Annotated in this window: 57 protein-coding genes (1 of these 57 cut by a window edge); 26 read left to right on the top strand and 31 right to left on the bottom strand. The window is 61.8% G+C overall.

The window, feature by feature from the left end; translation table 11 throughout:
- Positions 1–1,597, bottom strand: a 1,597-nt coding sequence (locus tag MJ639_RS04525) for a hypothetical protein (protein WP_243369035.1), incomplete at its 3' end; no start/stop codon positions are given.
- Positions 1,598–1,853: 256 nt separating this feature from the next.
- On the opposite strand from MJ639_RS04525, the gene MJ639_RS04530 reads away from it, so the two are divergent.
- Positions 1,854–3,923 (top strand): methyl-accepting chemotaxis protein, encoded by a 2,070-nt coding sequence (locus MJ639_RS04530; protein WP_243369036.1) that lies wholly within the window; start codon positions 1,854–1,856, stop codon positions 3,921–3,923.
- A 63-nt stretch (positions 3,924–3,986) separates the two neighbouring features.
- Here the strand turns inward: MJ639_RS04530 and MJ639_RS04535 are convergent, their stop codons facing one another.
- From MJ639_RS04535 to MJ639_RS04545, 3 genes are all read right to left on the bottom strand, one after another.
- A complete protein-coding gene (locus tag MJ639_RS04535) occupies positions 3,987–5,681 on the bottom strand; it encodes a calcium-binding protein (RefSeq protein ID WP_243369037.1) in 1,695 nt (564 codons plus the stop codon).
- Between the two features lie 109 nt (positions 5,682–5,790).
- Positions 5,791–6,285: a cyclic nucleotide-binding domain-containing protein gene (locus MJ639_RS04540; RefSeq protein ID WP_243369038.1), complete on the bottom strand. Its 495-nt coding sequence runs from the start codon at positions 6,283–6,285 to the stop codon at positions 5,791–5,793.
- A 4-nt stretch (positions 6,286–6,289) separates the two neighbouring features.
- On the bottom strand, positions 6,290–6,976 hold the full coding sequence (locus tag MJ639_RS04545; protein WP_243369039.1) for a response regulator transcription factor: 687 nt from the start codon (positions 6,974–6,976) through the stop codon (positions 6,290–6,292).
- A gap of 207 nt (positions 6,977–7,183) precedes the next feature.
- Here MJ639_RS04545 and MJ639_RS04550 point away from each other — a divergent pair, with 207 nt between their 5' ends.
- Both MJ639_RS04550 and MJ639_RS04555 read left to right on the top strand, forming a co-directional pair.
- Positions 7,184–7,717: a L,D-transpeptidase family protein gene (locus MJ639_RS04550; protein ID WP_243369040.1), complete on the top strand. Its 534-nt coding sequence runs from the start codon at positions 7,184–7,186 to the stop codon at positions 7,715–7,717.
- 3 nt (positions 7,718–7,720) lie between these two features.
- Complete coding sequence (locus MJ639_RS04555; RefSeq protein ID WP_243369041.1) at positions 7,721–8,569, top strand: ATP-grasp domain-containing protein; 849 nt, start codon at positions 7,721–7,723, stop codon at positions 8,567–8,569.
- 39 nt (positions 8,570–8,608) lie between these two features.
- On the opposite strand, the gene MJ639_RS04560 is transcribed toward MJ639_RS04555, so the two are convergent.
- From MJ639_RS04560 to MJ639_RS04570, 3 genes are all read right to left on the bottom strand, one after another.
- Entirely contained in the window at positions 8,609–10,123 is a 1,515-nt protein-coding gene (locus MJ639_RS04560) for an ABC-F family ATP-binding cassette domain-containing protein (RefSeq protein WP_243369042.1), read from the bottom strand.
- Between the two features lie 331 nt (positions 10,124–10,454).
- Positions 10,455–11,396 (bottom strand): DNA-methyltransferase, encoded by a 942-nt coding sequence (locus MJ639_RS04565; RefSeq protein ID WP_243369043.1) that lies wholly within the window; start codon positions 11,394–11,396, stop codon positions 10,455–10,457.
- A 432-nt stretch (positions 11,397–11,828) separates the two neighbouring features.
- On the bottom strand, positions 11,829–12,512 hold the full coding sequence (locus MJ639_RS04570) for a YggS family pyridoxal phosphate-dependent enzyme (RefSeq protein WP_243369044.1): 684 nt from the start codon (positions 12,510–12,512) through the stop codon (positions 11,829–11,831).
- Between the two features lie 125 nt (positions 12,513–12,637).
- Here MJ639_RS04570 and leuS point away from each other — a divergent pair, with 125 nt between their 5' ends.
- From leuS to holA, 3 genes are all read left to right on the top strand, one after another.
- Positions 12,638–15,259, top strand: a complete 2,622-nt coding sequence (leuS, locus tag MJ639_RS04575; protein WP_243369045.1) for a leucine--tRNA ligase — start codon at positions 12,638–12,640, stop codon at positions 15,257–15,259.
- Positions 15,246–15,776, top strand: a complete 531-nt coding sequence (lptE, locus tag MJ639_RS04580; RefSeq protein WP_243369046.1) for an LPS assembly lipoprotein LptE — start codon at positions 15,246–15,248, stop codon at positions 15,774–15,776. The genes leuS and lptE overlap by 14 nt, the downstream gene beginning before the upstream one ends.
- 95 nt (positions 15,777–15,871) lie before the next feature.
- Positions 15,872–16,891 carry a DNA polymerase III subunit delta gene (holA, locus tag MJ639_RS04585; protein ID WP_243369047.1) on the top strand — a complete coding sequence of 340 codons (1,020 nt, stop codon included), beginning with the start codon at positions 15,872–15,874 and terminating at the stop codon, positions 16,889–16,891.
- 25 nt (positions 16,892–16,916) lie between these two features.
- Here the strand turns inward: holA and MJ639_RS04590 are convergent, their stop codons facing one another.
- The 6 genes from MJ639_RS04590 to mnmE form a co-directional block, all read right to left on the bottom strand.
- Entirely contained in the window at positions 16,917–17,480 is a 564-nt protein-coding gene (locus tag MJ639_RS04590) for an SMI1/KNR4 family protein (protein WP_243369048.1), read from the bottom strand.
- A gap of 35 nt (positions 17,481–17,515) precedes the next feature.
- Positions 17,516–18,400 (bottom strand): ParB/RepB/Spo0J family partition protein, encoded by an 885-nt coding sequence (locus MJ639_RS04595; RefSeq protein WP_243369049.1) that lies wholly within the window; start codon positions 18,398–18,400, stop codon positions 17,516–17,518.
- A 19-nt stretch (positions 18,401–18,419) separates the two neighbouring features.
- Positions 18,420–19,259, bottom strand: a complete 840-nt coding sequence (locus MJ639_RS04600; RefSeq protein WP_423790754.1) for a ParA family protein — start codon at positions 19,257–19,259, stop codon at positions 18,420–18,422.
- A complete protein-coding gene (gene rsmG / locus MJ639_RS04605) occupies positions 19,256–19,876 on the bottom strand; it encodes a 16S rRNA (guanine(527)-N(7))-methyltransferase RsmG (RefSeq protein WP_243369050.1) in 621 nt (206 codons plus the stop codon). The genes MJ639_RS04600 and rsmG overlap by 4 nt, the downstream gene beginning before the upstream one ends.
- Complete coding sequence (gene mnmG, locus MJ639_RS04610; RefSeq protein WP_243369051.1) at positions 19,873–21,774, bottom strand: tRNA uridine-5-carboxymethylaminomethyl(34) synthesis enzyme MnmG; 1,902 nt, start codon at positions 21,772–21,774, stop codon at positions 19,873–19,875. The genes rsmG and mnmG overlap by 4 nt, the downstream gene beginning before the upstream one ends.
- A 203-nt stretch (positions 21,775–21,977) precedes the next feature.
- Entirely contained in the window at positions 21,978–23,288 is a 1,311-nt protein-coding gene (mnmE, locus tag MJ639_RS04615; RefSeq protein ID WP_243369052.1) for a tRNA uridine-5-carboxymethylaminomethyl(34) synthesis GTPase MnmE, read from the bottom strand.
- Between the two features lie 138 nt (positions 23,289–23,426).
- Between mnmE and MJ639_RS04620 the strand changes: the two genes are divergently transcribed.
- On the top strand, positions 23,427–25,433 hold the full coding sequence (locus MJ639_RS04620; RefSeq protein WP_243369053.1) for a thioredoxin domain-containing protein: 2,007 nt from the start codon (positions 23,427–23,429) through the stop codon (positions 25,431–25,433).
- A gap of 217 nt (positions 25,434–25,650) precedes the next feature.
- Here the strand turns inward: MJ639_RS04620 and rho are convergent, their stop codons facing one another.
- The 4 genes from rho to hemE form a co-directional block, all read right to left on the bottom strand.
- Complete coding sequence (rho, locus tag MJ639_RS04625) at positions 25,651–26,916, bottom strand: transcription termination factor Rho (protein ID WP_243369054.1); 1,266 nt, start codon at positions 26,914–26,916, stop codon at positions 25,651–25,653.
- Positions 26,917–27,117: 201 nt separating this feature from the next.
- Positions 27,118–27,843, bottom strand: a complete 726-nt coding sequence (locus tag MJ639_RS04630) for a hypothetical protein (protein WP_243369055.1) — start codon at positions 27,841–27,843, stop codon at positions 27,118–27,120.
- Positions 27,844–28,266 carry a protoporphyrinogen oxidase HemJ gene (gene hemJ / locus MJ639_RS04635; RefSeq protein WP_243369717.1) on the bottom strand — a complete coding sequence of 141 codons (423 nt, stop codon included), beginning with the start codon at positions 28,264–28,266 and terminating at the stop codon, positions 27,844–27,846. It abuts the gene before it with no gap.
- Positions 28,267–28,273: 7 nt separating this feature from the next.
- A complete protein-coding gene (gene hemE / locus MJ639_RS04640) occupies positions 28,274–29,311 on the bottom strand; it encodes a uroporphyrinogen decarboxylase (RefSeq protein WP_243369056.1) in 1,038 nt (345 codons plus the stop codon).
- Between the two features lie 444 nt (positions 29,312–29,755).
- Here hemE and MJ639_RS04645 point away from each other — a divergent pair, with 444 nt between their 5' ends.
- Genes MJ639_RS04645 through dnaQ form a run of 5 tightly spaced genes read left to right on the top strand, consistent with a single transcriptional unit; the run spans position 29,756 to position 33,414 of the window.
- Positions 29,756–30,589, top strand: coding sequence for a pyruvate, water dikinase regulatory protein (locus MJ639_RS04645; RefSeq protein WP_243369057.1), 834 nt, complete (start codon positions 29,756–29,758; stop codon positions 30,587–30,589).
- A 4-nt stretch (positions 30,590–30,593) separates the two neighbouring features.
- The gene (locus MJ639_RS04650) at positions 30,594–31,211 is read left to right on the top strand and encodes a Maf family protein (protein WP_243369058.1); all 618 of its coding nucleotides are present in this window, start codon (positions 30,594–30,596) and stop codon (positions 31,209–31,211) included.
- A 12-nt stretch (positions 31,212–31,223) separates the two neighbouring features.
- A complete protein-coding gene (locus MJ639_RS04655) occupies positions 31,224–32,072 on the top strand; it encodes a shikimate dehydrogenase (RefSeq protein ID WP_243369060.1) in 849 nt (282 codons plus the stop codon).
- Positions 32,069–32,683 carry a dephospho-CoA kinase gene (gene coaE / locus MJ639_RS04660; RefSeq protein WP_243369062.1) on the top strand — a complete coding sequence of 205 codons (615 nt, stop codon included), beginning with the start codon at positions 32,069–32,071 and terminating at the stop codon, positions 32,681–32,683. Before MJ639_RS04655 ends, coaE begins: the two co-directional genes overlap by 4 nt.
- 2 nt (positions 32,684–32,685) lie before the next feature.
- Positions 32,686–33,414: a DNA polymerase III subunit epsilon gene (gene dnaQ, locus MJ639_RS04665; RefSeq protein WP_243369064.1), complete on the top strand. Its 729-nt coding sequence runs from the start codon at positions 32,686–32,688 to the stop codon at positions 33,412–33,414.
- Positions 33,415–33,612: 198 nt separating this feature from the next.
- On the opposite strand, the gene secB is transcribed toward dnaQ, so the two are convergent.
- Positions 33,613–34,098: a protein-export chaperone SecB gene (secB, locus tag MJ639_RS04670; RefSeq protein ID WP_243369066.1), complete on the bottom strand. Its 486-nt coding sequence runs from the start codon at positions 34,096–34,098 to the stop codon at positions 33,613–33,615.
- 265 nt (positions 34,099–34,363) lie between these two features.
- Here secB and MJ639_RS04675 point away from each other — a divergent pair, with 265 nt between their 5' ends.
- The 5 genes from MJ639_RS04675 (at position 34,364) to MJ639_RS04695 (ending at position 38,304) form a co-directional block, all read left to right on the top strand.
- On the top strand, positions 34,364–35,089 hold the full coding sequence (locus MJ639_RS04675) for a Tim44/TimA family putative adaptor protein (protein ID WP_243369068.1): 726 nt from the start codon (positions 34,364–34,366) through the stop codon (positions 35,087–35,089).
- A 50-nt stretch (positions 35,090–35,139) separates the two neighbouring features.
- The gene (mltA, locus tag MJ639_RS04680) at positions 35,140–36,258 is read left to right on the top strand and encodes a murein transglycosylase A (protein ID WP_243369070.1); all 1,119 of its coding nucleotides are present in this window, start codon (positions 35,140–35,142) and stop codon (positions 36,256–36,258) included.
- On the top strand, positions 36,255–36,818 hold the full coding sequence (locus MJ639_RS04685) for a Smr/MutS family protein (RefSeq protein WP_243369072.1): 564 nt from the start codon (positions 36,255–36,257) through the stop codon (positions 36,816–36,818). The genes mltA and MJ639_RS04685 overlap by 4 nt, the downstream gene beginning before the upstream one ends.
- Positions 36,819–36,822: 4 nt before the next feature.
- Positions 36,823–37,230: a helix-turn-helix domain-containing protein gene (locus MJ639_RS04690; protein WP_243369074.1), complete on the top strand. Its 408-nt coding sequence runs from the start codon at positions 36,823–36,825 to the stop codon at positions 37,228–37,230.
- 72 nt (positions 37,231–37,302) lie between these two features.
- A complete protein-coding gene (locus MJ639_RS04695; protein ID WP_243369076.1) occupies positions 37,303–38,304 on the top strand; it encodes an adenosine kinase in 1,002 nt (333 codons plus the stop codon).
- A gap of 49 nt (positions 38,305–38,353) precedes the next feature.
- Here MJ639_RS04695 and MJ639_RS04700 read toward each other — a convergent pair whose 3' ends face one another.
- A complete protein-coding gene (locus MJ639_RS04700; RefSeq protein ID WP_243369077.1) occupies positions 38,354–38,872 on the bottom strand; it encodes a YidH family protein in 519 nt (172 codons plus the stop codon).
- 128 nt (positions 38,873–39,000) lie between these two features.
- Between MJ639_RS04700 and MJ639_RS04705 the strand changes: the two genes are divergently transcribed.
- A complete protein-coding gene (locus MJ639_RS04705; RefSeq protein WP_243369078.1) occupies positions 39,001–39,501 on the top strand; it encodes a hypothetical protein in 501 nt (166 codons plus the stop codon).
- A gap of 7 nt (positions 39,502–39,508) precedes the next feature.
- Here the strand turns inward: MJ639_RS04705 and coaA are convergent, their stop codons facing one another.
- From coaA to hisB, 8 genes are all read right to left on the bottom strand, one after another.
- A complete protein-coding gene (gene coaA / locus MJ639_RS04710; protein ID WP_243369079.1) occupies positions 39,509–40,483 on the bottom strand; it encodes a type I pantothenate kinase in 975 nt (324 codons plus the stop codon).
- 48 nt (positions 40,484–40,531) lie between these two features.
- Complete coding sequence (locus tag MJ639_RS04715) at positions 40,532–40,852, bottom strand: phosphoribosyl-ATP diphosphatase (RefSeq protein WP_243369080.1); 321 nt, start codon at positions 40,850–40,852, stop codon at positions 40,532–40,534.
- A gap of 7 nt (positions 40,853–40,859) precedes the next feature.
- Positions 40,860–41,609: a type I methionyl aminopeptidase gene (gene map, locus MJ639_RS04720; protein WP_243369082.1), complete on the bottom strand. Its 750-nt coding sequence runs from the start codon at positions 41,607–41,609 to the stop codon at positions 40,860–40,862.
- Positions 41,610–41,668: 59 nt separating this feature from the next.
- Entirely contained in the window at positions 41,669–42,472 is an 804-nt protein-coding gene (gene hisF / locus MJ639_RS04725; protein WP_243369084.1) for an imidazole glycerol phosphate synthase subunit HisF, read from the bottom strand.
- Positions 42,473–42,609: 137 nt separating this feature from the next.
- Positions 42,610–43,365, bottom strand: coding sequence for a 1-(5-phosphoribosyl)-5-[(5-phosphoribosylamino)methylideneamino]imidazole-4-carboxamide isomerase (gene hisA / locus MJ639_RS04730; RefSeq protein WP_243369086.1), 756 nt, complete (start codon positions 43,363–43,365; stop codon positions 42,610–42,612).
- Positions 43,353–44,003 (bottom strand): imidazole glycerol phosphate synthase subunit HisH, encoded by a 651-nt coding sequence (gene hisH / locus MJ639_RS04735; RefSeq protein ID WP_243369088.1) that lies wholly within the window; start codon positions 44,001–44,003, stop codon positions 43,353–43,355. Before hisH ends, hisA begins: the two co-directional genes overlap by 13 nt.
- The gene (locus MJ639_RS04740; protein WP_243369090.1) at positions 44,000–44,488 is read right to left on the bottom strand and encodes a DUF2628 domain-containing protein; all 489 of its coding nucleotides are present in this window, start codon (positions 44,486–44,488) and stop codon (positions 44,000–44,002) included. The genes hisH and MJ639_RS04740 overlap by 4 nt, the downstream gene beginning before the upstream one ends.
- A 66-nt stretch (positions 44,489–44,554) precedes the next feature.
- Positions 44,555–45,142, bottom strand: a complete 588-nt coding sequence (gene hisB, locus MJ639_RS04745; RefSeq protein WP_239351480.1) for an imidazoleglycerol-phosphate dehydratase HisB — start codon at positions 45,140–45,142, stop codon at positions 44,555–44,557.
- Between the two features lie 163 nt (positions 45,143–45,305).
- On the opposite strand from hisB, the gene hslV reads away from it, so the two are divergent.
- The 3 genes from hslV to hslU are packed head-to-tail and all read left to right on the top strand — an operon-like array spanning position 45,306 to position 48,225.
- Positions 45,306–45,833, top strand: coding sequence for an ATP-dependent protease subunit HslV (gene hslV / locus MJ639_RS04750; protein ID WP_243369719.1), 528 nt, complete (start codon positions 45,306–45,308; stop codon positions 45,831–45,833).
- On the top strand, positions 45,830–46,918 hold the full coding sequence (locus MJ639_RS04755) for a hypothetical protein (protein ID WP_243369092.1): 1,089 nt from the start codon (positions 45,830–45,832) through the stop codon (positions 46,916–46,918). The genes hslV and MJ639_RS04755 overlap by 4 nt, the downstream gene beginning before the upstream one ends.
- Positions 46,915–48,225: an ATP-dependent protease ATPase subunit HslU gene (hslU, locus tag MJ639_RS04760; RefSeq protein WP_243369094.1), complete on the top strand. Its 1,311-nt coding sequence runs from the start codon at positions 46,915–46,917 to the stop codon at positions 48,223–48,225. The genes MJ639_RS04755 and hslU overlap by 4 nt, the downstream gene beginning before the upstream one ends.
- 36 nt (positions 48,226–48,261) lie before the next feature.
- On the opposite strand, the gene MJ639_RS04765 is transcribed toward hslU, so the two are convergent.
- The gene (locus tag MJ639_RS04765; protein ID WP_243369096.1) at positions 48,262–48,696 is read right to left on the bottom strand and encodes a PACE efflux transporter; all 435 of its coding nucleotides are present in this window, start codon (positions 48,694–48,696) and stop codon (positions 48,262–48,264) included.
- Between the two features lie 164 nt (positions 48,697–48,860).
- On the opposite strand from MJ639_RS04765, the gene MJ639_RS04770 reads away from it, so the two are divergent.
- From MJ639_RS04770 to MJ639_RS04780, 3 genes are all read left to right on the top strand, one after another.
- Complete coding sequence (locus MJ639_RS04770; protein ID WP_243369098.1) at positions 48,861–49,634, top strand: endonuclease III domain-containing protein; 774 nt, start codon at positions 48,861–48,863, stop codon at positions 49,632–49,634.
- Between the two features lie 81 nt (positions 49,635–49,715).
- Complete coding sequence (locus MJ639_RS04775; RefSeq protein WP_243369101.1) at positions 49,716–50,156, top strand: BA14K family protein; 441 nt, start codon at positions 49,716–49,718, stop codon at positions 50,154–50,156.
- A 156-nt stretch (positions 50,157–50,312) separates the two neighbouring features.
- A complete protein-coding gene (locus MJ639_RS04780) occupies positions 50,313–51,185 on the top strand; it encodes a hypothetical protein (protein WP_243369104.1) in 873 nt (290 codons plus the stop codon).
- A 12-nt stretch (positions 51,186–51,197) separates the two neighbouring features.
- Here MJ639_RS04780 and MJ639_RS04785 read toward each other — a convergent pair whose 3' ends face one another.
- Together MJ639_RS04785 and MJ639_RS04790 are read right to left on the bottom strand one after the other, a co-directional pair.
- Entirely contained in the window at positions 51,198–51,548 is a 351-nt protein-coding gene (locus MJ639_RS04785) for a RidA family protein (protein WP_243369105.1), read from the bottom strand.
- A gap of 69 nt (positions 51,549–51,617) precedes the next feature.
- Positions 51,618–52,232 carry a pyridoxamine 5'-phosphate oxidase family protein gene (locus tag MJ639_RS04790; protein WP_243369106.1) on the bottom strand — a complete coding sequence of 205 codons (615 nt, stop codon included), beginning with the start codon at positions 52,230–52,232 and terminating at the stop codon, positions 51,618–51,620.
- A gap of 129 nt (positions 52,233–52,361) precedes the next feature.
- Between MJ639_RS04790 and MJ639_RS04795 the strand changes: the two genes are divergently transcribed.
- Positions 52,362–53,300, top strand: coding sequence for a DMT family transporter (locus MJ639_RS04795; RefSeq protein ID WP_243369109.1), 939 nt, complete (start codon positions 52,362–52,364; stop codon positions 53,298–53,300).
- Between the two features lie 26 nt (positions 53,301–53,326).
- Here MJ639_RS04795 and mbfA read toward each other — a convergent pair whose 3' ends face one another.
- Positions 53,327–54,310, bottom strand: coding sequence for an iron exporter MbfA (mbfA, locus tag MJ639_RS04800; RefSeq protein WP_243369112.1), 984 nt, complete (start codon positions 54,308–54,310; stop codon positions 53,327–53,329).
- 243 nt (positions 54,311–54,553) lie between these two features.
- Between mbfA and MJ639_RS04805 the strand changes: the two genes are divergently transcribed.
- On the top strand, positions 54,554–55,777 hold the 5' portion of the coding sequence (locus MJ639_RS04805; protein WP_243369115.1) for an adenylate/guanylate cyclase domain-containing protein. Its footprint extends 465 nt past the window's final position; 1,224 of the gene's 1,689 nt are visible here — the first part of the coding sequence; the start codon lies at positions 54,554–54,556; its stop codon lies off the right edge, out of view.

Below are 55,777 nucleotides of genomic sequence, written 5' to 3' on the forward strand. Positions count from 1 at the left end.
GCGCGAAGCGCCCGCCGGCGGAATTGATGAGCTCGTAGGAGAAGGTGGCATTGTCCTGGTCGGTGGCCGACAGGATGCCCACCTCACCGCCGACGATCTCCGAGACCGTATCCTTGCTGAGCGTAATGTTGCTCGGCGCGCGGTTCGCTACCACGGTATCAACCCGGACCACGACCGTGTCGGGCGTGGCATGGTCTTCGTCAGTCACGCCAATCGTGAACTCGGTCACATGATGGCTGCCCGCTTCCGCGAGAGGCCGCTCCGCCGCATCGAATTGCAGCACGTCCATGATGATGGCAAGAGAATCGGGACGGCCGGTGAAGGTGTAGATCTTCTTGCCGTCCTTTTCCTCGAAGCCCGGCGTGGCGAGCCCCAGAGGAATGACGAGATCGCCATGGCTGGCGTCGAACGAAATCGTGACAGTGAGCACGTCCTTCTCGTCATCGGCGAAGACAAGGCCGCCGAAGGGGTTTTTCAGGGGGCCATTATCAACGGCATCCGTGCTCTCCCGGCCAGGCTCGACAGATACGTCGGGTGCTGAGTTGGTAGTTTCTGGGCCGACGTCGAAGGTGACGGTCGCTGTGGCAAACCGATGCCCGGTATCATGTGTGGTCACTTTAATAGCCCCTGATGAAGTATGATTTTCGTCTGTGGCCGTGCTCGTCAGCGTGATGGCACGGATGATTTGTGAAACGAATTCCGGCTCCGCCGCCGGTTCGAAGGCGAAGCCCATATCGGCCCCGCTCAGCCAAGCCAGCTCGCCGATCCTCGTGCCGTCGACATGAACCGGCTTGCCGCCGCCAATCCCTTCCGGGAAGGTCACTCTTGTGCCGGCGACATCGATGCCGAGCACATGGGTCAGATCGCCTGCGGTGAGTTCGACGATCAGGATCTCGAGGCCGTCGTCATCGGTGAGCAGGCTGTTCATTCCCACGTCGATACGGCTCTTGCCGCTGGGAGACAGGGTGACGTGATCACCGTCCAGATTGGCGAGGGTCGGAGCTGTATTCTCATACATCTCTCCGCTGGCGTCGGTGATCCGGTCGATCCCCTGATCGAACAACGTCTGGAGCTGAGCCTCGGACAGCACGATCCCTTCGACGAACAGATGATCGGTGAGATGCTCGCTACCGACTATGAGGCTTGCGGTTGCGAGATTGTCGACTTTAATCGTCTGGTTCTCGCTTCCAAAGAAAATATCAAAGCCTTCAATAACCTTGCCGGTCAGATCGCACTCGTCTCCGTGCAGGGTCAGGGTATTGTAGCCCCCTCCCCCGCCATCGATCGTCATGATCCCGGCAAGCTGGGAGCCGTTCAGCTTGATCGTATCCCAAGCATCTGACCCTCGGATGACTTCGATGCTGTCCATGCTGATCCGGTGCAGATCGAAGTCTCCAACACCGTTCAGCTGGAGCGTGTCGGTGCCGCCCCCGCCTCTGATCTCGTCGCCTGTATTGAGATCGGTGCGCTGCGTGACGAAGGTATCGGCGGCTTCCGTCCCGCTGAGGTTGTCGACACCTGCGGTCAGGTTTTGCGTCAAGCCTTCGGTGCTATCGTCGATCAGCTTTGGGAGGCCTGATAATGCTGCCTCAGACATCCTTGGTCCTTAAATCAATTCGTGTTTTTAAACTTTATAACGTTATTATTGCGGCGCAATTAAATTCCGCCTTGCTTTGAAACCACCTTGCGATTTTGCACACACCGAGAGCTTTGTTTCTTATTATCTCTCAATCATGGGATGTATTCCGCGAAGCTCACACAACTCGCTACAAAGATACGTACCACAAGCCCGACGCAAGCTAGGCCCTGTAGAAAGCGAATAAATTCAAAAGCCATGTCTCGGGGGCAAGCGGATGGTTCTCAAACTACGTTCGATCAAGACTCGTGTTCTGCTGCTGGCGGGAGCGGGCTTCGTCACGGCCTGCACGGTTCTGACCTTTGCTGGTTCGCAGATCATGATGAGCAAGGGCCGGAGCGAGGCGATCGTGACGGCGAACACAATGCTCAATCAGTACAAGGATTACGTACAAGGCGAGATCGACAGGGCCGTGGCCGCTGCAGTGGTCACGAAATCGACCGCCGAAGCCATCGCCTACGACTACAAGGTGGAGCGCGGAGAGCTTGCCGAGATTCTCGCGCTCACCGTCGAGAGCCAGCCCGATCTGATCGGCATGGCGCTTGCCTTCGAGCCGGATGCCCTGGACAGGAAAGACAAGGAATTCCTGGCCGATACCTATTCGGACCCGACAGGCCGCTTCGCGCCGTATTTCTTCTGGACGAAGGAGAGAAAGGTTTCCGTCGAGCCTCTCAACATGAAGGGCGCCGAGAGCTGGTACGACAAGCCCCTGCGCGAGAACCGCAACCAGATCACGCCGGCCTATCTCTATCCGGTCAATGGTGAGGAAGTGCTGATGTCGACCGTCAGCGTCGTCATCCGCCGCGACAAGACGCCGATCGGCATCATCACGGCCGATATCGGTCTGAAGAAGATCTCGGAGGAGATCGGCGGTTTGAAGCCTTTCGACGAAGGCTCCGTGAGCCTTGTCGGCTCGGGCGGCTTGTGGGTTGCCAACAAGGATGCAGGGCTTCTTGGAAAACCATCCGAAGACAAGGTCATCGCCGAACTGAGCGAGAAGGCCAAGGCCTCGCCGACCGGCTATGCGGATGCCACGATCACGGATGCCTCGGGCAATGAGATCTACCGCGCCGTGGTCCCGGTGAGCTTTCCCGGAATCGAGGAGCCCTGGCTTCTCTCCATCGCCGTGCCTTCCGATGCCATGGTCGATGGCGCCATCGACGCGCGCAACCTGATGCTGCTGACCGCCGGCGGCCTGCTCGTGCTGGCCCTCTTGGGCGCTTGGTTCGCGGCCCGCTCCCTCGCCAATCCGATCATCCGCATGACGGAAACCATGAAGACCCTCGCCCAGGGAGACACCACCGTGACGGTCACCGATCTCAAGCGCGTCGACGAAATCGGCGCCATGGCCGGTGCGGTGCAGGTGTTCAAGGATGCGCTGATCGCCAAACGGGAAGCCGATGAAGCGGCAGCCATCGAGGCGGAGGCGAAGATGCGCCGCGCGCAGGTGCTCGATCAGCTGACCCGGCAGTTCGAGGCGAATGTCTCCGTGCTCACGACCGGTCTCGCCTCTGCCGCCACGCAGATGGAATCGACCGCCCAGTCCATGACCTCGGTGGCCGATCAGACCACGAGCCAGTCGGTGACGGTAGCCTCTGCCGCCGAGCAGACTTCTGCCAACGTGCAAACGGTCGCCGCCGCCACGGAAGAGCTGTCGATCTCGATCCGCGAGATCGCGTCTCAGGTCGGCCAGTCCTCTCGCATCGCCGAACAGGCGGTTCTGGATGCACGACGCACCAACGAGACTGTCCAGACGCTGGCGAGCACCGCCGAGCGCATCGGTGACGTGGTGCAGCTCATCAACAACATCGCGTCGCAGACCAATCTGCTCGCGCTCAACGCCACCATCGAGGCGGCTCGCGCGGGCGAAGCCGGCAAGGGCTTTGCGGTCGTGGCAAGCGAGGTGAAGCATCTCGCCACACAGACCTCGAAGGCGACGGAGGAAATCTCCGCCCAGATCGGCTCTGTGCAGCAGGCGACGAACGAAGCCGTGCAGGCGATCCAGGCCATCGCCCGCACGATCGGCGAGATGAGCCAGATCTCGACCTCGATTGCAGCAGCAATGGAGGAGCAGGGTGCGGCGACCGCGGAAATCTCCCGCAACGTGCAGGAAGCCGCCCGCGGCACCGAAGCGGTGACCGGCAATGTTCACGAGATGCGTCAGGGCGCGGGCGAAACCGGTCAGGCGGCTGCGCAGGTGCTCACCTCCGCGCAGGAGCTGGCCCGCCACTCGGAGACGCTCAGCCACGAGGTTAGCTCGTTCCTATCGGGCGTGAAGGCGGCGTGAGGCTTTAAACGTTTCGGATAAGATTGGGAGGGCGATTGCCGCCAAGGCAATCGCCCTTATTCGTCAGATGACGACGAAGTCCGCTGCCGAGGCAGGCTTCTTGGCAAGGTTGGCGAAAACGACTGCCGAGCCGCGGCCACTGCCATCCGCATCATAAGATAGATTGCCGGTCTTGGTATCATAGAGAATGAAATCGTTGGCATCGCGCGCCTTTACGCCGATGCCGCTCTTGAAGAAGTTCTTGTTCAAGGTGCCTGTCTTGGTGAGCTTCTTGAACACTGCATTCTCCAGATAGATCGTATCGTCCCGATAGCTGAAGTCGGTAATCCGATCGAAGTTCGACTTGGCACTCAGCTTGGTATTGAACACGAAGAAGTCACGCCCCGTTCCGCCGGTCAGATAATCGTTGCCGAGACCGCCATAGAGCGTGTCGTTTCCGCTTCCGCCATAGAGCTTGTCGTTGCCTGCCTTGCCGTCCACCTTGTCATTACCGGCATCGCCGCTGACGATATCGCCTGCTATGCCGCCACTGATAACGTTGCTCAGCGCATTGCCGGTCAGTCTCAAGGCGCCTAACCACGAGGCGCTCGACGCGATCAGGTCTTCAATATTGGCGGTCAGGGTATAGCTGGCGGTTGTCAGAACCGTATCGGTTCCTTCGCCGGCGTTCTCGAAGATGACGTCGGAGCTCTGATCGACAGCGTAAGTATCGTCGCCGATGCCGCCCCACATGGAATCCGCGGCCGCGTTTCCATCCAGGTAATCGTCACCTTTCCCGCCGAACAGCATATTGGAATTGGCATTTCCTCTGAGATAGTTGGAGAGATCGTTGCCAATGCCGTTAACGGCATTTCCGTTAAAGCTCAGAATGAGATTCTCGACGAAGGGCAGCACCTCAAGGCTGAAATCCACCCAGGATTCGACTGTGTCGTCACCTTCCCCATCGTTCTCCGTGATGACAACTTTATTGTGCTGAATAACGTAGAAATCGTCTCCGACACCGCCCGAGAGACGGTCCAGACCGTCTCCACCGCGAGCAGCGCTTCCGCTATCCAGAATGTCGTTGCCTTCATTCCCGACAAGGGTATTGGCCTCGAGGTTGCCACTGATGACATTGTCGAGCCCGTTTCCGATTCCAATGGTTGCGCTGCCACCGAGATACAGGTTCTCGATGTTGGCGCCACTGGTTTTCAAGTTGAAATCGACAAAGGAAAAGACACTGTCCTGGCCGTCGTTTTCTGCTTCGACAAGCGTTACATCTCCTGAATTGATGATGTAAGTATCGTCGCCGGCGCCACCCTTGAGGGTGTCCTTGCCGCCATTCATAGCCCTGAGAAGATCGTCTCCGCCCGCTCCGTCGAGGATATTGTCCCCGTCATTGTCGTCGATCATGTTGTTGAGATTGTTGCCGGTCCCGTTGATGTTCCCAGCTCCGGCAAGAAGCTCCAGATTCTCAACATTGGCGCTCAACGTATAGCTGATCGATGCCCGCACGAGATCGGTAATACCGCCTCCGGGGAGTTCGCGAACCTCATCGCCCTCGTTATCGACGTAGTAAATATCGGTCCCTGCCCCGCCGATGAGCGTGTCGGCGCCAAGGCCACCGTCCAAGATGTTTAGCGCCGAATTACCCGTGATGAGATTGTTGAGGTCATTTCCAATGACGCCGACCCATCCGTCAGCCTCTGGCAGAGTGAAGGGCGCTGTTTCACCGTCTTCGAAGACATAGGCATTCCTGGCGGGATCAAAGACCGGCATAGGGGCTCCTGAATTTAATGTTACGCAATAACATACATTCCAGGAGATAAATCAAGGGATTCTGTACCCCTGATCCGATCTTATGACTGGGAGGTGACCAGAAGACCTATTACTCGTCGTCCGGCGCCTTCGCCGGGATTTCCTCACCGTCGATGGCGATGAGTTTCTGGCGCACCCGCTCCAGCCCTTGCGTAAGACGGGTGAGTTCCTCGGCCATGGCGTCCTGCATGGCGGCGGCGGCATCCGGGAACTCCTCCAGCACGCGGCGCATGAGGCTGGGCGTCACGCGGATCACCGTGGAGGCTTCGCTCGCCGTGGCCGTGGCGGGACGGGCGATGCGGGTGAAAAGAGCCGATTGTCCGATCAGCGAGCCGGGACCTGCCACGAAGGCCGCAGGGGAGCCGTCCTCATTGGCATCGAGCGCAATCGCGCCCCGGCTCACCACATAGCCGCCATCCGACCGGTCGCCCTTGCGGAACAGCACATCGCCCGCACGAAGAGACCGGCCTTCCGAGGCGAAGGCCACGAGGCGCAGGGCGTCCCGCTCCAAAAGGTTGAACAGGGGCGCTTGCGAGAGGATCGCGATATCGTCGTCGAGGGCCATGGTCTTACGGGATCAGCTTGTAGCCGCCCGGCTCGGTCACCAGGATGCGGGCGTTGGAGGGATCGGCCTCGATCTTCTGGCGCAAACGATAAATATGCGTTTCCAGCGTATGGGTGGTGACGTTGGAATTGTAGCCCCAGACCTCGGTGAGCAGCGTGTCGCGCCCCACCACCGCCTGACCGGCGCGGTAGAGATAGCGCAGGATCGCCGTTTCCTTTTCCGTGAGCTTGAGCTTCGAGCCCTTCTCGTTGGTCAGGAGCTTGGAGCCCGGGCGGAAGGTGTAGGGGCCGATCTGGAACACCGCATCCTCGCTCGCCTCGTACTGGCGCAGCTGCGCACGGATGCGGGCCAGCAGCACGGCGAACTTGAAGGGCTTCACCACGTAATCGTTGGCGCCGGCCTCAAGGCCCATGACAGTGTCGGTGTCCGAGCCCTGGCCGGTGAGCATGATGATGGGGCTGCGGAAACCGTTCTGGCGCATGACCTTCACAGCCTCGCGGCCATCCATGTCGGGCAGACCCACATCCATGATGGCGAGATCGATCCGGTCGCCCTTTACCGCCTCGATCGCGGAGCCGGCCGTCTCGGCGACGGTGACCTGGAATTCGCCCTGGAGCCCCAACTGTTCGGCCAGGGTGTCGCGCAGGTCCTGATCGTCGTCCACGACGAGGAGGCGGCTGGCATTCGACATCTCAAACCCTTTAACAACGGTGGACAGCAAGAAGCTGGGCAATTGACGGGGACGGAACCGGGATCCGTTCCCTGTTTTCAGGCATGATTGTCAAGGCTTCTCAAAACCCTGCCGAGGTCAAGCTTCACGCTTTCCGATCACGCTCGTTGCATTAGAGTAGTCATTCCCAGCTTGACAACAAGGGGCAGAGCCTGCCCTTCCACGGCTATGAAGCGCACTCGCGTCAATGTCATCCGCGTCCACCGCTCCCCGCTCGACCACCGACGCGGAGTGCTCAAGGCCGGCAATCTCACCCTCCCCTGCGCCATCGGACGCTCCGGCACGAGCCATTCCAAGCGCGAAGGCGATGGCGCCTCGCCGGTCGGACGCTTCCGCCTGCTGCAGGCCTTCTACCGGGCCGACCATGGCCCCCGCCCCCGCACGGGTCTAAGGCTGAAGACGATCCGCCCCTCGGACGGCTGGTCGGACGATATCCGCGACCGGCGCTACAACAACCTCGTTCCGCTCCCCTGCCCGACGAGCCATGAGAAGATGTGGCGGGATGACGGCCTTTACGACGTGGTGATCGATATCGCCTGGAACCGGGGGCCGATCCGGCGCGGACGCGGCAGCGCCATCTTCCTGCATCTTGCCCGCCCCGGCTTCCTGCCGACGGAAGGTTGCGTGGCGGTGGAGCCCCGCATGATCCGCCGCCTCATGGAGCTGATCGGGCCGCAGACGCGGATCGAGATCATCGCTTAAGCCATGATCCTGGTCGCCATCTGCTCCGAATACCCTCACCCCACGCCTAACCTCGAAGCGGTACTGGATGCGCTCCGCGCGCTGGGTGTGGAGGCGGATTTCGTCCCGTGGAAAAGCACGCCGATTTCGGTCTTCGCCGAAGCCAGCGCCGTGCTGCCCCTGTGCTGCTGGGATTATTACGATGACCCGGCTGCCTTCATGGATTGGATCGACGCTCTTGAGACACGTGGCGCGCGACTGCTCAACGAGCCGTCCCTGCTGCGCTGGAATTTCCGCAAGACGTATCTTCTGGAACTCGCGAAAGCGGGACTTCCCGTTCCGAAAACATTTCATCTGCCTTATGCAAACCACGTCGTCATTGTGAAGATCATGGAAGCGCAGGGCTGGCAGACCGCCGTGCTGAAACCCGTTTCCAGCCAGAGCGGCCACGGTGTGCAGAAGCTCGTCTGGGCGGAGCGTGATCGTTGGTCTATCGATGATCGCACCACCGACATGCTGCTGCAGGAATTTCAAGCAGATATCGCCTCTCTCGGCGAGACGACGATGACCTTTATCGACGGCGTGTTCTCTCACGCAGTCCGGCGCGTTCTGAAGCACGGCGAATGGAGAGCCAACCCTCAGTTCGGGATCACCTATGAGCCCGTTACGGCAACCTCGGACATGATCGACGCGGGCACATCGTATCTCGCACATCTGCCGCAAAAGCCGCTTTATGCCCGTGTCGACGGCATCGCCCGCGACAGCGGCTTCATGCTGACCGAGCTGGAGCTGATCGACCCCTATCTCTACTGCGAATTCGCCCCCGGCAGCGCCGAGCGCTTGGCGCGCGCCATACTTCAAAGGCTCGGATGAGAGGACGCGGAGCCGTTTCCGCGCCCTCCTCTTTTTCCATCAGCGTTTCACGGCCTCGTAAAATACCTCCGGCGTGTCGACTTCCTTCAGCCTGCCTTTCTCGATGACGAGAAAACGCGTGCCGATGGTTTTGACGAAGCTTCGGTCGTGGGACACCACGATGCAGGTGGCGTCCGAATCCAGGATCTCGTCCTCGAGCTGTTCGCGGCCCGGTATGTCCACGTGGTTGGTGGGCTCGTCCATGAGATAGAAATTCGGATCGGACAGCCGCAGCGCCAAAAGCCCCAGCCGCGACTTCTGTCCCGGCGACAACCGCTCGATGGGAAGGCCCTGACGCTCGATGGAAAAGCCCGCCTCCGCCAGAACCGCGCGGCTTCTCTGATCGCCGAGCCTGAACCGGGACAGGATGAAATCATGCGCGCTCGCCTTTTGCGGCAATTGCGACATGTCCTGATCCACATAGCCCAGCGCAAGGCTCGGGCTGAACCGGATGCCGGGCATTTCCTCCTCCTGCGACAGGGCACGATGCAGCAGGCGGATCAGCTGCGATTTGCCTGCACCGTTGGGCCCCAGCAGCACGATGCGGTCGCGTTGCGCGATTTCGAGTTTTTGAACCGCGAAAAGATGTCGCCCGTCCGGCGCCTGCACTACAACGTTCTCCAGCGCCAAAAGCACGCGCGCATGGGTGCCGCGATTGGCGAGCCTGATCTCACCGGAGCGTTCCTTGTGCGTGGCGCGCGCCGTCTGCTCCAGCGCATCCGCGCGGCGCTTGATCTGCGCCGATTTGATCTGCGCCGCGTCACTGCCACTGTTGATGCCCACATTGCGCAATTCCTGCGCGCTCTGGCGCAGGCGCTTCACCTCGCGCAGGGTCTTGTCCCGCTGCGCCTGGGCTGCCGCGTCATGCTCGTCCAGCAGCACGCGGGCGCGCCTGTAGGGATGCGCGAAGGAGATGGATTCGTCTCGCCGCAAGAAGAGTGTTTTCGTGGTGCAGGCATCGAGAAAATCGCGGTCGTGGCTCGCGATCACGATAGGCGTGGCATAAGCCGCATTGGCGATCCATTCCTCGAGCTGGAACAGCTTGTCGAGATCGAGATGGTTCGTCGGCTCGTCGAGGAGCAGCATGTCGGGCTCGGTGATCCAGGCCCGCGCGATCAGCGCAAGGCGCTGCCAGCCGCCGCTGAGCGAACGCACCGGCAGATGCCGGAGGTTTTCAGGGGTCTCGAACCCGTCGAGTACCATGTCGGCGCGCCAGTCCTGGCCTTCCCGCTCTTCTGGCGAAAGAGCCTGAAGAAGCGCTTCGTGGAACGTCAGGTCGAGCAGGCGCTCAGGCACGTCCTGCTCCACGAAGGCGAGGCGTAATCCGCGCGAGCGGACGATCTCGCCGTGAGTGGGTTCGGCAAGCCCTGCGAGGCATTTGAGAAGGGTCGATTTTCCAGCGCCGTTTCCGGCCACGAGACCGATGCGGTCTCCTTCGCCGATGACGAGGTTCAGGTTCTGGAACAGGGGTTCATGGGCAATGACGGTGACATTGCGAAGGCTCAACGAAGCCATGGGGATCTCTTAAAGTCAGGCGCATCGTCATGAGACGGGAGGCGCAAAATCTTGAACGTGTCGGGCACGCCTTGAGCCCGCGAGACTCATGGCGCGAAAAGCCGTTCAGAGCTGACCTTTGAGAGATGAAGACGAGAAGCGCCTAGATCCGTTCGATGGTCGGCCCTGCAACAAGCTGCTGCAGGGCATGCCAGGGGCCGAACATGCGATGCTGGTATTGCTCACACATGCAGCCCTCCCTTGGTTCGAACGTTGAGCGATGGTCTGAAATTTAACGGCAAAGCGGATGGGATGCAATCCCTAGGACCTCACGCACTGAGGCTTCCGAGGTTCAAACCTCGTACAGTCGCTTTCGCGCAATCTCGACATAACCCGCATCCGCCTCGAAGCCGATGAAGCGGCGGCTCAGCTGCTTCGCGGCGACGAGAGTCGTGCCGCTGCCGCAGAAGGGATCGAGTACGATCTGGCCCTCCTGCGTGGTGAGCTCGATGAGAGCCTGCATCAGGCGAACGGGCTTTTGGGTTGGATGCAAACCGCCCTCTCTCGGCATGAAGCCGATATCAAGCACGTTGTCGGGATCCGACACGTATTTGAGCAGTGCATCCTGATTATAGGCTCCGACACCGTGAATGAGCGCATTATCCGCGAGTGTCGCGCCGATCTTGTAGGGTTTGGTGAGCCACAGAACCGGCTCGAAGGTGGGGCGCAAGTTGCCGACGCGCCAGCCGTCCCATTCTCTTGCAGCTTCTTCATCGCCGCGCCGCTCATAAACGGCGCTCAGACGCTGCGCGCGATGCGGCGCGCGCTCGCGCATCCAGGCGAGCATGTCCTTGTAGGAAAAGCCTGAATCCTCCATCGCCGCGATACAGCGATGGGCAAGACGGCGGCCCGCAAAGACGAGCGCCGAGCCGCCTGGCTTCAGCACGCGCAGCCATTCGGGCGCCCAGGTGAGGCACCACTCATAGTATTCCCGCGGGATGGCGCGGTCGGCCTCCGACCAGCCGTTGATGGGCTTGCCGCGCTTCTTGAACACGGCACCCGCCTTAGCCTGAGCCGGGCTCGCGCCGAGGTAGGCGGAATTGGTGTTGGTGTGCAGCACATCCCAATCCTCGGCGCCGATGCCGTAGGGAATGTCGCTCAGGATCAAGTGCACGCTCTCATCGGGCAACGTCTTGATGAGGTCGATGGAGTTGCCGGCCAGCACATCGTTGAGCGTCAGCAGCCGCTCATTAGCGGAGGCGATATGACGAAGATGAGCTGGTGCATGCGCCACTGAAAATCGAGCCAGGTTGGAAGGATCTTGGGAAACGATCCTATTCCAGTGCCGATGAAGCATCTTCGCGTCAATCTTCGAGCAACCCATCTTTTTCAAACCCGCCGCGCTTAACGGCACTCCAGGCATGAGATTCTCAATCCAGAGGATGACCCGGTCACCCTGAAACCTGTCTCCAAGTCGGAGATGATATCTGACCCAAACAGGCTTGGACGAACTTCATTCTAGGAAGATGTCTTATGAAGAACAGCGGCTTTGACTTTCAGTTATCTCCATTCGTTCGCCTCAAAGGCGATGGCTATGGAGGATTGATCGCTCTTGTGCTTCTCTTACGGCTCCCTGATATGGGCTCAGTGAGAGAGACTATTAGCTCCATATGGGTCATGTTAGTTCCGCACCTCAATTAAGCGCGGAATGAATTATCATTGAGCTTCATTGGGCAGATTTCGACCGCGCCCCGAAAATCGCGCTGCCCACCCGCACGTGGGTGGCGCCGAGCTGGATCGCCTCGTCGAAATCGGCGCTCATGCCCATGGAGAGCACTTTTAGTCCGTGCTTCTTCGCGATGGTGTTGAGGAGCGCGAAATGGGGCGACGGCGGGTCCTCTGCCGGGGGAATGCACATGAGGCCCTCGATCGTGAGGCCGTATTTCGTGCGGCAGGCCTCCAGAAAGGCATCGACTTCGCCCGGTGCGACGCCGCCCTTCTGCGGCTCCTCGCCCGTGTTCACCTGAACCAGCAGGCGCGGTGCCCTGCCCTGCTTGGCGATCTCCTTGGCGAGGGCTTCGGCCAGCGACGGCCGGTCGAGGGTGTGGATCGCATCGAAAAGCTCAACCGCTTCCTTGGCCTTGTTGGACTGGAGCGGCCCGATCATGTGCAATTCCACATCCGGATAGCGCTGGCGCAGATCCGGCCATTTGGCCTTGGCCTCCTGCACGTAATTCTCGCCGAATACCCGCTGGCCTGCGGCCAGGACCGGCTCGATGGCCTCGGTTGGGAATGTTTTCGAGACGGCTACCAGGGTGATGCCGGAAGGATCGCGCTCGTAATCGGACGCGGCGCGGCCGATCGCCTCCCGCACCTCCTGCAGACCCTCGACGGGGTTGTTCTCTCTCATGGCACCCTCTCAAAGCCGTCTCCGCTACGCGAAACCGTTGACCGCGCGGGAGAGCTGTGTCCTAGTCCGCCGCAACCCGGCAGCGCAAGCTGCTTCGCTTATCAACGACGGATGTGCTGAAGAAAATGAGGCCTGAGCGCTACAACGCCAAGGAAGCCGAGCTGAAATGGCGGAAGGTCTGGAACGACCGCAACCTGTTCAAGACCAACAACGACGACCCGCGTCCGAAATACTACGTGCTCGAGATGTTCCCCTATCCGTCAGGACGCATCCATATGGGCCACGTGCGTAACTACACCATGGGCGACGTGGTGGCGCGCTACAAGCGGGCCCGGGGCTTCAACGTGCTCCATCCGATGGGCTGGGACGCCTTCGGCATGCCGGCGGAGAACGCCGCGATGCAGAACAAGGTCCACCCGAAGGAATGGACCTATGCCAATATCGCGACCATGCGCGCCCAGCTGCAATCGATGGGCCTGTCCATCGATTGGAGCCGCGAGATCGCAACCTGCGATCCGAGTTATTACAAGCACCAGCAGCGCATGTTCCTCGATTTCCTCGAGAAGGGCCTGGTGGACCGCAAGACCGCCAAGGTGAACTGGGACCCGGTGGATCACACCGTGCTTGCCAACGAGCAGGTGATCGACGGGCGCGGCTGGCGCTCGGGAGCTCTGGTGGAGCAGCGTGAGCTGACCCAGTGGTTCCTCAAGATCACCGATTACGCTCAGGACCTCGACGACAAGCTCGACACCCTCGACCGCTGGCCGGAGAAGGTGCGCCTGATGCAGCGCAACTGGATCGGCCGCTCGGAAGGTCTGCTGGTGCGCTTCGCCCTGAAGCCGGATACCGCTCCCAACGGCGAGACCGAACTCGAGATCTACACGACGCGCCCCGACACGCTGTTTGGCGCGAAGTTCATGGCTGTCGCCCCGGATCATCCGCTGGCGAAGGCCGCTGCCGCGAAGAATCCGGAACTCGCCGCTTTCATCGAGGAAGCCAAGCGCGTCGGCACGGCGCAGGAGGCCATCGACAAGGCGGAGAAGCTCGGCTTCGATACGGGCGTGCGCGCCGTGCATCCGTTCGACCCGAACTGGACGCTGCCGGTTTACGTCGCGAACTTCATTCTGATGGAATACGGCACCGGCGCCATCTTCGGCTGCCCGGCGCATGACCAGCGCGACCTGGATTTCGTGAACAAATACGGCCTCGGCAACACGCCCGTCGTATGCCCGCCGGATCAGGACGCCTCGTCCTTCGTGATCACCGATGTCGCCTATGATGGCGAAGGCCGGATGATCAATTCGCGCTTCCTCGATGGAAAGACCATCGCGGAAGCCAAGGAAGAAGTAGCAAAGCGCCTCGAAACCGAGACGCGCAACAACCGTCCGGTGGCTGAGCGCAAGGTGAATTTCCGCCTGCGCGACTGGGGCATCTCGCGCCAGCGCTATTGGGGCTGCCCGATCCCGATCATCCATTGCGACGATTGCGGCGTGGTGGGCGTGCCGAAGGATCAGCTGCCCGTGGTGCTGCCGGAGGACGTATCCTTCGACGTGCCGGGCAATCCGCTCGACCGTCACCCCACCTGGCGGCACGTGAACTGCCCACATTGCGGCAAGGCGGCTCGTCGCGAGACGGACACCATGGACACCTTCGTGGATTCGTCCTGGTACTTCGCCCGCTTCACCGACCCGACCCTCACCGACAAGCCGACGGATCGCGCCACGGTCGATTCCTGGCTGCCGGTCGATCAGTATATCGGCGGCATCGAGCACGCGATCCTGCACCTGCTCTATTCGCGCTTCTTCACCCGCGCGATGAAGAAGACGGGACATGCCGGTTTGGACGAGCCCTTCGCCGGCCTGTTCACGCAGGGCATGGTGGTGCACGAAACCTACAAGGACGCCAATGGCGCCTGGGTGCTGCCCTCCGACGTGCGCTTCGAGGTGCAGGGCGCAACCCACAAGGCCTTCCATGTGGAGACCGGTGCGCCCATCGAGATCGGCTCCATCGAGAAGATGTCGAAGTCGAAGAAGAACACGGTCGATCCGGACGAGATCATCGCATCCTACGGCGCCGACACGGCCCGCTGGTTCATGCTCTCCGACTCGCCACCTGAGCGCGACGTGATCTGGACCGAGGAAGGCGTGCAGGGCGCGGGCCGCTTCGTGCAGCGCGTGTGGCGTCTCATCGGCGAGATCGCGGACCGCCTGAACGGTGGCAACGGCGCTGCCGCCGAAGGTCCGATCGGGCTTGCCGTGCGCAAGGCCGCTCACAAGGCGCTCGCCGCCGTGGAAGACGACGTGGAGCGCCTGCGTTTCAACCGTTGCGTGGCGCATCTCTACGAATTCGCCAACTCCCTGCAGGATCTGGCGAACCAGGCCAAGGCCTCCGACGAGCCCGGCCTCTCTTCCGCATTCAAGGAAGCAGGCCGCATCTTCGTTCAGCTGCTCGCTCCCATGATGCCGCATCTGGCGGAGGAATGTTGGGAGGCGCTTGGCCAGGACGGCCTCGTGACCGATACGGCTTGGCCCGTGCTCGACCGCTCGCTGCTGGTCGAGGACACGGTCACCATGCCCGTGCAGGTCAACGGCAAGAAACGCGCCGACGTCACCGTGGCCCGCGATGCGGATCAGGCCACGATTGAGGCCGCCGTGCTCTCGCTTGATGGCGTGCAAAAGGCTATGGAAGGAAAGCCTGCCCGTAAGATCATCGTCGTTCCCCAGAGGATCGTGAATGTCGTCGTCTAAATTCCTGGCCCGCTTTGCCCTGATTGTCGGCCTTTCCTTAAGCCTGACCGCCTGCTTCAAGCCGCTCTATGGCCCTACGGCCTCGGGCGAATCGCTCCAGACGGTTCTGGCTTCCATCGATGTTCCCGAAATCGATTGGCCGGATAACCGGGCAGTGATCGGCCATCATCTGCGCAGCGAGCTGATCTATGCCCTGAACGGCTCGGGCTCCGACACGCCGAAGCGCTACTTGCTGAACGTGTCGCTGGTGACGTCGCGCACCACGCCGGTTGTCGACAGCCAGAGCGGGCGTGCGAGCTCCGCCATCGTTGGCGGCACGCTCAGCTATACGCTGACGAGTCTCGACGGGACCAAGATCGTGACGCAGGGAACGGCCACCTCCTCGACGAGCTATGACCGCAACAGCCAGCGCTTCGCCACCCTGCGCGCCGGCCGCGATGCCGAAATCAGGCTCGCCAAGGTCTTGGCGGAACAGGTGAAAACGCGACTGGCGGCGACACTCTCCGCCGGCTCCTAAAGCATTTTCCGCAAAAGTGGATCCGGTTTTGCGAAAGAAAATGCGTCTTTTCAAGAAGTTAGAACATCTCCCTACTTACCGGGGGATGTTCTGAGATGGTCGCCGTCAAAGCCGGTGACGTGGATGGGGTGCTCAGGCGCCCCAATCCGCAGATCGGCGTGTTTCTTTTCTATGGCCCCGACATGGGCCTCATCAACGAGCGCGCCCGCGTTGTCGCGGAGCGCTCGGTGGATGATCCATCGGATCCTTTCCAACTCATCCGCATCGATGGCGACGACATCGCTTCCGATCCCGCGCGCCTTGCGGACGAGGCAGGCACCATGGGCCTGTTCGGGGGCAAGCGTGCGATCTGGGTAAAATCCACCTCGCGCAACATCGCACCCGCCGTCGATGCGGTGCTGAAAAGCAAGCTGACGGACACTGTGATCGTCATCGAAGGCGGCGATCTCCAGAAATCTTCGCCCCTGCGTACTCTTTGCGAGCGGTCGCAGAATGCTCTCGCCCTGCCCTGCTATGCGGATACGGGCCGCGACCTCGGCACGGTGGTGGACGAAACCCTGAAGGCCAATGGCTTCTCGATTACCCGCGATGCACGCACCGCGCTGATCGCCAGCCTCGGCGGCGATAGGCTCGCGACCCGGGGCGAATTGTCGAAGCTCATGCTCTACGCGCACGGGCAGCGTGAAATCACTCTCGAAGATGTCGATGCGATCATGAGCGACGTGTCGAGCCTTGCGATGGACGCGGTGGTCGATGCCGCTTTCGGCGGAGAAGGCACGAATCTCGAAATCGGTTCACGACGTCTGGCGGCGGAAGGCGTGCACGCCTCCGTGCTGTTGGGCGCCGCACTCCGTCATGCCCTCATGCTGCTCAGCGCTCGCCTCACCGTGGAAGAAGGACGCCCCATTCCGACGGTGATGGAAACCATGCGCAGCCTGCATTTCCGGCGCAAGCCGCTGGTCGAGCGCCATCTTCAGCGCTGGACGAGCGAGACCTTGAAGCAGGCTATCGCACTGATCCAGGCGAGCCTTCTCGAAACGCGTCGCATGGCCAATCTCGACGACACGATTGCTGCAAAAACGCTGCTCGACCTTGCGCGCATGGCGCGGCGGTGATCCTTAATTTTTAGATACTTAGACTTCAGAAGATGAGTGGCTTCGCAAGTTTCTCATAACCTGGCCTATGCCAACTCTTATAATCCGAACCATTCGGCTCGTCATAAAGCGAACTCAAAAAGTCATCGAAGGAGTCGGCCTGATGCCAAATCTGGTCGTTGCCATCAGTGCCCCAGATATTCGTGCTATGGATCCAACAGAAGATCTGGCCGTAATCTTCTGAGCGCAACGACATCAGAATTTCCAGACCGCCCGGATTGCAACCGATGAAAAACATATCTGGCGGCGTGCCCCTACGATAAACCTCTCCACGCCAGTATCGCTCAGCGGATGCCCAAGAGTAGAATGGGTTGACTAAAGTGACGGGCTCCGTGGACGGGTAACGCTCAAGCGGCACAGTGTAACGGAAGAGGCGCGGATAGACGCGCCCGCCATTGAACGCGAGCATGAAACGACGATAGCCATCAGGCAGGACATGACCTGTCCTGCGCTCCCAATCGGCAATGTCCTGCCGTGGATCCTTGACGAAAGACCAGTCGCGCTCGCCCTCGTTCCAACGCTCTGTGACGGGAATGATCAAACGACGCACGGATATATTCCTGAGCCCGACCGTTTATGCTCGCCTTACGGATTCAACCGTCGGCACAGGCCGTCGAGCTGCTCCAAGGTCTTGTAGCGAATACGCAATTCGCCGCCATTGCCCTTGTGCTCGATGGAAACCGTGAGGCCCAGCACATCCTGCAGCACGCGTTCCAGCGCGCGGGTATCCGGGTCCTTCTGCACCTTCGGCTTCGCGGCGGATTTCGCTTCCACCTTGGACGGCTCGGCGTTTTCCGTCTGCGCAATGGACTCGACCTGGCGCACGCTCAGGCCCTGGTCCATCACCTGCTTGGCGACCGACATCGGGTCCTTCACGGCGAGCAGCGCGCGACCGTGACCGGCGGAAAGCTTGCGATCGACGAGAAGCTTCTTCACCGGATCGGGCAGATCGGTAAGGCGCATCATGTTGGCGATGTGGCTACGGCTTTTACCGATGATCTTTGAGAGATTCTCCTGCGTATAGGAGAACTCGGCCATCAGGCGCGCATAGCCTTCGGCTTCTTCGATGGGGTTGAGATCAGCGCGCTGGACGTTTTCGAGAATGGCGTATTCGAGCGAGGTCTTGTCGTCGATATTGACGATGACGACCGGCACTTCGTGCAGGCCCGCCTTCTGCGATGCGCGCCAGCGGCGCTCGCCGGCAACAATCTCATACGAGTCCATCTTGTTCGGCAAAGGCCGCACGACGATGGGCTGGATGATGCCGCGGTCCTTAATGGACTGGGTCAGCTCCTGCAGCTCCGTATCCTCGAACACCTTGCGCGGATTGCGCGGATTCGGAACGAGAAACTCGACGGGCACCTTCTTCTGCCCGCCCTTGTTCGCGCCTTGCATGGTGCCGATCTCGGCACCGACTTCGCCGATCAATGCGGCCAAGCCCCGGCCGAGCGACTTCGCTTCTTTCGCCATTGTTATTCTCTAACTTTGTTTAAGCGGCGCGTAAGGAACGCTCACGCTGAATGATTTCGGATGCCAAACGGAGATAGGCCTGCGAACCCGTGCACTTGATGTCGTAGAGTAGCACCGGCTTGCCGTGTGACGGTGCCTCGGACACACGCACGTTTCGCGGGATCATGGTCTCGTAAACCTTGTCGCCCATGAACTCGCGCACGTCGGCCACCACCTGCCCCGATAGATTGTTGCGGGGGTCAAACATGGTGAGCACCACACCGTGGATCGTGAGTTCCGGGTTGAGGGCCGAACGGACCTGTTCGACCGTCTTGAGCAACTGACTGAGGCCTTCCAGCGCGAAAAATTCGCATTGGAGAGGCACTAGAACGGCGTCAGCAGCGGTCAAGGCGTTGATGGTCAAGAGATTCAAAGAAGGCGGGCAATCGATCAAAACATAGGTAAAGGGATCGATTACTTTTTCGGCCATCAGACCCTGAATCGCGATGCGAAGGCGATGAGCACGGTCGCGCTCGTTCGCAATCTCCAACTCGATGCCAAGCAGGTCGAGAGTCGAGGGTGCAACGTATAATCCGGGCACAACCGTCTCAGTGATGCTCTCAGCAATCGAGGCTTCACCGGCGAGCACGTGATAGGTCGAGACCTCGCGGCTCTTGCGGTCGATCCCCAGTCCCGTCGAGGCGTTGCCCTGCGGATCGAGATCCACGATCAGCACCTTCTCGCCGATGGCGGCGAGCGCCGTGCCAAGATTGATGGCCGTCGTCGTCTTGCCGACGCCACCCTTCTGGTTGGCGAGCACAAGAATACGGGGCTTCACGCCACGCGCTCCAGCATCAGGTTCGCTGCGGTCGGTCATCATGAATGGCTCTCGATGGAGGTTATGCGAAGAATCCTGGCCTCGGAATCGGTGCGGCTCGGCAGGATATCTGCCTCGAATGTCCACCTTTTCCGGGCCTCGGTCAATTCGGACTCGGCGTCCCGCCCCTTGGGGAAGAGGCCGGTTGTCCCCGTTTTCAACATGGGCTCAGTCCATTCCAGCAACTGGGTTAACGAGGCCAGAGCCCGGGCGGAGACCACATCGGCCTTGCCGATGAAGTCGGGAATCACAGTTTCCAGCCTTGTCGCATGAACCGTGACAGTGGAACCCGTCAGACGCGCCACATGGCGCAGGAAAGAGCATTTGCGGGAATTGCTCTCAACGAGATGGACCTTCAGCCCCCTCTCCTGCCCGGCAATGGCGAGCACCAGACCCGGAAAACCGGCTCCGGAGCCGAGGTCGACCCAGGTCTTGGCCTCGGGCGCCAGCTTCAGAAGCTGGAGGGAATCGACGATGTGGCGGCCCCAGATCTGGTCCAGCGTGGCAGGGCCGACGAGGTTCTTGATCGCCTGCCAGCGGCGAAGCTCGCGCTCCAGAAGCTCAAGCTTCTCTTGCGTTTCACGTGAAACATTCATGGGGGCAGATACGGCTGCGCTCATGATGCCACCGAATCCATGGCTCGGGAGCCCCGCGAGGATGATTTCTTGGCATGGGCAGCGAGTAGGGTCAGCGCCGCAGGAGTAATCCCCTCGATCCGAGCTGCCTGACCAAGCGTTTTGGGGCGGACCAGATCGAGCTTGGCCTTGATCTCGTTCGACAGGCCCGGCAGCCCCTGGAAGTCCAGCGTCTCTTCCAGGACGATTCCCTCATCCCGGCGATACGCGGCGATATCGGCCTGCTGGCGGTCGAGATAGACGGCGTAGGTCGCGTCCGTTTCCAGGCGCTCCTGAACCTGCGGGCTCACGGCGGCGAGTTCAGGCCAGGCCTTGGCGAGGTCGTTCCAGCCGATCGTCGGGTAGGACAAGAGTTGATAAGCGGAGCGCCGTACACCGTCCTGGTTCAGGTTGAGACCCTGGCGGGCGGCCTCCTGAGGGGTCAGGCTCAAGCCCTGGAGTTTCTCGCGGATGGAAAGGATCTCTTCCTGCGACTGCCGGAAATGGGCCTCGCGCTTTGAGCCGACGCAGCCGATTTCCAGGCCTCTCCCCGTCAGGCGCTCGTCCACATTGTCGATGCGCAGGCTCAGACGGTATTCGGAGCGGGAGGTGAACATGCGGTAGGGCTCACTCACGCCCCGGGTGATCAGGTCGTCGATGAGCACGCCGATGTAGGATTCGGCCCGGTCGAAAACCACGCTCTCCTGCCCGGCAGCGCGACGGGCGGCATTGATGCCGGCCACAAGCCCCTGGGCTCCTGCCTCCTCATAGCCCGTCGTGCCGTTGATCTGACCGGCCAGAAAGAGGCCCTTCACGGCCTTGGTCTCAAGTCCGGCGGTGAGATTTCGTGGGTCCACATAATCGTATTCGATGGCATAGGCGGGCTGGATCATCCGCACCTTCTCGAGACCCGGGATATGCGCCAGGAACTCCAGCTGCACGTCCTCCGGCAGGGAGGTCGAGATGCCATTGGGATAGACGGTGATGTCGTCGAGCCCTTCCGGCTCCAGGAAGATCTGGTGGCCGTCCCGGTCCCCGAAACGCACCACCTTGTCCTCGATGGAGGGGCAATAGCGCGGGCCGGTGCCCTGGATATCGCCGGAATACATGGCCGAGCGGTGCAGGTTGCCCCGGATCAGCTCATGCACCTTGGCCGTCGTGCGGGTGATACCGCATTCGATCTGAGGCGTGGTGATCCTGTCGGTCAGGAGCGAAAACGGCACCGGATCCTCATCCGCCGCCTGCTTGTCGACGCCTGACCAGTCGATGGTGCGGCCATCAAGGCGCGGAGGCGTACCGGTCTTCAGGCGGCCAAGGGTGAAGCCGAGCCGGGCGAAAGTCTTCGGCAAGCCGAGCGATGGGCGCTCGCCCATGCGGCCTGCGGGGATCTTTTTCTCGCCGATATGGATGAGGCCGGAAAGGAAGGTACCGGTGGTAATGACCACGGCACCCGTCACAAGCGTCCGGCCGTCAGCTAGGAGAAGGCCGGTCACACGCCCGTCCTGTACGACCAGATCGTCCGCCTCCCCTTCCACGATGGTGAGGTTCTGGGTTCCAAGCAGCTCCGCCTGCATGGCGCGGGCATAAAGCTTCCGGTCGGCCTGGGTGCGCGGGCCGCGCACAGCAGGGCCCTTGCGGCGATTCAAGAGACGGAACTGGATTCCTGCCTTGTCGGCGATACGTCCCATGACGCCATCGAGGGCGTCGATCTCGCGAACCAGATGGCCCTTGCCGAGACCGCCGATGGCCGGGTTGCAGGACATGGCGCCCACGGTCGCGAGCTTATGCGTGACAAGAGCCGTGCGCGCGCCCATGCGCGCCGAGGCGGCGGCGGCCTCAGCACCGGCATGGCCACCACCGACCACGACCACATCGAAGATGTCAGGCGTCAAAATCTGACTCACGGGAAACTCCATGCCTGGGGTCTATGGCCTCGCAGCAGAGAGGTCAAAAGGGCAAAATGTTCCACGTGAAACATTCACCCCTGCCCACCGGTTCTGCACACGATTCACACAGGCTGTGCAGAAGCGATTCAGCACCATTCAACCGATTCGTGAACAGGCCTTCCGAAGAGTCACACAGATTCGCTTTATCGTTACCCGAGCCGCTATTTGCCGATGCAGAAGCTGGAAAACAGGCGATCCAGCACATCCTCAACATCGACGCGACCAGTAATCTCGCCCACGGCGCGGGCCGCCAAGCGGACTTCCTCAGCGGACAATTCCAACGGACCGCCACTTGCTAACAGGGCGCGGCCAGCAGCTAGGCACTGAAGGGCGCGCTCAAGAGCCTTGCGATGACGCTCCCGGGTGAGGATCGCATCGCCCTGCCCAAGTGCTTCTTCGGCCTCCCGTTCGAGCGCGGCGATCAAGTCGGGAATCCCCTCCCCCGTCGAGGCAGAGATGAGGACATCGCAATCGTGACGGTTCCGATTCAAATCGGTCTTGGTCCCGACCTTCAGAAGACGGCGGGCGGGTGGAGCTTTTGTCTCCTCGCCTTCCGGGGGGACGAGCCAGAGCACGAGGTCGGCATTCTCGGCACGGGCGCGAGCACGGGAGACGCCCTCCTGCTCGATCACATCTGCGCTTTCCCGCAGGCCTGCCGTATCGACGATGACAACAGGTAGACCGCGGAGATCGCAATGGACCTCGATCACGTCACGGGTGGTTCCGGCAATGGGTGAGACGATGGCCACATCCCTCCGGGCGAGCGCATTGAGCAAAGTGGACTTACCCGCGTTGGGCGGACCCGCGAGCACGACGGTGAAGCCCTCGCGCAGACGCTCGCCGCTACGGTTCGATAGGGCCTGCCCGATCTCGGCATGAAGGTTGTCGAGCCGCTGCAGAATGTCCGCCTCCAGATCCTCCGGCACATCGCCCTCATCGGAAAAGTCGAGGCTCGCTTCGAGCAAGGCGAGAGCCAGCAGGATCCCTTCGCGCCAGCGCTCGGCAGCGTTGCCCAGGCGGCCTTCGAGCTGGAACATGGCCTGACGGCGCTGGGCCTCGGTCTCGGCGTCGATCACATCGGCGAGGCCTTCGACCTGGGAAAGATCCATCCGTCCGTTGAGGAAGGCGCGGCGGGTGAACTCCCCTGCTTCGGCCGGGCGACAATTCGGGATGCTACTGAGGACCTTGAGTATCGCCGCCCGTGTGGCGAGGCCGCCATGGATATGGAGCTCCGCCTGATCCTCCCCCGTGAAGCTGCGTGGTCCCGGCATCCAGAGCACCAACGCCTGATCGAGCGGCTCACCGGTCTTTGACTCGCGCAGGATACGGACGGCGGCATGGCGGGGCTCCGGCACGGAGCCGCCGAGGCTCTCCAGAATGGTCCGGCTCTCAGGCCCGCTGATCCGGATGATGCACACGGCCGCGCGGCCATGGCCGGAGGCGGTGGCGAAGATGGTGTCATCCGAACGCATGAGTTTGACCCTCTATGGACCTCTGACCCAATCGGGCGATTATGGTTGAAGAACGCTTAACGCGAGACGGAACAAGGATCGGTTCTGATCCGAATCGATCAACCCTTTTCACGTGACGTCTCATTCGGAGCAGGATCCATGAACCGTCTCGGAAATGCCAGTTCGCCCTATCTCCTGCAGCACCGGGACAATCCTGTCCATTGGTGGGAATGGGGACCGGAGGCGCTTGCCGAGGCGAAGCGGCTGAACAAGCCCATCCTCATCTCCATCGGCTATGCCGCGTGCCACTGGTGTCATGTGATGGCCCACGAGAGCTTCGAGGATCCCGGCGTGGCTGCGGTCATGAACGAGCTCTACGTGAACATCAAGGTCGACCGGGAGGAGCGGCCCGATGTGGACCATGTCTATATGAGTGCGCTCCACCTTCTCGGCGAACAGGGCGGCTGGCCGCTCACCATGTTCCTGACGCCGGAGGGGGAGCCCTTCTGGGGTGGTACCTATTTCCCGAAAGAGCCGAAGTTCGGCCGGCCCGGCTTCGTGCAGGTGCTCAATGAGATCAGCCGCCTCTATCACGCGGAGCCGGAGCGCATCCTCAAGAACCGGGATGCCTTGAAAGCGCATCTCGCGAAAGGTGCGGAATCCGATGGCGGGTCTCTCAGTCTCGCCGATCTCGACCGGATGGGCCTGCGCCTGTCGGAGCTGATCGACACGCAGCATGGCGGTCTCCAGGGCGCGCCGAAATTCCCCAACCCGCCGATCCTCGAATATCTCCTGCGCTATACCCGTCGCACCAACGACGCGGATGCCCGCGCGAAATTTCTTCTGACGATGGAGCAGATGGCGCTCGGCGGAATCCACGACCATCTCGGCGGAGGCTTCGCCCGCTACTCGGTGGATGAGCGCTGGCTCGTGCCGCATTTCGAGAAGATGCTCTACGACAATGCGCAGCTGCTGGAGCTCTACGCGCTGGCTTATGCAGAGACCGGACGCGCGCTGTTCAAGGATGCGGCGGACGGCATCGTCATCTGGCTCGAGCGGGAGATGGTGACGCCGGAAGGAGCCTTCGCCTCGAGTCTCGATGCGGATTCGGAAGGCGAGGAAGGTCGCTTCTATGTGTGGAGCCTCAGTGAAATCCGTGACGTGCTTGGCGATGAAGACGCAGCCTTCTTCGCGAAAGTTTACGACATCACCGAGGAAGGAAACTTCGAAGGCCACAACATTCCGAACCGGCTGATCACGGGCGAGGCCCCTGCTCCGGTCGAAGAGCGTCTTGCGATCATGCGCGCGAAATTGCTGGAGCGTCGCGCATCACGTGTGCGTCCTGGACTCGATGACAAGGTGCTGGCCGATTGGAATGGGATGATGATGTCCGCCCTCGTGCGCGCCGCTCCCCTCCTCGATCATCCGGAATGGATCGCGCTCGCCGCACGTGCCTATCGTTTCATCTCCGCTTCGATGAGCCGCGATGGCAGGCTCGGACATTCCTGGCGCGAAGGCTCGCTGATCTTTCCCGGCTTCGCGCTCGATCATGCGGCCATGATGCGGGCGGCGCTGGCTTTGCATGAAGCAACGGGTGACGCCTCTTACATGCGCGATGCACGAACCTGGCGCGATGTGCTGCTTGCCGAATTCATGATCGAAGAGAGCGGATGTCTCGCCATGACGGCAAGGAGCGCCGACCCGCTCGTCGTCAGGCCCCAGCCCACTCATGACGAAGCGGTGCCCAATGCCAACGGCGTGTTCGCGGAAGCGCTGGTGCGGCTGGCGCAAATTACGGAAACGCAAACCGATCACCAACGGGCCACGCAGATCCTGACCTCACTCGTCGGCATCGCCCGCTCCTCCCCGCTCGGTCACACCTCGATCCTGAATGCGCTCGATCTTCACCTGCGGGGGTTGAGCATTCTCATCACGGGAGACGATGCAGAGCCGCTTCATGCGGCAGCCTTGCAGATACCCTATCTCGACCGCAGCGTGAGATGGTTGAACGACGATGAGGTGCTGGATGAAAACCATCCGGCGAAGGCTCTCCCTTCATCGCGTGAAGGTGCGCAAGCACTCGTCTGCGCAGGCCAACGCTGTTCGCTCCCGCTCAAGACGCCGGATGCTCTGACGGCTCGGGTGAAGGAGATGCTGTCGGCGTAGGAACAGGAACGCGACCCGGAGATTTCATCTCCGACAGCCCTGGGAGCGGCCATGTTCTTTTTCTTCTCGAACCGACTCGGATGCGCAGGTTCGCTCCTGATTTCCGCAGGCCTCACTTTGCTCATCCTGTTTCTGATGGGCGTGTTCTGAATCCAAACAAAAACCCCACCCTCCGCGAGGAGGATGGGGCGATGTTGAAAGCCTGACGTTTTGGCGATCAGGTGTTCATCGAGTCGAAGAACTCGCCGTTCGACTTGGTCTGACGCAGCTTGTCGAGCAGGAACTCGATCGCGTCCACCGTGCCCATCGGGTTGAGGATGCGGCGCAGCACGTACATCTTCTTGAGCGTATCGCTCGGCACCAGCAGCTCTTCCTTACGGGTGCCGGAGCGGGTGATGTCGATGGCCGGGAAGGTGCGCTTGTCGGCAACCTTGCGGTCAAGGATGATTTCCGAGTTACCGGTGCCCTTGAACTCTTCGAAGATCACTTCGTCCATGCGCGAGCCGGTATCGATGAGCGCCGTCGCGATGATGGTGAGCGAACCGCCCTCCTCGATGTTACGCGCCGCACCGAAGAAGCGCTTCGGGCGCTGGAGCGCGTTGGCGTCGACACCGCCGGTGAGCACCTTGCCGGAGGACGGAACCACCGTGTTGTAGGCGCGGCCCAGACGGGTGATCGAGTCGAGCAGGATGACCACGTCGCGGCCATGCTCCACGAGGCGCTTGGCCTTCTCGATCACCATCTCGGCCACCTGCACGTGGCGGGTCGCCGGCTCGTCGAAGGTGGAGGCGACGACCTCGCCCTTCACGGAGCGCTGCATGTCGGTGACTTCCTCGGGACGCTCGTCGATGAGCAGCACGATGAGGTAGCACTCGGGATGGTTGGTGGTGATCGACTGCGCCACGTTCTGCATGAGAACCGTCTTACCGGTACGCGGCGGCGCGACGATGAGCGCGCGCTGGCCCTTACCGATGGGCGAGACGATGTCGATGATGCGCGGCGAGTAATCCTTCCTCGTCGGATCGTCGATTTCGAGCTTGAAGCGCTCTTGCGGGAAGAGCGGCGTCAGGTTGTCGAAGTGAACCTTGTGCCTGATCTTCTCAGGGTCTTCGAAATTGATCGTGTTGACCTTGAGCAGGGCGAAGTAGCGCTCGCCCTCCTTTGGGCCGCGGATCGGGCCGTCCACCGTATCGCCGGTGCGCAGGCCAAATTTGCGGATCTGGCTGGGCGACACATAGATGTCGTCCGGGCCGGGCAGGTAGTTCGAATCGGCCGAGCGGAGGAAGCCGAAGCCGTCCTGCAGCACCTCGACCACGCCCGCGCCGATGATCTCGACTTCCCGTGCGGCAAGCTGCTTGAGGATGGCGAACATGAGCTCCTGCTTGCGCATCGTGCTCGCGTTCTCGACCTCGAGCTCCTCGGCGAAGGTGATGAGTTCGGTGGCGGATTTGGATTTCAGGTCTTGAAGTTTGATTTCCCTCATCGGGGAACACTCTCGGGGTAAAAAGCGCGGATGGAAAAAGCTGCGCGGGGAGATCGGGGGAATGTTCGACAGGGCCGCTCCGTTCACCAGAGGTGACTTGAAAGAGCCCTGTGGGGCTCGTGCAGCGCAACCTGTCTTTTATGGAAGAGAACTTCTTTATAGCCGTGTTTTCGGGTTTTCTCAAGCCCCCTTCGGGGTGGATCAGGCGGAGCGCACCCAGACCCGCAAAGTCCCGATGGGCCGGAAACCATTCCTGCAGGCCGCATCGAGATCGTTTCCACGCTCATAACCGACAAGCGGCATAGAAGGGTTGTGCCTGGTTGCGCAGGCCGCGAGAGCTTGCCAAGCTAGATCCTCATAACCGGGATCGGTGAAAACATTCGAGAGACCGACAGCGCCTGCGCTTCTCGACAGAACCCCGCCGCCGATGGGAATACCCAATCGCTCGACCCTTACGAAAAGAATGGAAGGGTCTTGGAGAAGAATCGGCTTGAAGGGAAGGGAAACGATGGAGGCATCGTCACCTACCCAGGCTTTCGACCAAGCCGCCAGCTCCGCTTCAGTACGCACGATCCGAGCCGTCACCTCATTCAGTACATGACCTTTCGCGGAAGGATCGCGACAGATCCAGGTCGCCTCGAAAAACGGGGTGAAGTTCAACGCTGTCAGATCGAGTTCCGCAAAGCTGTCCTTCACGGCCCAGGCGCGTTGAGGCTGTGCCGCGATAGCATCGGAAACGAGCGGGAGAATATCGCCTGTCATTTTCTTTCCGGCGAGCGTCACCGCATCGGGATAGAAGCGCGGCGTGCCGTGCTGGTTGATCCAGAGCGCATCGCGAAACACGCCGCCCTTTCCGTTCGCGCGGCACACGGCATCGCACCATTCCGCATTGTTGCGCGCGGCCAGGGTAACCAGTTCGTCTGTCACCTAGAACGGCTTCACGATCACGAGGATCACGATGCCGATCATCAGAACCGTCGGCACCTCGTTGAGGATGCGGTAGTATTTCGCGGGCTTGGTGTTCTTGTCGGCGGCGAAGTCCTTCAGGCGGCGCACATAGACGCCGTGCAAACCGGACATAATCAGCACGAGCGCGATCTTCGCGTGCATCCAGCCGGATGTGTACCAACCACCGTCCCAGAGAAGGTAGAGGCCAAGCACCCAGGTGACGATCATCGCCGGATTGATGATCGCCTTGAGAAGCCGCCGCTCCATGATCTTGAAGGTCTCAGACTGGATCGAGCCCTTCGGCGCATCGCAATGATACACGAAGAGGCGCGGCAGATAGAGCATGCCCGCCATCCAGGCGATGACGGCGATGACGTGAAGGGCCTTCAGCCAAAGATACAGCATTCGTTCAAGCTCCCCTCACGCGAGCGATCATCTGCTCCACATGGGCGATCGGCGTTTCGGGCAGGATGCCGTGGCCGAGATTGAAGATGTGAGGACGTCCCTTCACTGCCTTCAGAATATGGTCGATCCCCTGCTCCATCGGAGCGCCGCCGGCAATCAGTGCCAGCGGATCGAGATTGCCCTGGGTCGCCACATTGTTCGGCAGTGTCGGCAGCACGATAGCGGGATCGAGGGTCCAGTCGAGGGCGAGCGCATCGCCGATCCCGGCAGAGGCGAAGCGATGAAGGTTCGCGCCGCCACCGCGCACGAAGACGATCACCTTGGCCTGGGGCCGGGCGCTCTTGAGCCCTTCGACCATCCGGCGGATCGGGTTCAGTGACAGCCGGTCGAAAAGTGCGGGCGGCAGGGCCGAACCGAAACTCTCGAAAATCTGCACGGCTTCGGCGCCCGCATCGATCTGGCGGATGAGATAGGCGGTGGAGGCCCGCACCAACCGGTCGATCAGCGCGTCCATGAAGGCCGGATCGCGATAGGCGGTGATCCGGGCAGGGGCCTGATCCGGAGTGCCCTTGCCGGCAATCATATAGCTCGCCACGGTCCAGGGAGCACCGCAGAAGCCGAGAAGGGTGGTTTCCTTCGGAAGGCTCTTGCTCAGGCGGTCGAGGGTCTCGAAGACCGGGTTGAGACGCTCCAACGGCAGTTCATCGGCAAGCCTGGAAAAGTCCTGCTCCGAGGTGACCGGATCGAGCTTGGGACCCTCGTTCTCCATGAAGCGCACGTCCTGACCCAGAGCATGGGGGATGACCAGGATATCGGAGAACAGGATCGAGGCATCGAAGCCGAAACGGCGGATCGGCTGAAGGGTCACTTCCTCGGCAAGCCTCGGCGTGTAGCAGAGATCGAGGAACGAGCCGGCCGTTTTTCGTGTTTCACGATATTCCGGCAGATAACGGCCTGCCTGGCGCATGATCCAGATCGGAAGAGGCCAAACCGGTTCGCCGTTCAGCACGCGGAGGATCGCTTTGGTGGGATGCTCGCTCACAGGGCCTCTCTTAAAAGAATATCTTTTATATAAAGAATCTGCTGTTTCTCTTGGGCCGTGAATCGCAAAGCCGCAACCCCGTCCACAACCCTTCCACACGGCCAGGGTCGTTAACTGTTCATTAACGATTGGGGCAAGCCTGCCTCAATCCTTTCCGAATTCTTAAACCTTAACAACCCGTTAACGAATTTAAACGGAAGGTTAACGTCACATCGGAACGTGATTCGTGCCGGATTCCCCCAAGCTTGGGATTTGAGACTCACACATCAGGCTGCCCTGTTGATGGCTGGTCCGGCAAATCACAGGCCTCTGCCCTGGACCTCGGGATTGAGCCGTTCTATCCACACTAATCGACTCCTTCAGGCCGTCGTGCGGGATAAGTGGAATAGGCTCTGACCTTCCCTTCACGCCGAACGATATGTCTCTCGCGTCGGGAGAACCACAATGGCGGGACGCAGCTATTTTCATCTCCATCTCGTCTCCGACTCGACGGGTGAAACCCTGATTACCGTGGCCCGCGCCGTGGTGGCCCAATATGAAGGCGTGGCCGCCATCGAGCATGTTTATCCGCTGGTACGCTCTACCTCGCAGCTCGAACGCGTGTTGAGTGAGATCGAAACCGCACCCGGCATCGTTCTCTACACCCTCGTGGACAACGATCTGACGACGCGCCTTGAAGAGGTCTGCCGCGCCACGGGCTCGCCCTATCTCTCCGTGCTCGAGCCCGTGCACCAGATGATTTCGTCTTACCTCGGCACGCATTCCACCGCGCGGCCGGGCGCGCAGCACATGCTGAACGCGGAATATTTCAAGCGCATCGACGCCATGAACTTCACGCTTCTCCACGACGACGGGCATCTGCCCGACGATTTGGACGAGGCGGACGTGATCCTCATGGGCGTGAGCCGCACATCGAAAACACCCACCGCCGTCTATCTCGCCAATCGCGGCTTGAAGACGGCGAATTTCCCGCTCGTTCCCGGCATGCCGATGCCGCCGAAACTGGAGACGGCGAAGAAGGCGCTCATCGTCGGGCTTGTCGCGACGCCGGAGCGCATTGTGCAGATCCGGCAGAACAGACTTTTGAGTCTGAATGCGGATGACGATACATCCTATGTGGATCGTGAAGCGGTGGCGGAGGAGATCGCGGCGTCGCGGCGGCTTTTCGCGCGTCATGGCTGGCCGGTGATCGACGTGACGCGCCGCTCCATCGAGGAGACGGCGGCGGCGATCATCGATCTCTACCGCGACCACCGCCTGAAATTCATCGCGGAGTAACACCGTGCCCGCGCTCTGGACCGCTTCGGAAAAACTGGTGCTTGCTTCGACGAGCGCAACCCGTCTTGCGCTTCTCGTCAGCGCGGGATTGTCGGTCGAGACACAAAATTCGAATGTCGACGAGCGTCTCGTCGAGGATGCGGCGCGAAGCGAGAAGCTCGATCCGCCCGCTCTCGCCGCACGCCTTGCCGCCGAGAAGGCGCTTGCGGTGAGCCTGCGGAATCCGCAGCGCATCGTGCTCGGCGCCGACCAGGTTCTCGCCTGCGGGGAAAAAGTGTTTCACAAGGTGGCGGATCGCGAGGCGGCCAAGCTGCAGCTGCAGGCGCTGTCAGGGAAAACACACGCGCTCCATTCCGCCGGAGCGCTCGCCATCGGTGGCAAGGTGGTGGAGAGCTTTGTCGCCATCGCCACTCTCGCCATGCGCCCGCTCAGCCCCGAAGCCATCGATCTTTATCTGGAGCTGGCGGGTCCCGGCGTGCTCCACAGCGTCGGCGTTTATCATTATGAAGGTCTCGGCGTTCACCTGTTCGACAAGGTCGAAGGCGATCATTCCACGATCCTCGGATTGCCGCTGCTACCGCTTCTCTCAGCCCTGCGCCGGCTCGGCTGTGTTTCCCTCTAGGACTTGCATGTGATGACAAAGGCCTTCGTCGTCGGCCATCCGATCAAGCATTCACGCTCGCCGCTCATTCACGGGTTTTGGCTGAAGACATACGGCATCGACGGCTCCTATGAACGTATCGAGGTGGAGCCTGTGAATTTCGGGAATTTCCTGAAAGGTTTTCACGAGCAGGGATTTGCCGGCGGCAATGTCACGATCCCGCACAAAGAGGTGGCCTTCGCAGGCGTCATGCGCAGGACGGAGCGCGCGGAACGCCTGAAGGCGGTCAACACGCTCTGGGTGAAAGACGGCGTGCTGTGGGGCGACAACACGGATGTGCTCGGCTTCATGGCCAATCTCGACCAGAACCTGGGGATCGCTTGGGAACAGCATGTGGAAACCGTGCTCGTTCTCGGTGCGGGTGGTGCCGCGCGCGGCATCGTGGCGGGCTTGCAGGAGCGCTCGTTCAAGCGCATCGTTATCGCCAACCGCACCATATCGAAGGCGCAAGAGATTGTGCGCGATCTCGAACGCTACAGCACCGTGAAACTCGAGGCTGTCGCCTGGGATAATATCGGCAGCGTACTTCCCGACGCGCAGCTCATCGTCAACACCACCTCGCTCGGCATGGCCGGACAGCCGCCGCTTCTTCTCGATCTCGATCGAGCACCCGACAACGCCGTCGTCACCGACATCGTCTATGTCCCGCTGAAAACACCCCTGCTCGCTGCTGCCGAAGCACGAGGCTTGAGAATTGTCGATGGTCTAGGGATGCTGCTGCACCAGGCCGTGCCCGGTTTCGAGCGCTGGTTCGGTGTGAGGCCTGAAGTGACGCCGGAACTGCGTGCGTTGATCGTCGCCGATATCGAGGGCGGAAAATGACCTTCGTGCTCGGGCTCACCGGCTCCATCGGCATGGGAAAATCGGCCACCGCCGATCTTTTCCGCAAGCTCGGCGTGCCGGTGCACGATGCGGATGCCGCCGTCCACGCGCTCTATCGCGGACGCGCCGCGCCGCTGATCGAGAAGGCGTTTCCCGGCACGGTCGTCGATGGCGTCGTGGATCGCCGCAAACTGGGCCAAGCCGTACTTAACGATGCGGAGAAACTGAAACAGTTGGAGAGCATCGTGCATCCGCTGGTGCGCGAGGAAGAGGAAAACTTTCTGGAGCGGATATCGGCCACATCTCCCATCGCGGTGCTCGACATTCCGCTTCTCTTTGAGACGAAGGGCGAGACGCGCTGCGATGCGGTTCTCGTCGTCACCGCGCCGGAGGATGTGCAGCGCGCGCGCGTGATGGCGCGGCCCGGCATGAATGAAGAGACTTTTCAGGCGATCCTGCGTAAACAGATGCCGGATTCGCAAAAGCGCGCCCGCGCGCATTTTCTTGTCGATACGAGTCGCGGCTTTGCTTCCGCCGAGGCCCAGGTGCGTTCTATCCTGGCCTGCCTCGCGGGGCGGCCGGGCCGTCGTGAATTGCTGAAGAGAGTTTGACGATGCTGCGAGAGATCGTTCTCGATACCGAAACCACCGGCACCGATCACGCCAAGGGCGACCGGATCGTCGAAATCGGCTGCGTCGAGCTGCTCAATCACATCCCGACGGGCAAGACCTACCACGTCTATATCAACCCGGAATTTCCGGTTCATCCCGGCGCCTTCGCGGTGCACGGATTGAGCAATGAATTCTTGGCCGATAAGCCGGTCTTTGCCGCCATCGCCGACGAGTTTTTCGACTTCATCCGCGATGGACGTCTCGTCATCCACAATGCGCCGTTCGATATCGGTTTCATCAACGCGGAATTCGCACGCACCGGCCATCCGCAGATCAATCTCGCGGATGCGGTCGACACGCTCATCATGGCGCGCCGCAAGCATCCGGGTGCCGCGAACAATCTCGATGCGCTCTGCTCGCGCTACGGCATCGACAATTCCAAGCGCACCAAGCACGGCGCGTTGCTCGATTCCGAAATTCTCGCCGAAGTCTATATCGAGCTGATCGGCGGCCGGCAGGTGGGCTTCGATCTCTCTGCCCAGCCGAACAAAGCCGGCGGCGCCGCGTTGCGGTCCGATGCGAATGCGCCGCGCGAAGCAAAGCCCCGTCCCATGATCTCGCGCCTGACGGATGCGGAACGCGCCGCCCATGCGGCCTTCATCGAGCAGCTTGGGGCCAACTCACTCTGGCGCGAATATCTCGGCGAGGCATCGCCGGAAAAGTCGTCTTAAAAAGTCGTCCCGAACACAAACGAAACTCAGTCCTCATCCTGAGGAGCCGCAAAGCGGCGTCTCGAAGGAGGTTCGAGAGAACACTGGAGACGCCTCGCCCTTCGAGACGCTACGCTCCTCAGGGTGAGGCTGTATTGTAGGCAGTAAAAAGCGGAGCAGTTGCCTGCTCCGCTCTGAAAGCTGAAAGACCGAACTGTCTTACGACAGGGTCTGGCCGCCCTGCTGGCCCTGCATTTCGGCCGCGCGCTGGCGGTAGAGAGCCACGAAATCGATCGGATCGATGTAAAGGGGCGGGAAGCCGCCGTTGCGCACCGCTTCCGCCACGATCTGACGGGCGAAGGGGAAGAGCAGGCGCGGGCACTCGATCATCACCACCGGATGCAGCTGCTCCTGCGGCACGTTCTGCACGCGGAACACGCCGGCATAGGTGAGCTCGAAGGCGAACAGCACGTCGCTGCCGACCTTGGCATTGCCTTCGAGGGTGAGGTCCACCTCGAAATCGGCGTCCGCCAGCTGCTTGGCGTTCACGTTGACCTGCAGTTCGATCTGCGGGCCCTGTGCCTGCTGCTGCAGAGAGCGGGGGGCGTTGGGATTCTCGAACGAGAAGTCCTTGCAGTACTGCGCAAGGGCGTTCAGCGCGGGCATGCCGCCGGGCGCTCCGTTGTTTGCCGGGTTGTCGGCCATGGTTTCATGCTCCGAAGAGGGGTAAATCGGTCGACCCGGACGGGGGCGCCTCATCGTGATGAAGCGCCTGAGCGGCAACGGGCCATGGGCTCCCGCGCTATCATGTTTCCGGCTCGGGAGGCAAGATTGGCAAGCCTCCTTCGCTTGTCGCGGGGAAAGGTGGATGTTACGACCCTTGAACCCCATATGCAAAGAATGACGTTTTCTCACCTCGGGGCAACGCTTGGCGCCAGCCAGGCTCGGGCAGGCTCATAACGGATCGACGATGCAGGATTCCTTCGACATCACGACCCTCATTTTTATCGTACTCGCCATCTTCGTGATCTGGCGTCTTCGTTCGGTGCTGGGACAGAAAACCGGCAGCGAACAGCCGCCCTTCGATCCCCTCTCGCGCCGTGACGCGCCCCTGCGGCCAGGCAATCCTAATCCTGAGCCCGATCACAATGTAGTGCGCCTTCCCGGCGCCAACGGCACCCGTCCTGCTGCGGCCGAGGTCCAGACGGCCGAGCGCTGGAAGGGCTTTGCCGAACCTGGCACGCCCATGGCCACCGCCCTTGACGGCATTGCCCGTGCGGAGCCGAATTTCAACGCCGGAGAATTTGTGGAAGGCGCCAAGGCCGCATACGAGATGATCGTCAGCGCCTTCGCCATGGGCGACCGCAAGACCCTGAAGGATCTTCTCTCCCGCGAGGTCTATGAGGGCTTCGAGCGCGCCATCAGCGAACGCGAAAGCCGAGGCGAGCGCGTCGAGACCACCTTCGTCTCCATCGACAAGGCCGAGATGGCCAGGGCCGAGGTCGTCGGCAAGACCGGACAGATCGTGGTGCGTTTCGTGTCGCAGCTCATCACCGTCACCCGCGATGCCTCCGGCACGGTGGTCGATGGCAGCCCGGATCAGGTGGCCGAGGTCACCGATGTATGGACCTTCGCCCGCCAGCTCGGCAGCCGCGATCCCAACTGGCAGCTCGTCGCCACCGAAGCGGGGCAATGAGGCATGCGGCGCGAGCTTTTCTCGCCTGTCTCTTTCCCTGGCTTGTGACCATGACCGAGGCGGAGGCCGCATCCCGTCTGGCCGCCCAGGCGCGACTTGAGGCTGTGTCCTTCAAGGATCTGTCGGCTTGGGCTGAAGACGATCACGCCGCCGCGTTCAAGGCCTTCCTGCGCTCCTGCCGTTCCCTCGATTCCAGTGCAGCAGCCCTGCGGCCGGCCCAAGCGGCCCAAGGCGATCTGCTGGCCGTCTGCCGCGCGGCGCTTCAACAAGAAAACCTGTCCCGCACGGAGGCGCGGCGTTTCTTCGAGGCGCATTTCCAGCCCTTCGCCGTCATTCCCCATTCCGGCAACGGCTTTCTCACCGGCTATTACGAACCTGAGTTTCGGGGATCACGCACACCGGACGCCACCTACAAGGTGCCGCTCCTTGCGAGGCCCGACGATCTCGTGACGATCGAGCAGGGAAAGACACTTCCCGGTATCGACAAGAATTTGCAGGCCGCGCGTCGCGGCGCGAAGGGCTATGAGCCCTATCCCGAGCGCGCCGCCATTGAGGATGGTGCGCTGGGATCGCTCGCGAACCCGGTCGTGTATGTGCGCGAGCCGGCAGAGGCCTTCATCATCCATGTGCAGGGCTCCTCGCGCATCCGTCTCACCGACGGTTCGGTGATGCGCGTGGCCTATGCGGGCCGCAACGGACGTCCCTACACCTCCATCGGTCGCGTGCTGGTGCAGCGGGGCGAGATGGATCTCGAATCCATGACGCTGGAAAAGCTCATGGATTGGCTCAAGAACAATCCCGGCCCGGCCAAGGAGCTGATGCGGCTGAACCAGTCCTACATCTTCTTCCGCGAGGCGAATGAACTCGCGCCCGAGGACGGACCTATCGGCGGCGCGGGCTTTCCGCTCGTTCCGGGAAGGAGTCTCGCCGTCGATCGCGGGCTCTGGGCCTATGGCCTGCCTTTCTGGCTGGAAGGCGAATTGCCTTTCACCCTCGACAGGTCCGAGCCTCTGCGCCGCCTCATGATCGCTCAGGATACGGGTTCGGCCATCGTCGGCCCCGCGCGCGGCGATTTCTTTTTCGGCAGCGGTGAGGAGGCGGGCACCCGCGCAGGCCTGCTGCGTCACACCACGCGTTTCGTGGTGCTCATGCCCAAAGCCCGCAAATGACCAAGCGTCGTGGCCGGAACTTAAGTCCCGAGGAGCGGCGGCTCTGGTCGCATGTGGCCCGGCACGTGAAACCGATGAAGGGCAAGGCGCATCCGCCCGAGCCGGAGTCTGAGGAGCGGCCCGCGACGGCCCCTGCCCCGCAGATCGCGCTTTCTCCACCGCCCCCTTTGCCCCCGCCGCAGAAGAAACCTTCGCTGCCGCCGCTGGCCCCTGTGGAGCGCAAGACGCTCCAGGCCCTGCGCCGGGGCCGCAAGGATGTGGACAGCGTCATCGACCTTCACGGCATGCGCCAGGAGGAGGCGCATTTCGCCCTGATCGGTTTCCTGCACCGGGCGCAGAATTCCGGCTACAGTGTCGTGCTCGTCATCACCGGCAAGGGCGGAGCGCCCGTCAATACCGGGCTTTTCGACGAGCGCGGGGTGCTGCGGCGCATGGTGCCACATTGGCTTCGGCTGCCGGACCTGCGATCTCTTGTGGTCGGCTTCGAGGAGGCCTCTCCCCAACATGGCGGTTCCGGTGCACTCTATGTCAGGCTCCGCCGCAGGCGGGGCGCGGGATAAAGGCATGACTCCCTTCGGTGAACGGGTGCGGCAGCTGCGCCGCGAACGCGGCCTGATGTTGAAGGACATGGCCGCCCATCTGGGCGTGTCGAGCGCCTATCTGTCGGCGCTGGAACGCGGCGAGCGCGGCAAGCCCACCTGGGCGCTGATCCAGGGCGTGCTGCAATATTTCCATATTATCTGGGACGAGGCCGACGAGCTGACGCGCCTGGCCGATCTCTCCGATCCCAAGGTGAAGATCGACACCGCCGGCATGGATTCCAAGGCGACGCTTCTCGCCAATCGCCTCGCCCGCGAGATCCGCCATCTCTCGGACGGCGAGCTCGAAGACATGATCGCTATCCTCGACCGCGCTCAAGGCCGCGAACGACGGGCCCTCGTGCCGATTCAGGCGGTGCAGGACGCGGTTTGAGATCCCTGGGCTTGACCGTCGGGGCGGTGGATGCGAAAGCGCCCCGTCATTTCCCAAACAACCCGGTTATCCATGTCCCAGACCCGTATCGACGTGCTCACGCTCGGCAACGCCATCGTTGACGTGCTCGCCCATACCGACGAGGCCTTCCTCATCCAGAAGAAGGTCCACAAGGGCGCCATGCAGCTCATCGATGAAGAGCGCGCCGAGGAGCTCTACCGGGACATGGGCCCTGCCATCATCGTGTCCGGTGGCTCTGGCGCCAACACGGCGGCGGGCGTGGCCTCGCTCGGCGTGAAGGCCGGCTTCATCGGCAAGGTGAAGAACGACGAGACCGGCAAGCTTTTCGCGCACGATCTCAAGGCCATCGATGTGCATTACGACGTGACGCCGGCGCAGGAAGGTCCCGCCACCGCGCGCAGCTTCATCCTGGTGACGCCCGATGGCGAGCGCACCATGAATACCTATCTCGGCGCGTGCCAGAACCTCACGCCTGACGACGTCAATCCCGATACGGTGCGCGCTTCCAGCATCGTCTATCTCGAAGGCTATCTATGGGATCCGCCGGCGGCGAAGGAAGCGTTCCGCAAGGCCGTGAAGATCGCGCACGAGGCCGGCAACAAGGTGGCTCTTACCCTTTCCGACGCCTTCTGCGTCGATCGCTATCGCGACGAGTTCCTCGGCCTCATGCGCGACGGCAGCCTCGATATTCTCTTCGCCAACATCCATGAGCTGCAGAGCCTCTACGGCACGTCCTCGGCCGAGAGTGCGCTTGCCGCGTTGCGTGAGGAGAAAGTGCTCGGCGTCATTACCCGCTCGGCAGAAGGCGCGCTGGTTGTGAGCCGTGGCGAGACGCTTGCCGTTCCCGCCTTCCCGGTCGAGCGCGTGGTCGACACCACGGGCGCCGGCGATCTCTTCGCATCCGGCTTCCTCGCCGGACTCGTTCGTAATCTCAGCCTGACCGACTGCGCCAGCCTCGGCGGCCTCGCGGCAGCAGAAATCATCAGCCATCTCGGCGCGCGTCCGCAGACGAGCCTGCGCGAACTCGCTCAGCAGGAAGGGCTGCTCGGCTGAACGTGATCGTTCCCCATCATGCCCGGGCTCGTCCCGGGCATTTTCGTATCTACCCGCCCGTCTGCCCGAACCAGAGCCCGAACAGGGCCGCGAGCGAGACGAGGGCCAGGAAGCCGTTGAAGATCACCAGAAGATAAGGCGGAAGGTGCTCCACGTCCGGATGCGGCGGCTGAGCGCCCGTGAATAGTTGGCGCCACACGGCTGCTGCGAAACAGAAGGCGCTGAACAGCACCAGCACGGAACCGGTGGAGACGATCATCCATTCCGGCACCACGCCTTCCAAGAGCTTCTTCGCGCCGATACCGGAGGCGAGCGCGGCAAGGCCCGTGCGCACCCAGGCTGCATAGGTGCGCTCAGCGGCAAAGACGGTGCGGTTGGCGGCGAGTTCGGTGCGCCTGTCGGCGCTGTCCTTCATCTGGACGCTGGCAACGGCGGTGGTTTTTGCAGCAGCCTGTGTCTGCTCAGCGGCCTCTTGCGTGTTCTCCGCCGCTTCCTGCGTCTGAACAGCCGCTTCCTTGGCATGCTCGGCGCTGCGCTTGAGCTTTTCCTCGACCGGGGGCGTGGCCATGCGTTCTCCTTCTCACGAAGGCACAACGCTCAAGATTAAGGAAGGTTGGAATTCATGACCTACGAAACCTTGCTTCAAGGTAACATGACATCATGCTAGCCATACCGTTGTGATGGTGTGGCATAGCGATGAGTGAAAATCCTTTTTCGTCTTGGTTTCCGGAAGATATTCCCCTGGGCGCTGTCGCGCTTGAAGAGGGAAAAGCTTCTCCGCCGATCATCTGCGATTGCTGCGGAAGGCAGACGATCCGTGTCAGCGGATTTCTCTCCAGAGAGGATTATGCTTGTGCCGTCTACTTCGCGAGCTGGACAGAGGGCCATGTCGCCGAAGACGGCCTGAGAATTATCCTGAGCGTTGGAGGATGGGGCGGTTCTGACCATCCGCGCGTGAGGATCGCAATCCTTTGCTGGATCGAGGACGAGTCAATCAGCATGATGGCACTCGATCCATTCGATGAGAACGGCAACCCTTTGCGATGGAATGACGACGAGCCTTTCTTCGGTCCGTTCGTAAGGCGTGAAAGAGCATTAGGACATCCGGACATGCCGGAAATTTTTCATTTGGCAGAGCATGTCGTTGAAGACGATCAGCGCGTGAGAGCAGCCTTGTACGGCTATCAGAAGCACTAAGGCTCCATCAGAGCCTTCTCAGCGCCACGTTTTCGATCCGGTGGCTTGCGCCTTTTTTAAGGATCAGGCTCGCGCGCTGGCGGGTGGGCACGATGTTCTCGCGCAGATTCACCAGGTTGATGCGGTTCCACAAACCTTCTGCGATGCCGATGGCTTCCGCTTCTGGCAGTTCCGCATAGCGGCGGAAATAGGAGAGCGGATCGCGGAAGGCCGTGTGGCGCAGGCGCAGGAAGCGGCTCACATACCAGCGGTGCAGGTCGTCCTCCTCCGCGTCGATATAAACGGAGAAGTCGAAGAAATCGGACACGAAGGGAATGGCCTCGCCGTCCTTCGGCAGACGTGCAGGCTGGAGCACGTTGAGGCCTTCGACGATGAGAATGTCCGGCCGGTCGACATTGGTCTCCTCGCCCGGCACCACGTCATAGACGAGGTGCGAATAAAGCGGCGCCTTCACATTGCGCTTGCCAGCCTTGATGTCGGCGAGAAAGCGCAGGAGCTTGCCGGTGTCGTAGCTCTCCGGAAAGCCCTTGCGTTCCATGAGGCCAAGCCGCGTCAGCTCCGCATTGGGCAGGAGGAAGCCGTCGGTGGTGATGAGATCCACCTTCGGTGTATTGGGCCAGCGGGCGAGAAGCGCTTTCAGCACGCGCGCGGTGGTGGATTTGCCTACCGCCACCGAGCCCGCGACACCGATGATATAGGGCACCTTCTCCTCCTGCTCGGCGAGCAGGAAGCGCTGGGTCGCCCGGAACAGTCCCTGCGTTGCCGCCACATAGAGCGACAGCAGGCGCGAGAGCGGCAGATAGATCGCCGCCACTTCGTCGAGGGAGATCGGATCGTTGAGGGATTGAAGCTGCACCACCTCGTCGGCGGTAAGCGTCATGGGCGCATCGGCACGCAGTTTCGCCCATTCGTCGCGTGTGAACGTGCGGTAGGGTGAAACACCGTCACCGGTTTCGGGCAAAACCATGTTGGGCTGGTCCATGCGAGCCCCCTTCTGCGAGGTCACTGCTTCAAGGTCACGACTTCAAGGTCATGATTTGCGCGCGGCCTTCTCGGCGAGCCCCGATTGCGCGGTGCGCCGCTCCAATTCGGCCATAACGTCAATTAGCGGAATGTTCGCGCCCTGCAACACGACCAAAAGATGATACAGCACGTCCGCCGCCTCAGCGGTCAGGTTCTGCCGATCGCCCTGGACGGCGGCGATGGCTGCTTCCACCGCCTCCTCGCCGAGCTTCTTGGCCGCCTTGGCGGGCCCATCCACGAGAAGCTTGGCCGTATAGGATTCTGACGCCGGCGCCGCCGCGCGCTCTGCGACGATGCGGGCAAGATCATTGAGAGTGAAGGCGGTCATGGGTGAATTAGCCCGGTAAGGTTATGACAAGGGGGCCGTTGCGCGTGGCGACGACCGTGTGCTCGTATTGGACCGTTGGAGCGCGCGGGTCGCTGAGCAGCGTCCACTCGTCGTCGCTGTCCGTTGCCAAAGTCGCCCCCAACGACAAAAATGGCTCCACCGTGAAGACGAGGCCCTCGTTCATGATCCGCCGCTCGGAGCGGTCCGGCCAGGTGGCGATTTCCCCCGGCTCCTCATGAAGGGAATAGCCGATACCGTGGCTCGCCAGATTGCGAACCAGGGTATAGCCGTTCTTCTGCGCGAATTGTCCGATGGCCTGGCCGATCCCGGCAATCGGTTTGTCGGCGCCGACCTGGCGCAAGCCGACCCACATGGCGCGACGTCCGTCCCGGCACAGCCGCTTGGTGGCATTCGTGATCGGCGGAACGGCGAAAGACGCGCCGGTATCGGCAAAAAGACCGTTCTTTTCCGCAGAGATATCGATGTTGACGAGATCGCCCGCTTCGATGCGCCGAGCGCCCGGAATGCCGTGGGCAATCTCTTCGTTCACGCTGATGCAGGTGGCGCCGGGAAAATCATAAACGAGTTCCGGGCCGGAACGGGCGCCTTCCTTTTCGAGTAGCTTGCGGCCGATCAGGTCGAGTTCCGCCGTCGTCATCCCAGGCTCCAAAGCTGCCGCCATGGCTTCCAGGGTATTGGCGACGATCCTGCCGATTTCCTGGAGCTTAGTGAGCTCATCTTCATTGGAAACTGTCATGTGAAGAATGCCTTGCGGCCGACTGGCCTGTCGAGGATGAGTTTATCTTGAAATAGCGCTCAATGCCGAGCGGCGGAGTTTTTCGCAGGCTCGTCCAACCGCATCTTCAGGCCCTTATCGGCCATGTAGCCCTTCGCCTCGCCGATGCTGTGCGTGCCGAAATGGAAGATGGAGGCCGCTAGCACGGCGCTGGCATGACCCTTTTCGACACCGTCGACGAGATGGTCGAGATTGCCGACGCCACCGGAGGCGATGACGGGAATGGAAACCGCATCGGCGATGGCGCGCACGAGGGCGAGATCGTAGCCGCCTTTGGTGCCGTCGCGGTCCATGGAGGTGATGAGGAGTTCTCCTGCCCCTAGTTCCGCTACCTGCTTGGCGAAAGTAATCGCGTCGATGCCGGTGGCGTTGCGTCCGCCATGGGTGAAGATTTCCCAGCGAGGCTCTTCACCTTCAGCGGAAACCTTTTTCGCATCGATGGCGACGACGATGCATTGCGCCCCGAATTTCTCGGCAGCCTCGCGCACGAAGTCGGGATTCTTCACGGCGGCGGTGTTGATCGATACCTTGTCGGCGCCCGCGAGCAGGAGCTTGCGAATGTCTTCCACCGTGCGCACGCCGCCGCCGACGGTGAGCGGCATGAAGCAGGCTTCCGCCGTGCGTTGCACCACATCGAGCAGGATGCCGCGCGCCTCATGGCTTGCGGTGATGTCAAGGAAGCAGAGTTCGTCAGCGCCGGCCGCATCATAAGCTTTTGCTGCTTCCACCGGATCGCCCGCATCAACGAGATCGACGAACTGCACGCCTTTCACGACGCGCCCGTCCTTCACATCGAGGCAGGGAATGAGACGCACTTTCAGCATGGTTCACTCTCAATCACCTTCCCCTTGAGGGGGAAGGTCGGACCAAAAGGTCCGGGGTGGGGTGGATGCGCGACGCTTGCAGAACGAGGCGTTTCCACCCCACCCCGCCGCTGCTCGCGCAGCGTCGACCCTCCCCCTCAAAGGGAGGATGGAGCGCGCACTTTCTTCAGCATCGCCAGCGCTTCTTCCGGATCGATGCGTCCGTCGTAGAGCGCGCGGCCGGAAATGGCGCCGTTGAGCACGGCGCAATCGGCTTCTGTGAGACGCTCGATATCGGCCATGGAGGCGAGGCCGCCAGACGCGATGACCGGGATCGAGACGGCGCGGGCAAGGCCCAGCGTCATCGGGAAATTGAGGCCTTTGAGAATGCCGTCGCGCGCGATGTCCGTGTAGATGATCGCGGCAACGCCCGCGTCCTCGAAGCGGCGGCCGAGTTCTTCCGCCGAGAGGGTCGAGGTCTGCGCCCAGCCTTCCACGGCGACGAGGCCGTCCTTCGCATCGATGCCTACCGCGATCTTGCCGGGATGGAGACGCGCGGCCTCGCGCACGAAGGCGGGATCGCGCACGGCCGCGGTGCCGATGATCACGCGGGAGACGCCCTTGGCGAGCCAACCCTCGACGGTCTTCATGTCGCGAATGCCGCCGCCGAGCTGCACGGGAATCTTTACGCGCTTCAGAATCTCTTCCACGGCGGAAGCATTCATCGGCTTGCCGGCGAAAGCGCCGTCGAGATCGACCACATGCAGCCACTCGAAGCCCTGGCGCTCGAAGGTCGCGGCCTGGTCGGCGGGATCGTCGTTGAAGACGGTGGCCTGGTCCATGTCGCCCTGGATGAGGCGAACGCAGCGGCCTTCCTTCAAGTCGATTGCGGGATAAAGAATCACGGGCGCCACCTCAGGAAATTGGCGATGAGCTTGAGGCCGAGCGCCTGGCTCTTTTCGGGATGGAATTGGGTGCCGACGATGTTGTCGCGCCCGACGATGGCCGTCACCGGCCCGCCGTAATCGGTGGTGGCGACAACATCCGACGGATCGGCAGCGGAGAGTGCATAGGAATGTACGAAATAGGCGTGCAATCCGTCAGGCCCGGTCGGGATGCCGTCCATCAGCGGATGCGGCTTTGCCAGCTCAAGGGTATTCCAGCCCATATGCGGGATCTTGAGGTTGGGATCGCTCGGCGTGATCGCCTTCACGTCGCCGTGGATCCAGTCGAGGCCATAGCTCGTGGTGTGCTCAAGGCCGCGCGTCGCCATGAGCTGCATGCCCACGCAGATGCCGAGGAAGGGACGTCCCTCCTCACGCACCACGCGCTGAAGCACCTCCACCATGCCGGGCACGGAATCGAGGCCGCGGCGGCAATCGGCGAAGGCGCCGACGCCCGGCAGCACGATACGGCTCGCTTTGGCGACGAGGGTCGGATCGGACGTGACCGTGATGGTCTCGTCGATGCCTGCCTCACGGGCCGCGCGCTCGAAAGCCTTGGCGGCGGAGTGCAGGTTGCCGGATCCGTAATCGATGATGACGACGCTCACCGGGGACGCTCCGCATCAGGGAAGAGGCCGATCACGGGATCGATCCTCCGAGGGGTTGAAGGAACCGGCGTAGTGGCCGGAGCGCGGGCAGGCGCGGGACGCTGCGAGAGCCAGCGGGCGAAAGCCTTGGCTTCGGCTTCATCCCTGTCGGCGCCCGTTACTACATCGGCCAGGGCCAGCCCGTGACGGGCAAGGGTCCAGCGCCGGAGGCTGTTGGCCTCAAGGCCGATCAGCGTCTGCAGGAGCAGGCCCGCCACGGCACCGGCGGCTTCATGCACGTCCAGCGCCTGCATCAGCGCGCCGAAGGCGAGGACGAGCACCAGTACGCCAAGCCCGGCGAGCCAAAGCCGATGGACGAAGAACCAGAGGAAGGTGAAGAAAAACGCGCCCCAGGAGAACGCATCCTTCACGAGCTCGGCATCTTCCAAAGCCGCCGGATCACCCGGCCGCGCATCGCGCGGAAGGTGCAGGGTATAGGTGGTCATGGCGTCGTTTCCTCAAGCCTTGCCAGGCAAGGCGCATATCTGCCGGATGAGGGTCGCTTCTCAGATTTAGAGCGTGCCCTTGGTGGAGGGAACGCGCCCCTCCTCCCGTGGGTCCACCGCCACCGCCTGACGCAAGGCCCGTGCCAGACCCTTGAAGCAGCTCTCGGCGATGTGGTGGCTGTTCTCCCCGTAGAGCGTCTCCACGTGGAGGGTCAGCCCCGCCTGCACGGCGAAGGCCTGGAAGAACTCGCGCACCAGCTCGGTGTCGAAAACGCCGATCTTCTCCGTGGGGAATGAGGTGCGGAAGACCAGGAACGGGCGGCCCGAAATGTCGAGGGCAATGCGCGTCAGCGTCTCGTCCATCGGCAGATGGATGTCCGCATAGCGGGTGATGCCCTTTTTATCGCCAAGCGCCTTCAGGATGGCCTGGCCCAGCGCGATGCCTGTGTCTTCCGTCGTATGATGCTGGTCCACATGCAGGTCGCCCGTCACTTTCACGGTCAGATCGAAGAGACCGTGTCGGGCAAAGAGTTCCAGCATATGGTCGAGGAAGCCGACCCCCGTGGAGATCTCGGCCTTGCCGGTGCCATCGAGGGCAATCGACACGGCGACATCGGTCTCGGCGGTGCGACGGCTGACGCTCGCGGAGCGCATCATGAATGTCCTTTGCGGAGAGTAAGACGAGGCGTTCTAGCAAGACCGCGAGAGAAACGCTACCCGCGTTGCTTTTGGAGCCCGAGTGATTAAGTCAGGGTTCGTAAGGCTTTCCCCTCCCCATCCGCTGGAGTTTCCCGTGTCCGAAGACGCCACACCCCGCATGCACGCCACCACGATCCTCATGGTCCGCAAGGGCAGCCGCGTCGTCATCGGCGGCGACGGGCAGGTCAGCCTCGGTCAGACGGTGGTGAAGGGCAATGCGAAGAAGGTCCGCCGCCTGTCCAAGGGCGGTGTGATCGGCGGTTTTGCGGGGTCGACGGCGGATGCCTTCACCCTCTTCGAGCGGCTCGAGGCCAAGCTCGAGCAATATCCGGGCCAGCTCACCCGCGCCTGCGTGGAGCTTACCAAGGATTGGCGCACCGACCGTTATTTGCGCCGCCTGGAAGCGATGATGCTCGTCGCCGACAAGGAGGTGGGCCTGCTGCTTTCGGGTGCCGGCGACGTGCTGGAGCCGGAAAACGGCATCATGGCCATCGGCTCGGGCGGCAACTACGCGCTGGCCGCCGCAAGAGCGCTGGCCGACAGCGATATGGATGCGGAGGCCATCGTCCGCCGTTCCCTCGCGATCGCAGCTGAGATATGCGTCTATACCAATAGCAATATTGTTATAGAGAGCCTCGACCTATGATCACCGATGCCGTCCTCGAACAGGGAGTTGTTCGAGGCATTGTGACGACCGAGCAGGTGACGAGCCTGCGAACCCTCGCCCGCGACATGGCCGCTGTGGCGGCCCCCGAACCGGAAGACGACGAGAAGCTGCGCTTCGTCACCGGTTTCAGCGATATTTTCGTGACGCTGGGACTTGGGCTGTTCCTGGGCGCGCTCGGATATTTCGCATCGCTGTACGGCTACCACGCCATGTGGCCCGTGCTTGCCGTTGCCTCGTGGCTGCTGGCCGAGTTCTTCACTCGCCACCGCCGTATGGCGCTGCCGAGCATCGCGCTTTTGGCTCTCTTTGCTGTATCAGTGCTGGCAACAGCGGGCTTTACCTTGAAGTGGTTCCTGCTGAGCGAGTTGGAATATGTCACGACGTCGACGGAAGCACTGACGGCGTGGAATTATGAAGAGAGTCGTCCTTGGACGATCGTCGTTTCGGCGCTCGTCACGGTTGCGCTGACAGCTCTCCATTACCTTCGGTTCCGCGTTCCGATCACTGTTGCCGCTGGAGCAGCCGCTTTGGTGCTGGCGATTATCGGGTTGTTGGGAGCAATCTTCCCAAGTCCGTCCAAGGACGTTGTGTTTCTTGCTCTCTTCCTCTGCGGTTGCGCCATCTTCGCCTTGGCGATGCGCTTTGATCTCTCCGATCCCGAGCGTGTGACGCGCCGCAACGACATCGCGTTCTGGCTGCATCTGCTTGCTGCGCCGCTGATCGTTCACCCGGTGATCTCGCAATTCGTCGGTGACCAACTGCTGTCTCAGGTGGGAACTGCCGTGGCTGTCCTCGCTATTTTCTTCCTGCTTGCCGTGGTGGCGGTCGTCATCGACCGCCGCGCCATCCTGGTTTCCGGCCTCGCCTATGCCGGCTATGCCTTCGCATCCCTGATCAAGCAGGTCGGTTTCGAGGATCAGACCATGCCCGCGACCCTGCTCGCCCTCGGCGCTTTCGTGCTCCTGCTTAGCGCAGGCTGGAAGCCGGTGCGCACGGCTCTTTTAGGACTTCTTCCCGCGCATCTTGCGCAACGGTTGCCACACCCCATTCTTTCATCATCATGACCACATTCTCCCCCCGCGAAATCGTTTCCGAACTCGACCGTTACATCGTTGGCCAGAACGACGCGAAGCGCGCCGTGGCGATTGCGCTTCGCAACCGCTGGCGGCGTCAGCAGCTCGAAGGCAACCTTCGCGAGGAAGTCGCGCCGAAGAACATCTTGATGATCGGCCCCACCGGCTGCGGCAAGACGGAGATTTCCCGCCGTCTCGCCAAGCTCGCGGGCGCGCCGTTCATCAAGATCGAGGCGACGAAGTTCACGGAAGTGGGCTATGTGGGCCGCGACGTGGAGCAGATCGTGCGCGATCTGGTGGAGATCGGCATCGGCCTCGTAAAGGACGAGCGCCGCAAGCAGGTGCAGGCGAAGGCGCATATCGCGGCGGAAGAGCGCGTGCTCGATGCGCTCGTGGGCTCCACCGCCAGCGCCGCCACGCGTGATTCCTTCCGCAAGAAGCTGCGCAACAACGAACTCGACGACAAGGAAATCGAGATCGAGCTGCAGCAATCGGGCGGGGGCGGTATGCCCATGTTCGAGATCCCCGGCATGCCGGGCGCGTCGGTCGGCGCGATCAATCTCTCGGACATGTTCGGCAAGGCTTTCGGTGGCCAGCGCAAGACGCGCCGCACCACGGTGCAGGAAGCCTATGAGCCACTGGTGACGGAAGAAGCCGACAAGATGCTCGACCAGGACGCCATCGTGCAGGAGGCCCTGCGCCAGGTGGAGAACAACGGCATCGTCTTCCTCGACGAGATCGACAAGATCGCCGGCCGCGAGGGCCGTTCCGGTGCGGATGTGTCACGCGAAGGCGTGCAGCGCGATCTGCTGCCGCTGATCGAAGGCACCACGGTGTCGACGAAATACGGGCCCGTGAAGACGGACCACATTCTTTTCATCGCGTCCGGCGCCTTCCATGTGTCGAAGCCGTCGGACCTGCTGCCCGAACTCCAGGGCCGCCTGCCGATCCGCGTGGAGCTGTCCCCGCTGACGGTGGAGGATTTCAAGCGTATTCTCACTGAGACGGAAGCAAGCCTCATCAAGCAATCCGTCGCGCTCATGAAGACGGAAGGCGTGGAGCTGGTCTTCACGGAAGACGCCATCGATGCGTTGGCGCAGGTGGCGGTGGAAGTGAACAACACGGTCGAGAATATCGGCGCGCGCCGCCTGCAGACGGTGCTGGAGCGCGTTCTCGACGATGTGTCCTTCACGGCCCCCGACCGTTCCGGCGAGACGGTGACCATCAACGCCGCTTACGTGCGCGGCGAGGTGGAGAGCCTCGCCAAGAACACGGATCTCAGCCGCTTCATCCTGTGATCGGATGCGGCACCGCACGGTGCCGCATCATCGTCTTCAGGCCGCTTTCAGCTCACGCCATTCCGGCAGCGGGAAGACGCGGTCATAGGCCCAATTGAAAATGAGCGCGTAGCCCATGTAGAAAAGGGCAAACGACACGTCCATCAGGAAGGCTTGCCACAGGCTGATGCCGAGATACCAGGCAATTGGCGGCAGCAGAACGATCAGCAATCCAGCCTCAAAAAGAACCGCATGCGCCACGCGGATCGGCGGGGTTTTCTGTGTGCTTCCCCTCACCCGCTGCATGATGCGGTCGAAGCCGAGATTGTAGATGTAGTTCCAGAGCGTGGCGATGGTCGCGCTGACGATGCCGATGACGCCGATATCGTGCATGGGCATGCCGAAGGCCCACGCGCCGAGAGGGATGACGATGGCAAGGCCGATAATTTCGAAGCTGATGGCGTGACGGATCCGGTCGCGTGTCGTGCGCATGATAACCTCCAAAGGAAAAAAGTTCGGGTCGTCCCGAACGATCGTCCCAGAAGGCTGGGGGAGGCCGTCCTCGCTTAGCGTCTCATATAGGTGAACGGATCGGCAGGCGCAACCGAACTTGGTTTCATGAGGGAACCGGCGAATCCGTTCCGGCTTAAAGCTCCATGAATCCGGAATTCCAAGACCTCAAAGCCAAGGCGCTCGCGATCCACGAGCGCCTGTGTACGGTCTATGGCTGCCCGATTCCCTACTTCCACACCCTCGATCCGCTGAGCGAGCTGATCTCGTCGCTTCTGTCGCATCGCACCCGCAACGCGGATTCAGGTCGCGCGTACAAAGCGTTGCGGGCGCGCTATGCCGATTGGGCGACGCTGATAAACGCGCCGACGGAAGAGGTGGAGCAGACGATCCAGGGCGTCACTTGGCCCGAACAGAAGGCCCCTCGCCTGCAGGCGGTGCTGCGTGCCATCGAGGAGCGGCACGGCGCTCTCTCCTTGGATTTTCTGCAGGACATGCCGATCACCGAAGCGCGTGCCTGGCTCGAGAGCATTCCCGGCATCGGGCCCAAGACGAGCGCGGCCGTTCTCTCGTTCTCCACATTGCGCAAAGCGGCGCTGCCCGTGGATAGCCACCATCACCGCGTGGCGGTGCGAACCGGTCTCATCGAGCGCAACGTGGCGGTCGGCCCTTCGCATGGGATCCTCTCCGCTCTCCTCCCATCCGAGTGGGATGCGCAGGCCGTTTACGACAATCACGAGGTCATGATGCTGCACGGCCAGCGCTGCTGTTTCTTCAACAATCCGGCCTGCGGGCGCTGCACCATTCTCGACCTCTGTCCCACGGGTCAGGCACGGATGCGCGATGCGGCCGCTTCGACAGGCAAGCGTGGCCGTGAGCCCTCCCCGGCTCATCCGTCACGTTTCCGCGAGAACTCTTAGGCAAAAATGGCCACGCTAGGGAACGACACCTTGTGTGATGCGTTCGCCTCACAATGCTGAAGATCCCTAGAGGAGTAATCCATGCGTAAGATGTTCCTGGCCCTTGCCGCCACGGCAGCTTTCGGCACTGCCGCCTTCACGGCACCGGCCTCGGCCGCCGAGGTGAATGGCGCACCCGTCAACGAGCTCATCGCCGCCGTTCAGAAGGGCGATGTGAAGTCCGATTACGTACAGTATCGTCGCTACTATTATCGTGGTGGCCCGCGCTATGTGGAGCGCCGCTATTACGGTCGTCCGTACCGCTACGGCTATCGTCGCTATGATCGTGGCGACGCCCTGGCTGCAGGTGCTCTGGGCTTGGCCACCGGCGCCATCATCGGCGGCGCGATTGCCAACTCCCAGGCTCAGGCCGCTCCGGTTTATGGTGGCAATGCCTCTTATTGCGCCCAGCGCTACCGTTCCTACGATCCAGCCTCGGGCACCTATCTGGGCTATGACGGCCGTCGTCACCCCTGCCCGTAAGCGCACGATCTTATGATGATGAAAAGGGCCCCCACGGGCCCTTTTTCTTTTTGCGGATTCATCTTTCAACGCAAGGCCGATGCTCTATTGTTACGCGATACGGTGAGGGCTCGGTGCAGCCTGAATCGAGACGACACTTTTGCGAGGGTCTGCGCCTTGTCCAAACTCAGAAATCTTTTCTTCGGTCTGTTTCTGGTCGGCGGTTTCGCGGCTCAGGCGGCTACGCCTGTCCAAACCTATCTGAGCCAGCGCGACCGCGTCATCAAGGCGCTCGACCGTGAATACGACGAAAGCCTCTACAAGGAAGACCAGCAAGCTATGGCGGAGTTGGAAAAGCGTCTGACGGGCTTGATCGGTCCGGTCGACCTTCAGGGCTTTCCTGGCAAGGGCAAGATCAATCTTCAAACCCTGATGCGGGAAATGGGTTTCGGAATGCTCGATGGCCTCTCCTACACGGCATCCGACAAGACCAAAGCTGTGGTCACCACAAAGCCGCTTCTCCAGGCTTGGATCAAAGAGCATGAGACATGGTGGAATGAAAAATCCATGCCTCAGGAGATGGAGAGCGCCTTGAAGAGCGATGCGTTCTACACCCAGGCCATTGCGGGAGATGTCTCGATCGCGCGCTATGCCGAACTTCCAGTGTCGGCACCTGTGGAGGGCGGCTTCGTTTACGCCATGCTCAGTGCGGGCCGGCAGGAATACAATTCGCAATTGCCGAACGAGATCAACGTTGCCGTCGTGCGAGGCGACAGGGTGTTCATCCTGACGCAGCGGGTTGAGGCGAAAATCCAGAGAATTGCCGCCTGCGATCAGATCTGGGCTGGTTATATGCGGAAGCAGGAAGAAGCGTTGAAGGCGTTTCGCGCAACGAATGACGAGAAATACACCAGCGAGAGCACCAGGCTCGAACAGGAAGGCGATCAGCAGTTCCGCAACTGCTTCGCGCAGAAATTCAAGGATCAGGCGGCTTACCAGGCCGTGATCCGGCAGGCGCAGAACCTCGTCCAGCGCCTGCCGTCACCGTAACCGGTATAAGTTTTACTTCGCCGCGATGACGGCAATTTCCACCTTGAAGGCGGGAGCGGCGAGCTTCGCCTCGACGGTGGCGCGGGCGGGCGTGTTGCCGGCAGAGACCCAGGCATCCCACACGGCGTTCATCTCCTGGAACGTGCCCATGTCGGTGAGCCAGATATTGACCATCAGGAGCTTCGACTTGTCGGTGCCGGCCTCAGCGAGCAGGCTGTCGATGATCGAAAGAATTTCCTGCGTCTGTTCGGTGACGCTCTTGCCGGCGGTCTGGTTGGCCACCTGGCCTGCGAGATAGACCGTGTTGCCGTGAACGACGGCGCCGCTCATGCGCGGACCGGGCTTGATGCGTTGAATCGTCATGGAATGTCCTTGAGTCTCTGAAAGAAGAGAGATGGGCTTTTTCGGGGGTGGAAGGCGTCGGGTCAAGGCTCAATAGAGCGTCGTCTTCTGGCGCTCGGTGAGACCTTTATCGTAGGTTTCGCCGTCGAACCGGTTCTGCGTCACGGCGGCCAGGATCTGGCCCGCGCTCGGCAGGTCCTTTCGCGCCACGTGCTTTTGCGGGTTCCACAGCTCCGAGCGCAGGATCGCGCGGGCGCATTGGAAGAAGACCGAATCGACCGTGATCGCGATCACCGATTTCGGCGCCTTGCCGTCGACCGAGAAGCTCTCCAGCAATCTGGGATCGACGGAGATCACCGCGCGCCCGTTCACCCGCAATGTTTCGCCGATGCCAGGGATCAGGAAAAGCAGGGCCACGTTCGGATCGCGCACGATGTTGCGCAGCGAGTCGATGCGGTTGTTGCCGCGTCGGTCCGGCATCAGCAGGGTCTTGTCGTCATGCACCCGCACGAAGCCTGCCCCGTCGCCGCGTGGCGAACAATCGAGGCCCTCGGGCCCACGCGTGGCGAGTGCCACAAAAGGCGCGGCCTCGATCAAGGCGCGATATTCCGGAATGATGCGAGGAGTTTCCTTGAGAATCGAGGCCTCGGCGGGTTCGCCATAAAGCGCTTCAAGCTCTGCGATGCTGGAGATCGTGGCCGGCATGGAAGAATCCTCTCAGGAGACGACGATCAGGCATAGCCCTCCCCCATCGAGGCCGCAACGGGGGGATGCACCCAAGTGCCTTGTGCCTTCGGAGGGGTTGTGAAAGAGCTGGCAGGCGAAGGAATCACCATGACCGCCTCCCTCGACAATGCCGCCCAAGACGCCAAGCGCCCGCCTTATCTGGGCTATGCCATGGCGGCTATGGGGGCGACCCTGTTCGCCACCAAGGGCATTCTCATCAAGCTCGCCTATGCTCAAGGGATCGATGCGGAGACGACGCTGGCCTTGCGGATGATCCTCGCCCTGCCCTTCTATCTCGTCATCGGGCTGCATGCCTTCGCCGGCATGCGGGCGAGCGGCGCTCCGCTTCCGGATGCGAGACTTTGGCTGCGCATGATCGGCGTCGGCCTCATCGGCTATTGGACGTCGAGCTATCTCGACTTCAAGGGTCTCGAATACATCTCGGCGCATTTCGAGCGGCTGATCCTCTTCACCTATCCGCTCTTCGTGGTGCTGCTCGGTGCCGCCTTCTTCCACCAGCGGATCAAGCCGAAGGCGCTGCTCGCTTTCGCAGTGAGCTATGCGGGCCTCGCGCTCATGTTCGCGCAGAACTTTTCCGCTTTCGGTTCCGGCATCATGACGGGCGCGCTTTATGTGCTCGCCGCCGCCGTCACCTTCGCGCTTTACCAGTTGCTCGCGAAGCCGCTCATCATGACGATCGGCCCGCAATTCTTCACCTGCGTCGCCATGGGCTCCGCAGGCGTCGCCGTGATCCTGCAATTCCTTTTCACGCATCCCGTCGAGGCGATTTTCGTCACCCCTTCCCTCTGGGGCCTCGGATTAGCACTTGCCTTCGGCGCGACAGTGCTGCCGTCGTTTTTCCTAAGTGCTGCGCTCAAGCAGATTTCCGCCCAGGCTAACGCCACCATCGGCATGCTGAGCCCGGTGGTCACGATCATTCTCGCCATGGCGGTTCTGGGCGATGCGGTGACCGGCGCGGATTGGTTCGGCGCCGCCCTCGTCATCCTCGGCATCGGCTGGTTCACGCTCTCCGAGCGCAAAGCCTGATTGTCACGCTGCTCTGCATAGATGCTTTAAGCATTCCCGATCAGCACGCCTGCCGCGAAAACCAGCGCGCCGCCGAGCACCACCTGGAAGGCCGCGCGCAGGAACGGCGTCTCCATGTAGCGGTTCTGGATGAAGGCGATCGCCCAGAGCTCTGCGAACACGATCGCCGCCGCAATGAGCGTCGCCGTCCAGAAATGCGGAATGAGGTAGGGCAGGGCATGGCCGAGGCCGCCGATGGCGGTCATGATGCCGGAGGCCAGACCCCGCTTGATGGGAGAGCCACGCCCTGACAGCTTGCCGTCGTCATGGGCGGCTTCCGTGAAGCCCATGGAGATGCCCGCACCCACCGAGGCCGAGAGGCCGACGAGGAAGGTCTGCCAGGTATCCTGCGTGGCGAAGGCTGCCGCGAAGATCGGCGCGAGAGTGGACACCGAACCATCCATCAGCCCGGCAAGGCCCGGCTGGACATAGGTGAGGATGAATTGCCGCCGCTCCGTCTGGGCCTCCTCCTCCTTCACCGAATCCGGCGTGTAGGTGAGGCCGAGGCGACGGGCGAGCGTTTCGTGCGCCACCTCCGCCGCAGCAAGGTCTCCGAGCAGTTTTCGCGTGGATGCGTCGGAGGTGCGCTTGGCGGCCTCCACATAGAAGCGATGGGCCTGCGCCTCCATGGTTTCGGCAGCAGCGCGCACCTTCTCGATCCCGAGCGGCCGCACGAGCCAATCGGGCTTTCTCTCGTAATAGCCGCGCACATGCTCGCGCCGGATCAGCGGAATGGTCTCGCCGAAGCGCTGCCGGTGCAGCTCGATCAGCGCCGCCCGGTGCCCGTCCTCCTCGACGGCCATCTCGTCGAAGACCTTGGCCGATTGCGGAAACTGCTCCCGCAGGCCCTCCGCATAGGACCGATAGATCCGCGCATCGTCCTCCTCGGAGGAGATGGCGAGCGCCAGGATTTCCTGCTCGTTCAGGGAATCGAAGGGGCGCCGGTCGAAGCCGAAGACACGGGAAAGCATGGCGAAAACCTTGTTTAGAATAATTCTAAATAACGTTCCGGGATACCCGCGTCAATCCGGTGACGCTTGAGAGGGATGTAAGGCAGAGGGGCAATCAGAGCCTTTGCCACCAGAACACCACTCCGCCAGGGCCCGGCCCGATCCGGTGATAGTGATTTGACAATCGCAAGGCAGAGGCCGCTGCTGTCGGGGATTCGAACCCGCGCTAGTTTCCAAAGAACGGCGCGATCGCTCAGGAGGCGCATGCAGCATTGGCTAAGACCGTCTCGTGAGACGAAGCCCAGGGCGATCTCGTTCCGCTGGCGCGAGCTGCGCCTGGCGACGGGTCTCGTGCTCGGCACTTTCCTGCTCACCCATTTCAGCAATCATGCGCTCGGTCTCATTTCCATCGATGCGATGGAGCAGGGCAGGGCGTGGTTCAATCTTCTCTGGCGAAACCCGCTCGGCACAATGCTGCTCTACGGATCGCTGTTCACGCATTTCCTCATGGCGCTTCAGGCGCTCTACCGGCGGCGCACGTTGCGCATGCCATGGCGCGAGGCGGCGCAGTTGGCTTTAGGCCTCTCGCTGCCGTTTCTCGTGATCTCGCATGTGGTGGGAACGCGCGTCGAATGGAGCCTGACCGGCTGGGGGTCCGGTTATCCGGAAGTGGTTCGCAACCTTTGGGTCCGCGCACCCGAGATCGGCCTTCGCCAGACCATCGCGCTGATCATCGCGTGGCTTCACGGATGCCTTGGGATCTTCTTCTGGCTGCGCGCGAAAACCTGGTTCGCGCGTTATGCGCTGCTTCTCTACACGGGCGCTGTTCTCGTGCCGGTTCTGGCGCTTCTCGGCTTCGTCTCGGCGGGCAAGGAGATCGCCCGCGCGCCGGATCAATATGGTCCCGCCATGCGGGTCTCGTCGACGGTTGCCGATAAGCTCGCCGACATCAATACGGGACTCTATGCGGGCTTTGCGGCGCTCGTGCTCGGCGCGTTCATCGCACGCATCATCCGCAGCAGCCTGCTGAAGGCGCGAAGCGTGCGGATCGTTTATCCCAACAATCAGAGCGTCAGCGTGCCGCCGGGCTTCAGCGTGCTGGAAGCAAGCCGCCTTGCGGGCATTCCGCATGTCTCCGTCTGCGGCGGGCGAGGGCGCTGCTCCACCTGCCGCGTGCGCCTCATCGATGGCGAGGAGGGACAGCCGCCTCCCACCGGTCAGGAACGCGCAACGCTCGCGCGGATCAAGGCCGGAGAGCATGTGCGTCTCGCCTGCCAGTTCAGGCCCGTGCACGATGTGGCGGTGGTGCCGATCCTCTCCACGGGACGCCAGGGCGTCACATCCCTCGTGCGCGGCATCGCAGGGCAGGGGCAGGAGCGCGAGATCGCGGTTCTGTTCTGCGACCTGCGCGGCTTCACGACCATGGCCGAGCGGCATCTGCCGTTTGATACCGTCTTCATCCTCAACCGCTATTTCGAAATGGTGGGC

Origin of the sequence: Microvirga solisilvae (genome assembly GCF_022808595.1) — a bacterium.
In the GTDB taxonomy this organism is placed as follows: Bacteria; Pseudomonadota; Alphaproteobacteria; order Rhizobiales; family Beijerinckiaceae; genus Microvirga; species Microvirga solisilvae.

Excerpts from the sequence above, each read along its gene's own strand:
- MJ639_RS04530 (WP_243369036.1), top strand. The coding sequence starts at position 1,854 with ATGGTTCTCAAACTACGTTCGATCAAGACTCGTGTTCTGCTGCTGGCG.
- MJ639_RS04535 (WP_243369037.1), bottom strand. The coding sequence starts at position 5,681 with ATGCCGGTCTTTGATCCCGCCAGGAATGCCTATGTCTTCGAAGACGGT.
- MJ639_RS04540 (WP_243369038.1), bottom strand. The coding sequence starts at position 6,285 with ATGGCCCTCGACGACGATATCGCGATCCTCTCGCAAGCGCCCCTGTTC.
- MJ639_RS04545 (WP_243369039.1), bottom strand. The coding sequence starts at position 6,976 with ATGTCGAATGCCAGCCGCCTCCTCGTCGTGGACGACGATCAGGACCTG.
- MJ639_RS04550 (WP_243369040.1), top strand. The coding sequence starts at position 7,184 with ATGAAGCGCACTCGCGTCAATGTCATCCGCGTCCACCGCTCCCCGCTC.
- MJ639_RS04555 (WP_243369041.1), top strand. The coding sequence starts at position 7,721 with ATGATCCTGGTCGCCATCTGCTCCGAATACCCTCACCCCACGCCTAAC.
- MJ639_RS04560 (WP_243369042.1), bottom strand. The coding sequence starts at position 10,123 with ATGGCTTCGTTGAGCCTTCGCAATGTCACCGTCATTGCCCATGAACCC.
- MJ639_RS04570 (WP_243369044.1), bottom strand. The coding sequence starts at position 12,512 with ATGAGAGAGAACAACCCCGTCGAGGGTCTGCAGGAGGTGCGGGAGGCG.
- leuS (WP_243369045.1), top strand. The coding sequence starts at position 12,638 with ATGAGGCCTGAGCGCTACAACGCCAAGGAAGCCGAGCTGAAATGGCGG.
- lptE (WP_243369046.1), top strand. The coding sequence starts at position 15,246 with ATGTCGTCGTCTAAATTCCTGGCCCGCTTTGCCCTGATTGTCGGCCTT.
- holA (WP_243369047.1), top strand. The coding sequence starts at position 15,872 with ATGGTCGCCGTCAAAGCCGGTGACGTGGATGGGGTGCTCAGGCGCCCC.
- MJ639_RS04595 (WP_243369049.1), bottom strand. The coding sequence starts at position 18,400 with ATGGCGAAAGAAGCGAAGTCGCTCGGCCGGGGCTTGGCCGCATTGATC.
- MJ639_RS04600 (WP_423790754.1), bottom strand. The coding sequence starts at position 19,259 with ATGATGACCGACCGCAGCGAACCTGATGCTGGAGCGCGTGGCGTGAAG.
- rsmG (WP_243369050.1), bottom strand. The coding sequence starts at position 19,876 with ATGAGCGCAGCCGTATCTGCCCCCATGAATGTTTCACGTGAAACGCAA.
- mnmE (WP_243369052.1), bottom strand. The coding sequence starts at position 23,288 with ATGCGTTCGGATGACACCATCTTCGCCACCGCCTCCGGCCATGGCCGC.
- MJ639_RS04620 (WP_243369053.1), top strand. The coding sequence starts at position 23,427 with ATGAACCGTCTCGGAAATGCCAGTTCGCCCTATCTCCTGCAGCACCGG.
- rho (WP_243369054.1), bottom strand. The coding sequence starts at position 26,916 with ATGAGGGAAATCAAACTTCAAGACCTGAAATCCAAATCCGCCACCGAA.
- MJ639_RS04645 (WP_243369057.1), top strand. The coding sequence starts at position 29,756 with ATGGCGGGACGCAGCTATTTTCATCTCCATCTCGTCTCCGACTCGACG.
- MJ639_RS04655 (WP_243369060.1), top strand. The coding sequence starts at position 31,224 with ATGACAAAGGCCTTCGTCGTCGGCCATCCGATCAAGCATTCACGCTCG.
- coaE (WP_243369062.1), top strand. The coding sequence starts at position 32,069 with ATGACCTTCGTGCTCGGGCTCACCGGCTCCATCGGCATGGGAAAATCG.
- dnaQ (WP_243369064.1), top strand. The coding sequence starts at position 32,686 with ATGCTGCGAGAGATCGTTCTCGATACCGAAACCACCGGCACCGATCAC.
- secB (WP_243369066.1), bottom strand. The coding sequence starts at position 34,098 with ATGGCCGACAACCCGGCAAACAACGGAGCGCCCGGCGGCATGCCCGCG.
- MJ639_RS04675 (WP_243369068.1), top strand. The coding sequence starts at position 34,364 with ATGCAGGATTCCTTCGACATCACGACCCTCATTTTTATCGTACTCGCC.
- mltA (WP_243369070.1), top strand. The coding sequence starts at position 35,140 with ATGACCGAGGCGGAGGCCGCATCCCGTCTGGCCGCCCAGGCGCGACTT.
- MJ639_RS04685 (WP_243369072.1), top strand. The coding sequence starts at position 36,255 with ATGACCAAGCGTCGTGGCCGGAACTTAAGTCCCGAGGAGCGGCGGCTC.
- MJ639_RS04690 (WP_243369074.1), top strand. The coding sequence starts at position 36,823 with ATGACTCCCTTCGGTGAACGGGTGCGGCAGCTGCGCCGCGAACGCGGC.
- MJ639_RS04695 (WP_243369076.1), top strand. The coding sequence starts at position 37,303 with ATGTCCCAGACCCGTATCGACGTGCTCACGCTCGGCAACGCCATCGTT.
- MJ639_RS04700 (WP_243369077.1), bottom strand. The coding sequence starts at position 38,872 with ATGGCCACGCCCCCGGTCGAGGAAAAGCTCAAGCGCAGCGCCGAGCAT.
- MJ639_RS04705 (WP_243369078.1), top strand. The coding sequence starts at position 39,001 with ATGAGTGAAAATCCTTTTTCGTCTTGGTTTCCGGAAGATATTCCCCTG.
- coaA (WP_243369079.1), bottom strand. The coding sequence starts at position 40,483 with ATGGACCAGCCCAACATGGTTTTGCCCGAAACCGGTGACGGTGTTTCA.
- MJ639_RS04715 (WP_243369080.1), bottom strand. The coding sequence starts at position 40,852 with ATGACCGCCTTCACTCTCAATGATCTTGCCCGCATCGTCGCAGAGCGC.
- map (WP_243369082.1), bottom strand. The coding sequence starts at position 41,609 with ATGACAGTTTCCAATGAAGATGAGCTCACTAAGCTCCAGGAAATCGGC.
- hisF (WP_243369084.1), bottom strand. The coding sequence starts at position 42,472 with ATGCTGAAAGTGCGTCTCATTCCCTGCCTCGATGTGAAGGACGGGCGC.
- MJ639_RS04740 (WP_243369090.1), bottom strand. The coding sequence starts at position 44,488 with ATGACCACCTATACCCTGCACCTTCCGCGCGATGCGCGGCCGGGTGAT.
- hisB (WP_239351480.1), bottom strand. The coding sequence starts at position 45,142 with ATGCGCTCCGCGAGCGTCAGCCGTCGCACCGCCGAGACCGATGTCGCC.
- hslV (WP_243369719.1), top strand. The coding sequence starts at position 45,306 with ATGCACGCCACCACGATCCTCATGGTCCGCAAGGGCAGCCGCGTCGTC.
- MJ639_RS04755 (WP_243369092.1), top strand. The coding sequence starts at position 45,830 with ATGATCACCGATGCCGTCCTCGAACAGGGAGTTGTTCGAGGCATTGTG.
- hslU (WP_243369094.1), top strand. The coding sequence starts at position 46,915 with ATGACCACATTCTCCCCCCGCGAAATCGTTTCCGAACTCGACCGTTAC.
- MJ639_RS04765 (WP_243369096.1), bottom strand. The coding sequence starts at position 48,696 with ATGCGCACGACACGCGACCGGATCCGTCACGCCATCAGCTTCGAAATT.
- MJ639_RS04770 (WP_243369098.1), top strand. The coding sequence starts at position 48,861 with ATGAATCCGGAATTCCAAGACCTCAAAGCCAAGGCGCTCGCGATCCAC.
- MJ639_RS04775 (WP_243369101.1), top strand. The coding sequence starts at position 49,716 with ATGCGTAAGATGTTCCTGGCCCTTGCCGCCACGGCAGCTTTCGGCACT.
- MJ639_RS04785 (WP_243369105.1), bottom strand. The coding sequence starts at position 51,548 with ATGACGATTCAACGCATCAAGCCCGGTCCGCGCATGAGCGGCGCCGTC.
- MJ639_RS04790 (WP_243369106.1), bottom strand. The coding sequence starts at position 52,232 with ATGCCGGCCACGATCTCCAGCATCGCAGAGCTTGAAGCGCTTTATGGC.
- MJ639_RS04795 (WP_243369109.1), top strand. The coding sequence starts at position 52,362 with ATGACCGCCTCCCTCGACAATGCCGCCCAAGACGCCAAGCGCCCGCCT.
- mbfA (WP_243369112.1), bottom strand. The coding sequence starts at position 54,310 with ATGCTTTCCCGTGTCTTCGGCTTCGACCGGCGCCCCTTCGATTCCCTG.